Source organism: Vibrio sp. 10N.261.51.C6 (assembly GCF_041471785.1).
GTDB classification, from domain to species: Bacteria; Pseudomonadota; Gammaproteobacteria; order Enterobacterales; family Vibrionaceae; genus Vibrio; species Vibrio crassostreae_C.
In genome coordinates this window covers 1-57,671 of sequence record NZ_JBFRPB010000042.1, presented here as the reverse complement: position 1 = coordinate 57,671, position 57,671 = coordinate 1, and the positions used below count along the sequence as shown (strand labels likewise).

Annotated in this window: 54 protein-coding genes (1 of these 54 running past the window's edge); 37 read left to right on the top strand and 17 right to left on the bottom strand. The window is 45.2% G+C overall.

Annotation, left to right across the window (positions count from 1 at the left end):
• The 4 genes from galE to galM form a co-directional block, all read left to right on the top strand.
• Positions 1 to 291, top strand: the 3' portion of a protein-coding gene (galE, locus tag AB4375_RS12050) for a UDP-glucose 4-epimerase GalE (RefSeq protein ID WP_372051670.1). 720 nt of this gene lie to the left of the window's left edge; only the last 291 of its 1,011 coding nucleotides appear in the window; its start codon lies beyond the left edge, outside the window; it ends in the stop codon at positions 289 to 291.
• A 228-nt stretch (positions 292 to 519) separates the two neighbouring features.
• On the top strand, positions 520 to 1,572 hold the full coding sequence (locus tag AB4375_RS12045) for a UDP-glucose--hexose-1-phosphate uridylyltransferase (protein WP_017069513.1): 1,053 nt from the start codon (positions 520 to 522) through the stop codon (positions 1,570 to 1,572).
• A gap of 194 nt (positions 1,573 to 1,766) precedes the next feature.
• Positions 1,767 to 2,927, top strand: coding sequence for a galactokinase (gene galK / locus AB4375_RS12040; RefSeq protein ID WP_048612261.1), 1,161 nt, complete (start codon positions 1,767 to 1,769; stop codon positions 2,925 to 2,927).
• A gap of 111 nt (positions 2,928 to 3,038) precedes the next feature.
• Positions 3,039 to 4,118: a galactose-1-epimerase gene (gene galM, locus AB4375_RS12035; protein WP_061038698.1), complete on the top strand. Its 1,080-nt coding sequence runs from the start codon at positions 3,039 to 3,041 to the stop codon at positions 4,116 to 4,118.
• 218 nt (positions 4,119 to 4,336) lie between these two features.
• On the opposite strand, the gene AB4375_RS12030 is transcribed toward galM, so the two are convergent.
• Entirely contained in the window at positions 4,337 to 5,335 is a 999-nt protein-coding gene (locus AB4375_RS12030; RefSeq protein ID WP_372051668.1) for a substrate-binding domain-containing protein, read from the bottom strand.
• A 197-nt stretch (positions 5,336 to 5,532) separates the two neighbouring features.
• Between AB4375_RS12030 and AB4375_RS12025 the strand changes: the two genes are divergently transcribed.
• Entirely contained in the window at positions 5,533 to 5,865 is a 333-nt protein-coding gene (locus tag AB4375_RS12025) for a tRNA-binding protein (RefSeq protein WP_004734420.1), read from the top strand.
• A gap of 46 nt (positions 5,866 to 5,911) precedes the next feature.
• Here AB4375_RS12025 and AB4375_RS12020 read toward each other — a convergent pair whose 3' ends face one another.
• A complete protein-coding gene (locus AB4375_RS12020; protein WP_372051667.1) occupies positions 5,912 to 6,466 on the bottom strand; it encodes a gamma-glutamylcyclotransferase family protein in 555 nt (184 codons plus the stop codon).
• Between the two features lie 288 nt (positions 6,467 to 6,754).
• On the opposite strand from AB4375_RS12020, the gene AB4375_RS12015 reads away from it, so the two are divergent.
• Positions 6,755 to 7,939, top strand: a complete 1,185-nt coding sequence (locus AB4375_RS12015; RefSeq protein WP_372051665.1) for an NnrS family protein — start codon at positions 6,755 to 6,757, stop codon at positions 7,937 to 7,939.
• A 67-nt stretch (positions 7,940 to 8,006) separates the two neighbouring features.
• Here AB4375_RS12015 and AB4375_RS12010 read toward each other — a convergent pair whose 3' ends face one another.
• The gene (locus AB4375_RS12010) at positions 8,007 to 9,014 is read right to left on the bottom strand and encodes an adenosine deaminase (protein WP_017069510.1); all 1,008 of its coding nucleotides are present in this window, start codon (positions 9,012 to 9,014) and stop codon (positions 8,007 to 8,009) included.
• A gap of 354 nt (positions 9,015 to 9,368) precedes the next feature.
• On the opposite strand from AB4375_RS12010, the gene AB4375_RS12005 reads away from it, so the two are divergent.
• On the top strand, positions 9,369 to 9,686 hold the full coding sequence (locus AB4375_RS12005; protein WP_017069509.1) for a DUF3622 domain-containing protein: 318 nt from the start codon (positions 9,369 to 9,371) through the stop codon (positions 9,684 to 9,686).
• Positions 9,687 to 9,888: 202 nt separating this feature from the next.
• Here the strand turns inward: AB4375_RS12005 and AB4375_RS12000 are convergent, their stop codons facing one another.
• Positions 9,889 to 10,935, bottom strand: coding sequence for a succinylglutamate desuccinylase/aspartoacylase family protein (locus tag AB4375_RS12000; RefSeq protein ID WP_017060792.1), 1,047 nt, complete (start codon positions 10,933 to 10,935; stop codon positions 9,889 to 9,891).
• 271 nt (positions 10,936 to 11,206) lie between these two features.
• Here AB4375_RS12000 and AB4375_RS11995 point away from each other — a divergent pair, with 271 nt between their 5' ends.
• A complete protein-coding gene (locus AB4375_RS11995; RefSeq protein ID WP_372051664.1) occupies positions 11,207 to 11,746 on the top strand; it encodes a DUF3332 family protein in 540 nt (179 codons plus the stop codon).
• 138 nt (positions 11,747 to 11,884) lie between these two features.
• Here AB4375_RS11995 and AB4375_RS11990 read toward each other — a convergent pair whose 3' ends face one another.
• Positions 11,885 to 13,357 carry an aminoacyl-histidine dipeptidase gene (locus tag AB4375_RS11990; RefSeq protein ID WP_017069507.1) on the bottom strand — a complete coding sequence of 491 codons (1,473 nt, stop codon included), beginning with the start codon at positions 13,355 to 13,357 and terminating at the stop codon, positions 11,885 to 11,887.
• Positions 13,358 to 14,420: 1,063 nt separating this feature from the next.
• Between AB4375_RS11990 and AB4375_RS11985 the strand changes: the two genes are divergently transcribed.
• The 14 genes from AB4375_RS11985 (at position 14,421) to pgpA (ending at position 27,212) form a co-directional block, all read left to right on the top strand.
• Positions 14,421 to 15,710, top strand: a complete 1,290-nt coding sequence (locus tag AB4375_RS11985; RefSeq protein WP_017060789.1) for an NCS2 family permease — start codon at positions 14,421 to 14,423, stop codon at positions 15,708 to 15,710.
• An 84-nt stretch (positions 15,711 to 15,794) separates the two neighbouring features.
• Positions 15,795 to 16,259, top strand: coding sequence for an oxytetracycline resistance phosphoribosyltransferase domain-containing protein Tet(34) (gene tet(34), locus AB4375_RS11980; protein ID WP_009847475.1), 465 nt, complete (start codon positions 15,795 to 15,797; stop codon positions 16,257 to 16,259).
• 89 nt (positions 16,260 to 16,348) lie between these two features.
• Positions 16,349 to 17,602, top strand: a complete 1,254-nt coding sequence (gene frsA / locus AB4375_RS11975; RefSeq protein ID WP_017060788.1) for an esterase FrsA — start codon at positions 16,349 to 16,351, stop codon at positions 17,600 to 17,602.
• A 144-nt stretch (positions 17,603 to 17,746) separates the two neighbouring features.
• Positions 17,747 to 18,136, top strand: a complete 390-nt coding sequence (crl, locus tag AB4375_RS11970) for a sigma factor-binding protein Crl (RefSeq protein ID WP_136978120.1) — start codon at positions 17,747 to 17,749, stop codon at positions 18,134 to 18,136.
• A gap of 76 nt (positions 18,137 to 18,212) precedes the next feature.
• The gene (proB, locus tag AB4375_RS11965) at positions 18,213 to 19,397 is read left to right on the top strand and encodes a glutamate 5-kinase (protein ID WP_372051662.1); all 1,185 of its coding nucleotides are present in this window, start codon (positions 18,213 to 18,215) and stop codon (positions 19,395 to 19,397) included.
• A gap of 66 nt (positions 19,398 to 19,463) precedes the next feature.
• Positions 19,464 to 20,714: a glutamate-5-semialdehyde dehydrogenase gene (locus AB4375_RS11960; protein WP_017060786.1), complete on the top strand. Its 1,251-nt coding sequence runs from the start codon at positions 19,464 to 19,466 to the stop codon at positions 20,712 to 20,714.
• A 156-nt stretch (positions 20,715 to 20,870) separates the two neighbouring features.
• Positions 20,871 to 21,320: a transcriptional regulator NrdR gene (gene nrdR / locus AB4375_RS11955; RefSeq protein WP_004734394.1), complete on the top strand. Its 450-nt coding sequence runs from the start codon at positions 20,871 to 20,873 to the stop codon at positions 21,318 to 21,320.
• 40 nt (positions 21,321 to 21,360) lie between these two features.
• Positions 21,361 to 22,440 (top strand): bifunctional diaminohydroxyphosphoribosylaminopyrimidine deaminase/5-amino-6-(5-phosphoribosylamino)uracil reductase RibD, encoded by a 1,080-nt coding sequence (ribD, locus tag AB4375_RS11950; protein ID WP_017060785.1) that lies wholly within the window; start codon positions 21,361 to 21,363, stop codon positions 22,438 to 22,440.
• 69 nt (positions 22,441 to 22,509) lie between these two features.
• Positions 22,510 to 23,166, top strand: a complete 657-nt coding sequence (locus AB4375_RS11945) for a riboflavin synthase (protein WP_372051661.1) — start codon at positions 22,510 to 22,512, stop codon at positions 23,164 to 23,166.
• 108 nt (positions 23,167 to 23,274) lie between these two features.
• Positions 23,275 to 24,384 carry a bifunctional 3,4-dihydroxy-2-butanone-4-phosphate synthase/GTP cyclohydrolase II gene (gene ribBA, locus AB4375_RS11940; RefSeq protein ID WP_017060784.1) on the top strand — a complete coding sequence of 370 codons (1,110 nt, stop codon included), beginning with the start codon at positions 23,275 to 23,277 and terminating at the stop codon, positions 24,382 to 24,384.
• Positions 24,385 to 24,679: 295 nt separating this feature from the next.
• Positions 24,680 to 25,150: a 6,7-dimethyl-8-ribityllumazine synthase gene (gene ribE, locus AB4375_RS11935; protein WP_004741508.1), complete on the top strand. Its 471-nt coding sequence runs from the start codon at positions 24,680 to 24,682 to the stop codon at positions 25,148 to 25,150.
• The gene (nusB, locus tag AB4375_RS11930; protein ID WP_004734399.1) at positions 25,150 to 25,617 is read left to right on the top strand and encodes a transcription antitermination factor NusB; all 468 of its coding nucleotides are present in this window, start codon (positions 25,150 to 25,152) and stop codon (positions 25,615 to 25,617) included. Before ribE ends, nusB begins: the two co-directional genes overlap by 1 nt.
• Before the next feature lie 114 nt (positions 25,618 to 25,731).
• On the top strand, positions 25,732 to 26,706 hold the full coding sequence (gene thiL, locus AB4375_RS11925) for a thiamine-phosphate kinase (protein ID WP_017060783.1): 975 nt from the start codon (positions 25,732 to 25,734) through the stop codon (positions 26,704 to 26,706).
• Positions 26,706 to 27,212 (top strand): phosphatidylglycerophosphatase A, encoded by a 507-nt coding sequence (gene pgpA, locus AB4375_RS11920; RefSeq protein WP_017060782.1) that lies wholly within the window; start codon positions 26,706 to 26,708, stop codon positions 27,210 to 27,212. Before thiL ends, pgpA begins: the two co-directional genes overlap by 1 nt.
• 119 nt (positions 27,213 to 27,331) lie before the next feature.
• Here the strand turns inward: pgpA and dxs are convergent, their stop codons facing one another.
• From dxs to xseB, 3 genes are read right to left on the bottom strand one after another with little or no spacing between them, the layout of a single operon-like run.
• A complete protein-coding gene (gene dxs, locus AB4375_RS11915; RefSeq protein WP_372051659.1) occupies positions 27,332 to 29,215 on the bottom strand; it encodes a 1-deoxy-D-xylulose-5-phosphate synthase in 1,884 nt (627 codons plus the stop codon).
• Positions 29,216 to 29,236: 21 nt separating this feature from the next.
• Positions 29,237 to 30,121 carry a (2E,6E)-farnesyl diphosphate synthase gene (gene ispA, locus AB4375_RS11910; RefSeq protein WP_372051658.1) on the bottom strand — a complete coding sequence of 295 codons (885 nt, stop codon included), beginning with the start codon at positions 30,119 to 30,121 and terminating at the stop codon, positions 29,237 to 29,239.
• 20 nt (positions 30,122 to 30,141) lie between these two features.
• Positions 30,142 to 30,384 (bottom strand): exodeoxyribonuclease VII small subunit, encoded by a 243-nt coding sequence (gene xseB / locus AB4375_RS11905; RefSeq protein WP_372051657.1) that lies wholly within the window; start codon positions 30,382 to 30,384, stop codon positions 30,142 to 30,144.
• A 297-nt stretch (positions 30,385 to 30,681) separates the two neighbouring features.
• On the opposite strand from xseB, the gene pomA reads away from it, so the two are divergent.
• From pomA to rlmM, 7 genes are all read left to right on the top strand, one after another.
• On the top strand, positions 30,682 to 31,446 hold the full coding sequence (pomA, locus tag AB4375_RS11900; protein WP_017060778.1) for a flagellar motor protein PomA: 765 nt from the start codon (positions 30,682 to 30,684) through the stop codon (positions 31,444 to 31,446).
• A gap of 12 nt (positions 31,447 to 31,458) precedes the next feature.
• Complete coding sequence (locus tag AB4375_RS11895; RefSeq protein WP_017060777.1) at positions 31,459 to 32,406, top strand: flagellar motor protein MotB; 948 nt, start codon at positions 31,459 to 31,461, stop codon at positions 32,404 to 32,406.
• A 318-nt stretch (positions 32,407 to 32,724) separates the two neighbouring features.
• Positions 32,725 to 34,173, top strand: a complete 1,449-nt coding sequence (gene thiI, locus AB4375_RS11890; protein ID WP_102393212.1) for a tRNA uracil 4-sulfurtransferase ThiI — start codon at positions 32,725 to 32,727, stop codon at positions 34,171 to 34,173.
• A 671-nt stretch (positions 34,174 to 34,844) separates the two neighbouring features.
• Positions 34,845 to 35,753 carry a transcriptional regulator GcvA gene (locus AB4375_RS11885; protein ID WP_012604639.1) on the top strand — a complete coding sequence of 303 codons (909 nt, stop codon included), beginning with the start codon at positions 34,845 to 34,847 and terminating at the stop codon, positions 35,751 to 35,753.
• Entirely contained in the window at positions 35,746 to 36,369 is a 624-nt protein-coding gene (locus AB4375_RS11880) for an alpha/beta fold hydrolase (RefSeq protein WP_372051656.1), read from the top strand. The genes AB4375_RS11885 and AB4375_RS11880 overlap by 8 nt, the downstream gene beginning before the upstream one ends.
• Entirely contained in the window at positions 36,359 to 36,757 is a 399-nt protein-coding gene (locus tag AB4375_RS11875) for a DUF423 domain-containing protein (protein WP_017069500.1), read from the top strand. The genes AB4375_RS11880 and AB4375_RS11875 overlap by 11 nt, the downstream gene beginning before the upstream one ends.
• Entirely contained in the window at positions 36,754 to 37,845 is a 1,092-nt protein-coding gene (gene rlmM / locus AB4375_RS11870) for a 23S rRNA (cytidine(2498)-2'-O)-methyltransferase RlmM (RefSeq protein ID WP_017060773.1), read from the top strand. The genes AB4375_RS11875 and rlmM overlap by 4 nt, the downstream gene beginning before the upstream one ends.
• Positions 37,846 to 37,925: 80 nt before the next feature.
• On the opposite strand, the gene xni is transcribed toward rlmM, so the two are convergent.
• The 5 genes from xni to queF form a co-directional block, all read right to left on the bottom strand.
• Positions 37,926 to 38,699, bottom strand: coding sequence for a flap endonuclease Xni (xni, locus tag AB4375_RS11865; RefSeq protein WP_017069498.1), 774 nt, complete (start codon positions 38,697 to 38,699; stop codon positions 37,926 to 37,928).
• A gap of 93 nt (positions 38,700 to 38,792) precedes the next feature.
• On the bottom strand, positions 38,793 to 40,157 hold the full coding sequence (gene ppnN / locus AB4375_RS11860) for a nucleotide 5'-monophosphate nucleosidase PpnN (protein ID WP_017060771.1): 1,365 nt from the start codon (positions 40,155 to 40,157) through the stop codon (positions 38,793 to 38,795).
• A 243-nt stretch (positions 40,158 to 40,400) separates the two neighbouring features.
• Complete coding sequence (locus AB4375_RS11855; RefSeq protein ID WP_017069497.1) at positions 40,401 to 41,966, bottom strand: GGDEF domain-containing protein; 1,566 nt, start codon at positions 41,964 to 41,966, stop codon at positions 40,401 to 40,403.
• 118 nt (positions 41,967 to 42,084) lie between these two features.
• Positions 42,085 to 44,343, bottom strand: a complete 2,259-nt coding sequence (locus tag AB4375_RS11850; RefSeq protein WP_372051655.1) for a tetratricopeptide repeat protein — start codon at positions 44,341 to 44,343, stop codon at positions 42,085 to 42,087.
• Positions 44,344 to 44,401: 58 nt separating this feature from the next.
• Positions 44,402 to 45,247, bottom strand: a complete 846-nt coding sequence (gene queF / locus AB4375_RS11845; protein WP_017060768.1) for an NADPH-dependent 7-cyano-7-deazaguanine reductase QueF — start codon at positions 45,245 to 45,247, stop codon at positions 44,402 to 44,404.
• A gap of 131 nt (positions 45,248 to 45,378) precedes the next feature.
• On the opposite strand from queF, the gene syd reads away from it, so the two are divergent.
• Positions 45,379 to 45,924, top strand: a complete 546-nt coding sequence (gene syd / locus AB4375_RS11840; protein WP_050633962.1) for a SecY-interacting protein — start codon at positions 45,379 to 45,381, stop codon at positions 45,922 to 45,924.
• A gap of 4 nt (positions 45,925 to 45,928) precedes the next feature.
• Positions 45,929 to 46,705 carry a Zn-ribbon-containing protein gene (locus AB4375_RS11835; protein ID WP_372051654.1) on the top strand — a complete coding sequence of 259 codons (777 nt, stop codon included), beginning with the start codon at positions 45,929 to 45,931 and terminating at the stop codon, positions 46,703 to 46,705.
• A 120-nt stretch (positions 46,706 to 46,825) separates the two neighbouring features.
• Here AB4375_RS11835 and AB4375_RS11830 read toward each other — a convergent pair whose 3' ends face one another.
• The 3 genes from AB4375_RS11830 to metN all read right to left on the bottom strand — a co-directional run bounded on the left by AB4375_RS11830 (position 46,826) and on the right by metN (position 49,409).
• A complete protein-coding gene (locus AB4375_RS11830) occupies positions 46,826 to 47,635 on the bottom strand; it encodes a MetQ/NlpA family lipoprotein (protein WP_017060765.1) in 810 nt (269 codons plus the stop codon).
• Between the two features lie 66 nt (positions 47,636 to 47,701).
• Complete coding sequence (locus AB4375_RS11825; RefSeq protein WP_017060764.1) at positions 47,702 to 48,385, bottom strand: methionine ABC transporter permease; 684 nt, start codon at positions 48,383 to 48,385, stop codon at positions 47,702 to 47,704.
• Complete coding sequence (gene metN, locus AB4375_RS11820) at positions 48,375 to 49,409, bottom strand: methionine ABC transporter ATP-binding protein MetN (RefSeq protein ID WP_017060763.1); 1,035 nt, start codon at positions 49,407 to 49,409, stop codon at positions 48,375 to 48,377. The genes AB4375_RS11825 and metN overlap by 11 nt, the downstream gene beginning before the upstream one ends.
• 207 nt (positions 49,410 to 49,616) lie before the next feature.
• Here metN and gmhB point away from each other — a divergent pair, with 207 nt between their 5' ends.
• From gmhB to treC, 5 genes are all read left to right on the top strand, one after another.
• Positions 49,617 to 50,201, top strand: coding sequence for a D-glycero-beta-D-manno-heptose 1,7-bisphosphate 7-phosphatase (gmhB, locus tag AB4375_RS11815; RefSeq protein WP_017060762.1), 585 nt, complete (start codon positions 49,617 to 49,619; stop codon positions 50,199 to 50,201).
• A gap of 112 nt (positions 50,202 to 50,313) precedes the next feature.
• Positions 50,314 to 50,655, top strand: coding sequence for an MliC family protein (locus AB4375_RS11810; RefSeq protein WP_017060761.1), 342 nt, complete (start codon positions 50,314 to 50,316; stop codon positions 50,653 to 50,655).
• 91 nt (positions 50,656 to 50,746) lie between these two features.
• Positions 50,747 to 51,691, top strand: a complete 945-nt coding sequence (gene treR / locus AB4375_RS11805) for a trehalose operon repressor TreR (protein WP_017060760.1) — start codon at positions 50,747 to 50,749, stop codon at positions 51,689 to 51,691.
• Between the two features lie 205 nt (positions 51,692 to 51,896).
• Positions 51,897 to 53,321 carry a PTS trehalose transporter subunit IIBC gene (gene treB, locus AB4375_RS11800; RefSeq protein WP_102319954.1) on the top strand — a complete coding sequence of 475 codons (1,425 nt, stop codon included), beginning with the start codon at positions 51,897 to 51,899 and terminating at the stop codon, positions 53,319 to 53,321.
• Between the two features lie 141 nt (positions 53,322 to 53,462).
• Entirely contained in the window at positions 53,463 to 55,148 is a 1,686-nt protein-coding gene (treC, locus tag AB4375_RS11795; RefSeq protein WP_372051653.1) for an alpha,alpha-phosphotrehalase, read from the top strand.
• A gap of 181 nt (positions 55,149 to 55,329) precedes the next feature.
• Here the strand turns inward: treC and AB4375_RS11790 are convergent, their stop codons facing one another.
• A complete protein-coding gene (locus AB4375_RS11790) occupies positions 55,330 to 55,932 on the bottom strand; it encodes a YitT family protein (RefSeq protein WP_017069490.1) in 603 nt (200 codons plus the stop codon).
• Between the two features lie 347 nt (positions 55,933 to 56,279).
• Here AB4375_RS11790 and glyA point away from each other — a divergent pair, with 347 nt between their 5' ends.
• Positions 56,280 to 57,530, top strand: a complete 1,251-nt coding sequence (gene glyA, locus AB4375_RS11785) for a serine hydroxymethyltransferase (RefSeq protein ID WP_017066387.1) — start codon at positions 56,280 to 56,282, stop codon at positions 57,528 to 57,530.
• Positions 57,531 to 57,671 lie beyond the last annotated feature (141 nt).

Sequence of the window (57,671 nt, the reverse complement as noted above, 5' to 3'; positions counted from 1 at the left end):
GATGGCCACGTAGCAGCATTAAAAGCCGTGGGCGAGAAAGCGGGCTTACACATTTACAACCTAGGTACGGGCAAAGGCTCAAGTGTACTCGAGATGGTTGAAGCCTTCGCACAAGCATCGGGCAAACCGGTTCCTTATGAACTTTGCCCACGCCGCGCAGGTGACATTGCCGAATGTTGGGCAAGTACTGAAAAAGCAGAGCGCGAGCTTGGCTGGAAGGCGACGCGTAGCGTGATGGAGATGACGGCGGATACATGGAATTGGCAGTCGAATAACCCACAAGGTTACTAAAGAACTTTTAAGCTATTGAAAAAATAGAGATTCCAGATATCTCGTGCCTTTATTCTGGAATGACGGATGAGCATAAGGCTATGAAGTGGTGGCCTTTGCACAAATAGCACAACGAGATTACACGTCATTCCCTACAGCGAGGCACGAGCGTGATAGGGAATCTCCTTGTAGAAGAATTATTCATCTTGGTGAATTGACCAAGACACAAAATTTGAGAGCAATCTAAACATGTCAAAAGTTGAATTTAACCCAGTAGACCACCCGCATCGTCGTTATAACCCATTAACGGGTCAGTGGATCTTAGTATCACCGCACCGAGCAAAACGTCCTTGGAGTGGCCAAGATGAAAAACCATCGACTGCGCAGCTTCCTGCGTATGAGAAAGAGTGTTTCTTGTGCCCAACCAATACGCGTATCTCGGGCGACGAAAACCCAGATTACGACGGCACTTACGTATTCAGTAATGATTTCGCGGCCTTGATGCCCGATTCGCCTGACGCTCCAGAGTCTGAAAACCCTCTATTCAAGACTCAAGGTGTTCGCGGGTTGAGCCGCGTGATCTGTTTTTCTCCGGACCACAGCAAAACGCTGCCAGAGTTACCAGTAAACAAGATTCGCGGTGTTATCGACACATGGAATGAACAGATTGAAGAGCTAGGTAAAGACTACCTATGGGTTCAAGCGTTTGAAAACAAAGGCGAGACCATGGGCTGCTCTCAGCCACATCCACACGGTCAAATCTGGGCAAACAGCTTTTTGCCCAACGAGATTGAACGCAAAGAGAAATTGTTAAAAGAGTACTTCGAACAACAAGGTTCGAATCTTTTAGTGGATTACGTTGAAGCTGAAATGAAAGACGGCTCTCGCACTGTGGTTGAAACTGAACATTGGATTGCGGTGGTGCCTTACTGGGCGGCGTGGCCATTTGAAACCATGTTGCTACCAAAAACGCACATTCGCCGTATGAGCGAACTGACTGACGAGCAGCGTGATGATTTAGCGCTTGCGATTAAGAAGCTGACCAGTCGTTACGACAACTTGTTCCAATGCTCATTCCCGTACTCAATGGGTTGGCACTATGCGCCGTTCTTTGAAGAAGGCACGGACATCGATCACTGGCAACTGCATGCGTTGTTCTACCCGCCATTGCTACGTAGTGCTTCGGTTCGCAAGTTCATGGTCGGCTACGAAATGTTGGCTGAGTCTCAGCGTGATTTAACCGCAGAACAAGCAGCGCAGCGTCTGCGTGATTTGAGTGACGTTCACTATAAAGAGCAGTAATACGTTGCTTCGTAGATAACAAGCGAGATTCCTGATATCTCGTCCCTCGATTCTGGAATGACGGCAGGTGAAAGGCTGATGTTGTCATTCCCTACCGTGAGAGACGAATGAGATAGGGAATCTAAAAGAATTAAAGTGGTGCCGTGAAGGGGCCATAACCAATTGAACAAAGAGTTTAACCAGAGAGTTTACTTATGTCTGACCTAATCCAAAACGTGAAAGCATCTTTTGAGCAAGTCCTTGGTTACCAAGCGACTCATATTATCCAAGCACCAGGTCGTGTGAACCTGATCGGCGAGCACACTGACTACAACGATGGTTTTGTTCTACCGTGTGCCATTAACTACCAAACGGTAGTCGCCGCGGCTAAGCGTGACGACAACATTGTTCGCGTAGTATCAGTGGACTACGGTAATGCAGTCGATGAGTTCGATTTAACTCAAGAGATCACATTCCAACAAGACAAGATGTGGGCTAACTACATTCGTGGTGTGGTGAAGTGCTTAAAAGGTCGCGGCTTTGAATTTACAGGTGCAGACATCTCTGTAACGGGCAACGTGCCTCAAGGTGCAGGTTTAAGTTCTTCTGCGGCGCTGGAAGTGGTGATTGGTCAAACATTCAAGGTGCTTTATAACCTAGAGATCAGCCAAGCTGAAGTGGCGCTAAATGGTCAGCAGGCCGAAAACGAATTTGTGGGCTGTAACTGCGGCATCATGGACCAAATGATCTCTGCAGAAGGTCGTGCAAACCACGCGATGCTATTGGATTGTCGTAGCCTAGAGACTCAAGCAGTTTCTATGCCAGAAGATATGGCTGTGGTTATCATCAACTCAAACAAGAAACGCGGCTTAGTCGACAGCGAATACAACACACGTCGTGAACAGTGTGAAGAAGCGGCGCGCATCTTTGGTGTTCCGGCACTTCGTGATGTGACCATTGAGCAGTTCAAAGCGAAAGAGTCTGAGTTAGATGAAATGGTCGCGAAACGTGCTCGTCACGTGATTACTGAAAATGACCGTACTGTTGAAGCGGCTCAAGCTCTGCGCACTCATGATATGAAACGCATGGGTGAGTTGATGGCTGAATCGCATGCATCAATGCGTGATGATTTTGAAATCACGGTGAAAGAAATCGATACGCTGGTTGATATGGTCAAAGAAGTGATCGGTGAGCAAGGTGGCGTGCGTATGACTGGCGGTGGTTTCGGTGGTTGTATTGTGGCATTGGTTCCACCTGCATTGGTTGATGAAATCAAAACAACCGTTGAGCAGAAATATCAAGCGGCGACGGGTCTAAAAGAATCTATTTATGTGTGCCAAGCGAAAGACGGAGCAGGCTTAGTTGAAGTAATCTAACGGCTTCGAGATTTAATATAGAGCTTACCAAGTAAAAAGATCATGGTAGGCCAAATGCTAAAGCCTTTACTTCAGGTAGAGGCTTTTTACTGGCACTAGAAGGAATTTAGAATGACACAAGAGCAAAACCTGCATCAATCCATGACGCAGACTCCTGCCTATGATGGCCAACCCGCTCAGTTAGTGACGCTATCAAATACGCATGGCATGCAAGTGACATTCATGGATATTGGTGCAACATGGTTGAGCTGTATCCTGCCAGTAAAAGGAAACAAAAGAGAAGTTTTGTTGGGTGTTAACTCAATGGAGAACTTCGATAAACAAGCCAGCTATATGGGCACAACTGTTGGCCGTTATGCTAACCGCATTGCTAATGGTCGTTTCAAAATTGATGGTCAGAATTACAAGCTGGAAACCAACCAAGCGGGCAATACCTTACATGGTGGCCCGAACGGATTTGATAAACGCCGTTGGAATATTGCCGAGCAAACCGAAACGTCAGTGGTGTTTACTCTTGAGTCTGCTGATGGCGACCAAGGATTCCCGGGGAATTTGAATGTGTCGGTACGTTATGACATCACCGAAGACAATCGAGTTTCCATTAATTACTCTGCAACCACAGACAAGCCGACTGTAGTCAACCTAACGAATCATGCGTACTTCAATCTACTTGGCGCTGAAGCTGGACACGATTGTTTGTCACACATTGTCAGTATCAATGCTAATCAGTTCTTACCGACCAATTCGGTGGGTATTCCGTTAGGTAACCTTAAATCAGTGAAATCGACCAGCTTTGACTTCAATCAGCCTATGATGATCTCAGAGCGTTTGTTGGGCGATGAACAGCAGAAAGCAGCAAAGGGTTACGACCACTCTTTCTTATTGGCTGATGGCTGCAAACGCACTCAATGCGCCGCGACCGTAACCTCACCGGATGCGCTCGTCACACTAAAAGTATTTTCAACCAAACCTGCGATGCAGCTATACACCGGAAACTGGCTTGGTGGCACACCAAACCGAAGTGGTGGCAGCTATGAAGACTACGCTGGTTTGGCGCTAGAAACCCAGTTCTTACCTGACTCTCCTAACCACCCAGAGTGGAAGCAGGACAGTTGTATTCTCAAGCCTGAACAAGAATATAACTACAGTACCTGTTACCAGTTTGAATTTTCGGGGGATTCTTCAAACTAGTACGCTCTAGCTCAAAGCGGTTACGTCAATATCTTTTGTTTGTGAATAGGACGATGTGAATTATCGCGTTGTTCTTGGGGGATGAGCAAAAGTGGCGCTCAACAAGAGTGCGGTTTATTAAGCGCGTTTGTTGAGTATCTGAGTAAGGTAGGAAAGCCCTAACAGAAGCGATTCTGTTAGGGCTTTTTTTGTTTATTGCTTGATGAGTCGACCAGAACCTAGACTTTCTCTACCGAATTACGGCGTACCAGAGTTGGAGAGAACATCATTGGTTCAGTTGAGGTGTTTTCACCTTTGGCTAAGTGCAACGCGAGTCGTGTCGCTTTCTCTGCCATCATCTGAATCGGGTAGCGAATAGTGGTGAGCTTTGGATGAACATAGCGGGCAATCAAACCATCATCGAAACCGATGATCGACATTTTGTCTGGCGCTTGAATACCGTTTTCATCAAGGACAGACAAAGCACCAGCTGCCATGTAATCGTTGTACGCCACAATGCCAGTGATTGGCAGTGACTTAGTCAGAAGGTTAGTCATGGCGTATTCGCCACCGTCACTGGTCGGCGCTGAGTATTCAATATAGCTGTCAGAGAGCGCTATTTTGTAATCTGAGAGTGCCGCTAAGTAACCTTGGATACGCTCATCGGCATCTTCAATGCTATGCGATGAGGCGATACAGGCAATGTTCTTATGGCCATGGCGGATCAGATATTCCGTCGCAAGATACGCACCTTTTTTGTTGTCTAAGAAAATACAGTGGTTGGCAATCTCAGCAATATAACGGTTGATCAGTACTAAGCCTTTGACCTCTTTTGCATAGGCAATCAGTTCTTCGTCGGTGAGGCCTTTAGAGTGGATCACCAGGGCGTCACAACGGCTGTTAATCAGCAATTCAATCGCTTGTCTCTCTTCTTCACGATCGTGCGAGCCATTACCGACAAGGATATGTTTTCCGTTCTCACGAGCGACATTATCGACAGCCTTAACCAGCGTGCCAAAAAAAGGATCGGAGATATCACCAACCAACACACCGACGGTATTGGTGCTCTGGCTTACCAGCGCGCGAGCATTGGCATTCGGGCGATAGCCGAGTTTAGACATCGCTTTGGTGACGGATTCAATTGAGTTCGCACTTGCCTTCGGAGACTTATTTACGACTCGAGATACGGTTGCAACAGAAACACCAGCTTCCCTTGCGACATCTTTAATTGTTGCCATTTTTAACCTCTATACATTGCTGCATCTATTTAACACCGACAATGAGTGCAAGGCAACGAAACTCTCATTTTACTTCCAGTAATGAGATCTTTACCGCTTGTAATTATTAGGCTTAATGCTAGTGTAAACATTTACATTTTACTTAATTTTAGTAAATAATTTAATGAGTAAAAATAAATCAATATAGGAAGTGAGAAATGGATACTGTCTCTTATGGTGACTTTGCTAAGTTAGAAATGCGTGTCGGTAAGATCATTGAGGTTGTGCGTCATGAAAACGCAGACAAGCTTTACATCGTGCAAGTGGATATCGGTGAGAAGACGCTACAAACGGTGACCAGCCTAGTGCCTTACTACACCGAAGAAGAGTTGATGGGTAAGCAGGTTGTTGTTTTGTGTAATCTAGCGAAGGCGAAGATGAGAGGCCACACTTCTGAGTGCATGTTGTTATGTGCCGAAACGGAAGATGAATCTGAAAGTGTATTGCTGACCCCGGAACGTGCGATGCCTGCAGGTATTCGTGTCGTTTAAGATCGCTTTAGGTTGGTGAGTCAATGTGTTCACCAACCTAAATCAACTAGCTGCGAACAGTCAGTATCAAGCCATCAATCACACTGTGGTGGTGATCTGAAACCCCAGCAAGATTGCCGTATTTAGGCTGGTGGCGATCATTTTCTAATGGGTGATGCCAACCTTGTGTGTGTTGAACAAAGTGCGCCGCAAAGCTTTCAGACACTTCTAAACATCCTGCTAATACCGTATCGACATAGGTTTGAACAATAGGGCTGTTTTCGCAAGGTGCTTGAATCTCGTCTTTGATGTAAACCCAGATCGATTGATCCTGTTTAAACTCATTTTGGCTTTCTATCTGAGAGGCCTTTAATTCGATTCGGTGATAACCACGCTCACGGCGATCAAACTCAGTCAGCGCAATATCATCCACCTCAAGTAAAACTCCATTCACTTGTCCCTCACCGAGATTGACGATCAAAGGGGATAAGACATAGCTGTCATCGATCTTGCTCCAATGGCGAATCAAGCCATGAACAATCGCAGGGATCGCTTGCCCTGTCTGACCGGTAAGCTGACGTGAAGATGAGTTGATTAAACTGCCATAACCAAAAATATACATCGCATTCCTTGTCTGAGTTGTTCCATTTAAGTCTAGTCTTACTATATGTGGCGAGATACCAAAAGTCAGTAAGTTTCTATTTATACATGCATGTGTCTTTATGACTCTTTTGGTTGTGTTTTTTTGACTTATTTATTGGCTATTGAATCTCGTGAGTCGCTGTTTTTACTGGTTTTATCTAATTGGCGCGTTTCATGCAATGTGATCTGCATATTGCATCGGATTTGATGCACACAAAATTTGGTTTAGGTAATACCTTGGCCGCTTATCTGAGAATTAGGAGCGAGTTTGTTAAATATCACAGATAAAAGTGTAGAAGACGCGATTCCAGCCTACCTGCGTTTAGGCTTTCGACCTTTCTTCTTTTTAGGCAGTCTCTATGCAGTAATCGCGATTGTCGCTTGGGTCATCATGTTCCAAAACGGTCAGCCTGAGATTTTAAAAGTTCCCGCACTGTGGTGGCACGTGCATGAGATGCTGTTTGGTTTCTCAATGGCGATAGTGGTCGGTTTTGTGTTAACGGCAGTACAAACGTGGACGGGTGTCAATGGCACCAAGCATTATCGATTAGCTGCGCTAGTCGGTTTGTGGCTCGCACCTCGTATTCTGTTTTGGACACCCGCTCCGTTATGGCTGATCTCGTCGGTTGAGGCGCTGTTCTTAATCTTCGCCGCCTACGAAATTGGTTTCCGAGTCGTGAAGTCGAAAGGCTGGAAGAATCTATTCTTTGTGCCACTGTTTATATTGGCTATCGTGGCGAACTTTGCTAGTTACGCGACCATTAAGGGGATGCCTCCATTCCCATCGTCTGCAGTTTGGCAGGCTATGTTGTGGTGGTTTACCTTGCTGTTATCAGTGATGGGTGGGCGAGTGCTCCCATTCTTTACAGCGCGTCGTTTTGATTTCGAAAAAGCGCAGCCCTTGGTTTGGTTGGAATGGTTAGCCAATCTACCTTTGGTTGGCTTATTTGTGTTGAGCTTCTTCCCATTGGCCTTTGCTCAAGTCGGCAATGAGTTGATGGTATTTGCAGGTGTGACACAGTTGGTGCGCTTTATCCGCTGGAAGCCTTGGACAACACTATCAGAACCCTTGGTGTGGTCGCTGCATGCGGCTTACCTATGTATCCCTCTCAGCTTGCTGTTACGCGGTTTGCTAGATAACCCGTTCGCGAGCCATAACATGCTGCACCTGTTTGCGATTGGCGGTTTGAGTGGGTTAATTCTGGCGATGATCACGCGCGTGACAATGGGACATACTGGCCGTGCTATCTATAAAGGGCCAAGTATGGCTTTGGCGTTCTCGGCTATATTTATCGCGGCACTCGTTCGTAGTTTAGGTGTGACATTCTTCCCGGCGTATTTATTTGAGATGGTCAATATCAGCGCGGGTTTATGGACGTTAGCGTTCGGTCTATTTATCTGGAAATTTGGGATGATGCTGTTAACGCCAAGAGTGGATGGTCACCCGGGCTAAGCCAATTAGTTATCTATTGATATAGATAGGGAAGCTCAGAGCTTCCCTTTTTGATCTTGATAACTCATTAAGTACTCGCAGCAAGGTATTGGCGTACCTGTGTGATGAGATCTTCCTTGGCGTGAGGCGAGATAAAACTGGCTTCGATGGCATTAATACTGAACTGCGCCAATTCGTTTTTGGTCACTGGGTGAGCATTGGCGACGGCGAGGAAGTTATCATTCATATAGCCGCCGAAGTAAGCCGGATCATCGGAATTGATGGTGACGCACAGCCCTTTTCTCAGCAACTCGACGATGTTGTGCTCTTGCATGGTCTCAAACACCTTGAGCTTGGTATTCGACAGCGGGCAGACGGTCAGTGGTGTACGTTTTGCTATTAGCTGTTCCATCAACTCTTCATCTTCTACACAGCGAACGCCATGATCAATTCGGGTAATGCCTAGCAAGCTCAGTGCGTCGCTAATATTTTGTGCTGGGCCTTCTTCTCCGGCGTGCGCGACAGTCAGAAAGCCTTGGTTGATCGCTTCTTGGAATACATGTTTAAACTTCTCTGGTGGATTGCCCTGTTCTGATGAATCTAACCCAACGGCAATGATCTTATCTTTATAAGGAAGGGCTTGTTTGAGTGTTTCAAAAGCGCTGTCTTCATCGAGATGACGCAGAAAGCACATGATCAGTTGGCTGCTGATACCAAGCTCTTGCTCCACTTGATTCAAAGCTCGAGTAATCCCGCCAACGATGACTTCAAAGTCAATGCCGCGTTCAGTGTGAGTCTGAGGGTCGAAGAAGATCTCAGTATGAACCACATTATCTTGCTGACACTTCAACAGATAAGCCCACGTCAGGTCGTAGAAATCTTGTTCATGAATCAGTACGTTTGCACCTTGGTAATAGATATCGAGAAAGGATTGAAGATTGTGGAACTGGTACGCGTCTCGAACTTGGTCTGGGGTCTCAAAGGGAATCGACAGGTTATTACGCTTGGCGAGTTGGAACATCAGCTCTGGCTCTAATGTGCCTTCTATATGTAAGTGCAGCTCAACTTTGGGTAAATTTTTGATGAAGCTATCCATAGCAACTCCTTAGCTATTTTAATTATGAGCGGAGTAGGTGAGACAGTAGAGTCTATAAACCTGAGCAAGCAGGTATCTCTTTCATTTATCTCTGTTTGATCATAGTTCATTTCATTGTTATCGATAAAATAGGATAGAAGTTGATGGTGAACCGAGAGTTATGAACCGATTGAAATTAGGCGCAAACGATTTGCAGCATTGGAGTGTGATCCGCTGCAAATATTTGCAGCAATATTCATTGATTTGTGCTCTAATACCGCGCTTACCAAGGGATGGTGTTAAAAGATGCTCACTTAGATGGAGTTATCAAAGTTGACCGATCCCTTAATGATCTCCCTTAGGAAAAAATAGAACATGTCTAAGAACAAAAAATTTGATATCCGCCTTACAGAAAAACGCAACGGTTGGTGTGCAGAGATTACTCGTCAAGTAACGTCTCGCAGCACTACAGTATCTAAGCGTGAGTCTGGTTTCGAAACTGAAGCTCTAGCACAAGAGTGGGCAGAGAAAGAGCTAGCATCTTTCATCGCTAACCAAGCTGAACGTAACGAGCGTAAATCAGAGCAACGTAAAGAGCGTGACGAACTACGTCACACTAAAGAGCTTAAAGCTGAGCAAGCACGTGAAGCGCGCGCTAAAGCTCGTGCAGAAGAGCAACAAGACGCTGAATAATTCAGTGCATGACTAATTTATAGATCACTTAATTTTAAGATAAGGGATTTGTGAAAAAAAAGCCCCGATACAACTTTTTTCTTTCGAGTTAAAAGTGTTTTGGGGCTTTTTAGTTTGTGGAGTTCTGTTTTATTGTGTTTAAGAGCTCGGTTTGGCTTCTCGCTTTTAACGTCGAGCTCTTAAACTGTTAAGCATTGTCTGATCAGTTATTCAGTGCAGTTAGCCAATCGTCTTCTGCCACTTCTTCAATGTAGCTTTCTACTGATTGTCCTACTTCTTCATCGTCTTGCTTGAAGTAAGCGATGTGGAACACAGCATCACCTTCGTTGACCAAAGGCAGAGTTTGCTGACCAATCACGATACCGCCTTTGGTTGTGATCACTTGGCCTTCTTGGTGACCCAATGGAGAGCTGATGTAAGCAAGGGTTTGTCCTGCTTCAACCTGTTCGCCAAGTCTTACCATGTTACGCAAAATACCGTCTGATTCAGCGCGGATCCAGCTGGTGGATTTACTCAATACTGGCTCTGGTAACTTCTTACGGTTAGGGCGCAGCATGCCGATTTCTTTCATCACTTGATGCACGCCAAGGTAACCCGCACGAATCGCGAGGTGATCAAAACGCAGCGCTTCACCACCTTCGTAAGTTAATACAGGAATACCCAGTTTTTCCGCTTCGCTACGCAGTGAACCGTCGCGCAGTGGAGAATCAATAATCACGGGTGTTGCGAACGCTTTTGCGATGCGCAGTGTCTCAGGGTTCGATAGGTTTGCACGAATCTGTGGCAGATTGGTACGGTGAATCGCGCCCGTGTGTAGATCCAGAATGTAATCACAGTGCTTTGCCACGTTCTCAAAGAAGGTGTAAGCGATACGTGATGTTAACGATCCTTTCTCACTGCCAGGGAAGCAACGGTTTAGGTCACGACGGTCTGGTAGGTAACGAGATTTATGGATAAAGCCAAATACGTTAACGATAGGCACAACAATTAATGTCCCTTTCAGTTTCTTTGGATCAATCGCATTGGTCAGTTGTCGTGCAATCTCAACACCGTTTAGCTCATCGCCGTGGATAGCCGCATTTACCATCAGTGTTGGGCCTGCTTGGCGACCGTGAATAATTTCAATCGGGATCGAAAGTGGAGAATGCGTGTAAAGCTGAGCCGCTTGCAGTTCAATCTCCATTCGCTGTCCTGGCTGAACAGTATAACCAAGTAATTCGAATGGTTGATTAGGTTTTAGTCTTGCCATTTAGGTTGTTCTCAACATGGTGATAATTCGTTAACACGGAATGTAGCAATCGTTGATTTTTAGTACGAATCAATCGCTTTACGGTGACGACAAAAGTTTTTTATGAAGGGGCTTCTGAATTGGTTTCAGTTTTTTATCTGGCTAATTGAAGGGTGTTTAAAATTTTGAATTTTATGACAATACATTAACTTAGAGCTGATATTTGTCATTCAGTTCGTTGGTATTATCCACCGCCATTTTTTGGCGGCCAAATTCAAATATTGAGATCAAAATGAAAAAAACAATTTCAAAAGTTGTAGCACTAGCGGTGGTATCTGTTGCTTTATCTGGCTGTGTTGGTAGCAACGCAGTAACGGGTTACCTAATGAAGTTCAACATCAAGGCTGTTGATAACCGTTACGCTCGTGGTGGTTTGAACATGCTACTTGCACCTGCATACGGTCTAACAGTTGCTGCCGATTACATAGTATTCAACTCACTAGAGTTCTGGACTGGTAGCAACCCACTAACAGGTGCTCCGCACATCTTTGATACTAAGACTGATACTTACCTAGACATCAACCACCAACTTGATCCGTCTCTAACGGAAGCGCCAGTGGGTCCTATCACGAGTGCAGATGTGATCGAAAAAGGTCAAATGCAGCAGATTGATGAAAACACGATCCAAATGGACATTACTTACCAGTCTGGTGAGCGTGCGACGTTAATCGGTGTTCGTGATGGCGAGATGGTGACGTACTTCATCGATGGCGAAGTTGTGGCACAAACTTCAATTGATGAGCTAGAAAGCTACGCGGCTTCACGCGCTTAATTGTTTATTTAGTCACAAGTAGTAGCTACAAAGATTAGATACAAAAACAGGTACTCATTGAGTACCTGTTTTATTTTGTCTCAGATAAACGGTGTTTACTGTAAAACACCATTTACTGAACAAACATAGCTTATCGAATTAAGCTTTTTCTGGGATCGCTTCAAGCAATGCAACCATTTGGTTCCAGAATAGCTCAACGGTGTCGATCTTCACTTTCTCATCAGGAGAGTGCGGAAACTTGATGGTTGGGCCGAAAGAAACCATATCCATGTTCGGGTAAGGTTCTTTGAATAGACCACACTCAAGACCAGCATGGATAACCATGATGTTTGGCTTGTGACCGTAGATACCTTCGTACATGTCACGGAAGATATGCATGATTTCTGAATCTGCGTCTGGTTTCCAACCTGGGTAAGCACCAGAGAACGCGATGTTAGCGCCTGCTAGTTCAGCAACAGAGTGAAGCATGCTTTCTACTTGGCTACGACCTGAATCGATAAGAGAGCGGATCAGGCAAAGTACTGTGATTGAGTTCTCTTCTGTTGTGATAACACCTACGTTTAGAGACGTTTCCACAACACCTTCAATCTCGTCACTCATACGAATCACGCCGTTTGGACATGCGTTAAGTGCCGCGATAAAGCGAGCTTGGTCTGCTGACGCAAGTGCGCCCATTTCTACAGAAGCTTCTTCATTGAAAGTCACGATGCTGTCTTCTACTTTACCTAGCTCTGTTGAAAGCAGCTCAGTGTAGTAGTTGTATAGTGAAGCCAGTTTTTCTTGGTTTGCCGCAGGAACAGCAACCGTTACGAAACCTTCACGAGGGATCGCGTTACGAAGGCTACCACCTTTGAATTCGACGATGCGAAGGTCTAGCTCTTTTGCGTGACCCGCTAGGAAGCGAGCAAGCAGTTTGTTTGCGTTTGCACGACCTGTGTGGATGTCACAACCAGAGTGACCGCCTTTTAGGCCTTTTAGCGTTAGCTTACGTGTTACGAAGTCAGCTGGAATCGCATTACGAGCAATTTCAAATGTCATTGCGCCGTCGATACCGCCAGCACAACCCATGTACACTTCGCCTTCTTGCTCTGAATCGGTGTTAAGAAGGATATCGCCTTCTAACCAACCCGCTTCAAGACCGAAAGCACCAGTCATGCCTGCTTCTTCATCTACTGTTAGTAGAACTTCGATAGGGCCGTGCTGGATTTCGTTTGAAGCAAGAACCGCTAGGCAAGAAGCCATGCCCATGCCGTTATCAGCGCCAAGCGTTGTGCCTTTAGCTGTAACCCACTCACCATCAATGTATGGTTGAATTGGATCTTTAGCAAAGTCATGAACTGTGTCTTCGTTCTTTTGTGGAACCATATCGATGTGAGCTTGTAGCACTACACCTTTTTTGTTTTCCATACCCGCCGTTGCTGGCTTTTTGATGAATACGTTACCCGTTGGGTCACGACGTACATCTAGGCCTTGCTCTGTTGCCCAAGCAATAATGTATTGAGCAAGCTCTTCTTCATGCTTAGAAGGGTGTGGGATTGAGCAAATCTTATCGAAGAACTGCCAGATAGGGGTAGGGGATAATTTACTGATCTCAGAATGGAATTCAGACACGGATGACTCCTTTTTTATTTAATAACCATATATTTAGGTTTTGCATGGGGGAAAACCTAGAACAAAAATCTAAAATATGGGTCTGTTTTGATGGCAACAGCATACCACTTGAGCGTTTTGACGAGTAGCGGTTCTAAACCTCAAATAGCTCAAATTTTGAAAGCGATCTTGTCCATCTGATCACAGCTAAGCGCCTTGATGCTTATAAATGGAGCAGGCAAACGTTTGTTTAATTCTATTTTGTAATTTTATTACAAAATAAGTTTGCAAAATAACCGCAAATGGCCAAAAATGTGACGTATAGCAAAAAATACTTGTAATCTTTTTTCTTTAGGGTATATTAATAACCAACTTCTGAGATGAAGAGTAAATGCTCAAAGGATGAGTCCGTTTTATCGCCTCCAAGGAACCGAGAAATCAAATTCGTTTTTTATTGATTTATTAAGGTGATAGTTATGAAAGGTTTACCATCTGCAATGTTCTGGATTAACAGCTCTGTTTACACTAGCAACTTTGCATACCCTACAAGCTTTGGTTACTAATACCGTAAGCATGTAACTCGAACAGTTTTGTTCACCCCTATATATTGGAATTCTTTTACAGCCCTTTTGGTTGACAGATTCTACCGCCACTCAGTTTTGAGTGGCGTTTTTTTTGCCTGCTACTTTTCCAAACCGCTTTCGCTTGTCACTTTCCTTGCTGTTCTGCGTGGTTGTTTTTTAAACGCCGAAATATCAATTTGCGCCTTATTACTGATCCTGTTGAAAAATACATAACTATTGTGAGTTTGAATTCAGAATTTACTGGCTAGATTATCAATGAAAATAACCGATGGTAGAAAAAACAACCAACTAGTTTTAGTGAGTCTATTGTTGTTAATTGTTTGTTTTTAATGGTTATTTATCGGTGATATCTTCATTTTTAATCGCTTTGTTTCATACGGCATTCTGATAAATATCGATTAGAGCCTTAATTCTATCTGGAATTTGTTATTTGATAACTTTATAATCCACAGCCAATCGATTACGCAACCGTTTACTTTTTACCCTTATAGGATTCGATAATGTTCGAAAAGCTATTCAAACTCAGTGAAAATGGCACCAATGTGCGCACTGAAATCATCGCAGGTCTAACAACCTTCCTAACAATGGCTTACATCATTTTTGTAAACCCAATGATTCTAGCTGATGCTGGTATGGACCATGGCGCTGTATTTGTAGCAACCTGTTTAGCGGCTGCTATTGGCTGTTTCATCATGGGCTTTGTTGCTAACTACCCAATTGCTCAAGCTCCAGGCATGGGTTTGAACGCATTCTTTACCTACGCTGTTGTAATGGGTATGGGTTATACGTGGCAAGTTGCTCTGGCAGCGGTTTTCGTATCAGGCGTAATCTTCATCTTCTTAAGCATCTTTAAGATCCGTGAATGGATTATCAACTCGATCCCTATGTCTCTGCGTGTTGGTATCTCTGCAGGTATCGGTCTTTTCCTAGCGTTTATTGCGCTTAGCAATGCAGGCATCGTTGTTTCTAACCCAGCAACTAAAGTCTCACTGGGCGACATTACCGCGATTGCTCCTATCCTAGGCTCACTTGGTTTCTTCCTAACGATTGCTCTTGTTCACCGTGGCGTGAAAGGGGCAGTAATGATTGCGATTCTAGCTATCACAGCTCTTGGCATTGTTATTGGTGACGTTCAATACGGCGGCATCATGTCTACACCACCAAGCCTTGCTCCTACATTCATGCAGCTTGATTTCTCTGCTGTATTTGAAATCGGTATGATTTCAGTGGTATTCGCGTTCTTGTTCGTCGATTTGTTCGATACAGCGGGTACTCTGGTTGGTGTTGCAACGAAAGCAAACCTAATCAAAGAAGACGGCAAACTACCGCGCTTGAACAAAGCACTGCTTGCTGACTCTACAGCAACATCTATTGGTGCATTGCTAGGTACATCAAACACAACTTCTTATGTTGAGAGTGTTGCGGGTGTTGCTGAAGGCGGTCGTACCGGTCTAACTGCTGTTGTTGTTGGTATCTTATTCCTACTGGCTCTTTTCTTCTCGCCACTTGCAGGTATGATTCCGGCTTACGCAACATCAGGTGCACTTTTCTATGTAGCAATTCTGATGATGTCTGGCCTAGTTGGCATTGATTGGCGTGATCTTACGGAAGCCGCACCAGTCGTGGTAACATGTCTGCTTATGCCGCTGACGTACTCTATCGCTGAGGGTATCTCACTAGGTTTCATCGCTTACGCTGCAATTAAGCTGCTAAGTGGTAAAGGTCGCGACGTTTCACCTGCTGTGTGGGTAATGTCGGCTATCTTTATTCTTAAATACATTTTCGCTTAATCGTCTAGATTTCTGCTTAATCGCTGAAGAGGCTATGTTTGAAATAGCCTCTAATAACATGACAAAATTATTAGGTTTTATACTATGAGCAACAAATTCGTTATCACTTGGGACAACATGCAGACTTACTGCCGTCAACTTGCTGAAAAGCAAATGCCAGCAGAGCAGTGGAAAGGCATCTGGGCAGTAAGCCGTGGTGGTTTGGTTCCTGGTGCAATCTTGGCTCGTGAGCTAGGTATTCGTCACGTAGATACGATTTGTATTTCTAGCTACGACCACGATCACCAACGTGATATGACAGTAGTTAAAGCACCTGAAGGTGACGGCGAAGGCTTCCTAATCGTTGAAGACTTGGTTGATAGTGGTGACACTGCACGTAAGCTTCGCGAAATGTACCCTAAAGCGAAACTGATCGCTGTATGTGCAAAACCATCTGGCGCTGATTTGCTAGACGAGTACATTGTTGATATCGCTCAAGACACATGGATTGAGCAACCTTGGGATACTAGCCTAAGCTACGTAGAGCCAGTAAATCGCAAGTCAAAATAAGCGTAAACTTAGTTTTTTGAGAAATGACCCTTTATAGGGTCATTTTTTTTTATATTATTAGTGACAACCATTTCTTATTAAGTATCCCAATGTCTGAACCAGAAGAAACGAGCTCGAACCTTTCGGAAACTTTGTTTGTAAAGCACAAGCAAGCGAAAGAGACCTCAATGTTGACACAATACATGCCAAGCTCTGAAGCGCTATTGGATGAGAAACGTGAACAGCAAAACTCATCATGGTATCGAAACCTAAGACGTCTTCAGTGGGTATGGCAAGGCGTTAATCCAATAGAGCAGGAAGCGGTATTGGCTCGCATCGCGTCATCAGATAACTCTCGTACAACCGATGAGTGGCTTGATACGGTCATGGGTTACCGAAGTGGTAACTGGGCATACGAATGGACCAAGCTGGGTATGCAGCATCAAAATCGTTCTAATGAGAAGAATGGTGAAGAGATGGCTGAAGAGCTATTTTCCGCATCGTTGTGCTTCAGTATTGCGGGTTACCCACACCTCAAGAACGACAACTTGGCAGCTCAGGCTCAAGTGTTGGCCAACGCAGCGTATTCTGAAGCGATCAAGCACACTAAGTTGATCGTCAAGCAGATTGATATTCCATACCAAAACAAGAAGATCAAAGCGAACTTGCATCTAACCAAGACAGATAAACCACAACCGGTTGTGATTGTCAGCGCGGGTCTAGATAGCTTGCAAACCGATATGTGGCGCCTGTTTAGGGATTATTTAGCACCTAAGAACATTGCTATGTTAACGGTAGACATGCCATCAATAGGGCACAGTGCACATTGGCCGTTAACAGAAGACTCATCTTGTCTTCACCAAGCAGTGCTGAATGAATTGCCTAACATCCCATGGGTCGATCACCACAAAGTCGGCTTGTTTGGTTTCCGCTTCGGTGGCAATGCGATGGTGAGATTATCTTTCCTCGAGCAACATAAGATTAAAGCGTGTATTTCTTTAGGCGCGCCAATTCACGATATCTTTGTTCATGCAGATAAACTTAAGCAGATGCCTAAAATGCATCTAGATGTGTTGGCTTCGCGCCTTGGTAAAGGGGCGGTCGATATCAATAGCCTTTCTGGGCAGTTGATGGCGTGGTCACTCAAGGTACAAGGTTTGCTGTCAAACAGTAAAACCAGTGTTCCTATCTTGGCATTGGCTCTGGAAGGCGACCCGGTTTCACCGCCAATGGATAATCAACTGGTTGCTATTTACAGTGATTACGGAAAAGCGAAGAAAATCAAAGCTAAGTCAATTACACAAGGTTATGAGCAATCCCTCGAATTGGCGATAAAGTGGCTTGAGGATGAATTATTTAGATGACATTTCTCCTAAATTAGTTAAGCATGAAAAATGTACAAACTAAGTACCTGATACTCAGAGGTCATTTATAAAATCCAAATGCGTAGTTTCTACGTATAACAGTCTGAGTAACGTCATTCTTAACATTGAAAATGGAGATTCAATATGTCAGAAGTGACACAACAACCTACGCATTACCGCTTGTTGAATGTTTTAAAGGCGATCGGGCCTTACTTAAGGGAACCGCAATCAGAAGAAGGCCACTATATCTTTGATTGCTTGTCTGTATGTGTGAACGATAAAAAATCACCAGAAGAACGCGAGTTCTGGGGCTGGTGGCTGGAATTGGATAAGTCGGAAAAGGGATATTCGGCGAAGTACAATATCGGCAAGTACAACATCGATGGTAACTGGGATTCTTTGCCGTTACCTAAAAAGGCGGTCGCTGAGGTCTCTCGAACTCAAGAAGCCTTCCACAAGAAATTGGTTGATGAACTTCAAAGTAAGTTTGAAATCAGTATCCAATTAGACGAAGAGTCTGTCGAATTCGTCTAATTTTAAAGGTTACTCTTCTATATAAAGCAAAAAGGTGCGATTTCGCACCTTTTCTGCTTGTGAATTCCCCTTTTGATTGCTAAAACATCACCTCTTATTTGTTTTATCCATAAAAAACTTCATGACAACAAATCATCAAAGCGGGACAACAACACAGCGTAAAACTGTCGTTGTTAAACTGGGTACCAGTGTCTTAACTGGTGGAACATTGGCATTAGACCGCGCTCATATGGTTGAGCTGGTTCGTCAATGTGCTGAATTAAAAAAACAAGGCCACTCTGTGGTTATGGTTTCGTCTGGTGCAATTGCAGCAGGACGTGAGCACCTTGGTTACCCCGCACTTCCCAACTCAATGGCGAGCAAACAGTTGCTTGCGGCAGTTGGGCAAAGTCAGTTGATTCAAGTTTGGGAGTCTTTGTTTGCTATCTATGGCCTTAAGATTGGCCAGATGCTACTGACTCGTGCTGATCTCGATGATCGCGAGCGTTTTCTTAATGCACGTGACACGATCAACGCACTGGTTGAGCACGATATTATTCCGGTAGTAAACGAAAACGACGCAGTAGCAACCAACGAAATTAAAGTGGGCGACAATGATAACTTGTCGGCCTTAGTGGGTATTTTGTGCGGTGCTGATAAGCTTTTGCTACTAACAGACCAAAAAGGCCTGTTTACGGCTGACCCTCGTAAAGATCCAAATGCTGAGCTCATCAAAGAAGTGAAAACCATTGATGACACGCTGCGTAAGATCGCAGGTGGCAGCGGTACTACGTTGGGTACTGGCGGCATGGCGACAAAACTGCAGGCGGCTGACATTGCTCGTCGCGCAGGCATCGAAGTGATTATTGCTGCGGGCAGTGCTGAAAATGTGGTGTTTGATTCACTGAGTGATAACCCACAAGGCACACGTTTCTTGCCTTTAGCGGAAGCGCTTGAAAACCGTAAACGCTGGATTTTAGCGGGCCCTGCTTCAGCAGGTGACATCGTGGTTGACGACGGCGCAGTAAACGCAGTCAACACCAAAGGCAGCAGCTTGTTGGCGAAAGGGGTTGTTCGAGTTAAAGGCGAATTCTCTCGTGGTGAAGTTACCCAAGTCACAGACAGCAAAGGCAAAGTAATTGCGCGTGGTATCGCCAGTTATTCAAGCCAAGACCTAGCAAAAATTGCAGGTAAGCACAGTAAAGATATTGGCGACATCCTTGGATACGATTATGGGTCAGAAGTCATTCACCGTGACGACCTAGTTGTAATCCAAGAGTAGCTCGTGATGATAAGGTGAATCACCTTTTTGCATCCAAAGACAGACAGAATTTAGGGAGAGTTAAACGTGGATTTAACTAACATGGGTATCGCAGCAAAAGACGCTGCTTTCCACCTAGCGACCGCATCTACGGCGCAAAAGAATAAAGCATTGGCGATTATCGCTGATGAGCTAGAAGCAAACGCAACAACGATTTTAGAAGCGAACGCGAAAGACATCGAATTAGGTCGCGAAGCGGGTTTAACTGACGCACTGCTTGATCGTCTACTTCTTAACGAAGAGCGCTTAACCGGTATCGCTAACGATGTTCGTAACGTGATTAGCCTGAATGACCCAGTTGGCAGCGAAATTGACAGCAAAGTACTAGAAAACGGTATGTCGCTGTCTCGTCGCCGCGTGCCACTTGGTGTGGTGGGTGTTATCTATGAAGCGCGTCCGAACGTAACCATCGATATTGCAGCTCTGTGTCTGAAGACAGGTAACGCAAGCATTCTACGTGGTGGTAAAGAGACGTTTTTCTCGAACATGGAACTGGTTAAGGTTATCCAGTCTGCATTAGAGAAAGCGGAGCTTCCAGCCGCTTCTGTTCAGTACATCGAGAAGCCTGATCGTGAACTCGTTTCTCAACTGCTTAAACTGGACGACTACGTGGATATGATCATTCCTCGTGGCGGCGCTGGTCTGCACAAGATGTGTAAAGAGAACAGCACCATCCCAGTAATCATCGGCGGCTTTGGTATCAGCCATATCTTCGTTGATGAAAGCGCTGATCTTGAGAAATCTGTCGATGTGGTCGAAAACTCAAAAGTTCAACGTCCATCGGCGTGTAACTCGTTAGATACACTGCTAGTGCATGAAGCGGTTGCTGAAGCTTTCCTAACTAAGCTGAAACAGCGTTTAGCCGGCAAGGTAACCTTAGTTGCTGATACCAGTGCAAAATCGCTGCTAGCGGGTTTTGAAGACCAACGTGATGCGGTTGAAGGCGACTTTGACACTGAATGGCTAAGCTACACGCTAGGCGTGAAAGTGGTAGCGGATGTGGCAGAAGCGATTGACCACATGCGTGTACACAACGCGAGTCATTCAGATGCGATCATGACCAATAGCTTAGAGAGCTCAGAGCGTTTCATTAACTCTGTTGGTTCTGCAGCGGTTTATGTGAATGCATCAACACGTTTCACTGATGGAGCACAGTTTGGTTTAGGTGCTGAAGTTGCCGTGTCTACTCAGAAATTGCATGCTCGCGGCCCAATGGGCTTAGAAGAGCTGACAAGCTACAAATGGGTAGGTAAAGCGAACTATTTAGTCCGCGGTTAACGCTGGTCGTTAATTTTACTCCTCAGCTCATTTTTGAAATGGCGGTCGAGTAGCAATAATCAATGAATCACCACACAAAAGGGCCTTAATTGGCCCTTTTTCTTTCCTAACGTTTGGCAATTCCGTTACACTGATATTCAATTATTTGGAGGTGATATGCATTGTCCTTTTTGTTCAGAGAACGACACTAAAGTAATCGATTCAAGACTGGTAGCCGATGGCCATCAGGTTCGTCGTCGCCGTCAATGCCTTGCATGTAGTGAACGTTTTACTACGTTCGAATCGGCAGAACTTGTGATGCCTAAAGTCATAAAGTCGAATGGAAACCGCGAACCATTTAATGAAGATAAAATGGTGGGTGGTGTACAGCGCGCCCTAGAAAAACGCCCAGTGAGTGCTGACGCGATTGAACTTGCGATCAGTACGATTAAGTCACAACTCCGTGCAACTGGTGAGCGTGAAGTACCAAGCGAGATGATTGGTAATCTTGTGATGGGCCAATTGAAAGAATTGGATAAAGTGGCGTACATTCGTTTTGCCTCTGTTTACCGCAGCTTTGAAGACATCCGAGAGTTTGGCGAAGAAATCGCTAAATTAGAGGATTAACTCCTCAATCATGTCAAACTTTACTCCCCTAGATTTTCAAATGATGTCGCGTGCTATTCAGTTAGCAAAACGCGGCATTTACACTACTGCGCCAAACCCTAATGTGGGTTGTGTCATTGTACAAACCGACGGTCAGATCGTTGGTGAAGGTTTTCATGCCAAAGCTGGCGAACCTCATGCTGAAGTACATGCCATGCGAATGGCAGGCGACAAAGCAAAAGGTGCGACGGCTTATGTCACGCTAGAGCCTTGTTCTCATTACGGTCGAACGCCGCCTTGTGCTGAAGGTTTGATTAAGGCTCAAGTAGCCAAAGTGATTTGTGCCATGCAGGACCCAAACCCAAAAGTCGCAGGTCGTGGTATCAAAATGCTACGCGATGCGGGTATTGAGGTTGAAATCGGTTTGCTAGAGCAAGACGCTCTCGACTTGAACCCTGCATTTATCAAGCGTATGCAAACTGGCATGCCATTCGTTCAGTTAAAGATGGCCGCTAGCCTTGATGGGCAAACGGCATTGGAAAATGGCCAAAGCCAGTGGATCACATCGCCAGAAGCACGTCGTGATGTTCAGAACTACCGAGCAAAATCAGGCGCTGTGTTGTCAACTAGCCAGACGGTGATTGAAGACAACGCGTCGTTGAATGTTCGTTGGGCAGAGTTGCCAAGCAGTATCAAAGGTCATTACGCTGAAGACGAGCTGCGTCAGCCGATTCGCGTGATTCTTGATCGTCAAAACCAACTGCGTCCTGAACTCAAGTTATTCCAGACTCCAACATCGGTGTTGAGAGTTGCCGAAGCATCTGCTGATATTGAAGTCGCAACCACAGATGCAGGTCAGCTCGATTTGCACGATCTGATGCGTCAATTACCTGCCAATCATATCGACCATATTTGGGTCGAAGCGGGCGCAACATTGGCAAAAAGCTTGATTGAAGAGCAGCTGGTGGATGAGCTAATCCTTTATTTAGCACCTAAACTTATGGGCAGTGACGGACGAGGTTTGATGGGTGCATTAGGGCTCACTTCAATGTCTGACGTTATTGACCTAGAAATTAAAGATGTTCGACAGGTTGGTGTGGATATTCGCATCGTTGCGAAACCCGTATTTCGAAACAGATAGTAACGAAACCACAGTGGAAATAGTTACTCCAACTACATACGTGTCGTTGACAACAAAAAGAGTTTTAAAATGTTTACAGGAATTGTAGAAGCCGTAGGTACATTGAGTGCAATCACTCCCCGCGGAGAAGACATCACCGTAACGGTTAATGTTGGTAAGCTTGATATGGCTGACGTTAAGTTAGGCGACAGTATCGCTACCAATGGTGTGTGTTTGACAGTTGTTGAATATAACGACTACAGCTACAGTGCAGATCTTTCGCTTGAGACCCTGAAAAAAACGGGTTTTGTCGATTACCAAGCGGGCGATAAAGTTAACCTTGAGAAAGCAATGTTACCAACCACGCGTTTCGGTGGACATATAGTGTCTGGTCACGTTGATGGCGTGGGTGAGATTGTTGAACGTAACCAAGTTGGCCGTGCGATTGAATTCTGGGTAGAAATGCCAGCAGAAATCTCAAAATACGTGGCTCAAAAAGGCTCAGTAACAGTTGATGGCATTAGCCTGACTGTGAACGATTTACGTAAGAACGCATTCAAGCTGACTATCGTTCCTCATACTTCTTCAGAAACCACCATCGACCAATTCAATGTCGGTCGTAAAGTGAATCTAGAAGTTGATGTATTAGCACGTTACATGGAGCGTTTACTGCAAGGTCAGCAACAAGAATCTGAGCCTGAATCTCGATTAACGATGGAATTCTTACAGCAGAATGGTTTTGCCTAACCGTTGATACAAAGTGTGTTAAGCGAGACTTTGTAAAGCGAAGCAATATCATCAGGTTTAAATAGTGTCGGTTCTAGGAAGCAGAACCATTTCAAAGGATATAGAACAATGCCAATTAGTACTCCTCAAGAAATTATTGAAGACATTCGCCTAGGAAAAATGGTTATCCTGATGGATGATGAAGATCGCGAAAATGAAGGCGATCTGATCATGGCAGCAGAACATGTGACGCCAGAAGCGATTAACTTCATGGCGATGTACGGCCGTGGTTTAATTTGTCTGACGCTAACCAAAGAGCGTTCAAACCGCATGGGTCTAGCGCCTATGGTTCAAGATAACAACGCACAGTACACCACTAACTTTACTGTTTCGATTGAAGCGGCAGAGGGCGTAACAACGGGTATCTCTGCATCAGACCGTGCAGTGACGGTTCAAGCGGCAGTGGCGAAAGATGCGAAAGCGGCTGATCTTGTTCAACCTGGTCATATTTTCCCACTGACAGCGCAAGATGGCGGTGTTCTGACTCGCGCAGGACACACAGAAGCAGGTTGTGATTTAGCACGTCTTGCAGGCTGCGAGCCAGCATCGGTTATCGTTGAGATCCTTAACGACGACGGTACTATGGCTCGTCGCCCTGACCTTGAAGTGTTTGCTGAAAAACACGACATCAAGCTAGGCACGATTGCTGACTTGATTGAATACCGCAACAACACAGAAACAACGATTGAGCGTGTAGCACAATGCCATTTACCAACAGAGTTTGGTGATTTCGAGCTGGTGACTTACCGCGATACAATTGATAACCAGATCCACTACGCGATGCAAAAAGGCGACCTATCTGAAGGTGCTCCTTTGGTACGTGTTCACCTGCATGACACGTTCACCGATCTGCTTCATTCAGACCGTGGTACTGAACGCAGCTGGTCGCTAGATAAAGCGATGAAGCGTATTGGCGACGAAGGCGGTGTGTTGGTTATTCTTGGCAACGAAGAGTCGTCTGATTCTTTGATTCACAAAGTGAAGACATTCGAAGCGCAAGACAAGAACGAGCAGCCAACTATGGCGAAGAAGCAGGGTACCTCGCGTCGTGTTGGTGTCGGTTCTCAGATTCTTCAAGATCTAGGTGTGCACGATATGCGTCTGCTTTCTTCAAGCACTAAGCGTTACCACGCATTGGGTGGTTTTGGCCTTAACGTTGTTGAGTACGTTTGCGAATAAACCATGCGTTAGCAAGCAGACGTTTCTCCGTTTGTAGCAACATAATTTACCGATGATTTCAGTGGCTCTTTTGGTGATAAATCTTGCCAAAAGAGCAAAGTAGCCAAGTCCGACTCAAAACGTGTTCAACACACAAACTTGGTTACTCGCTGTTCCTATATGCTTGGGATCAGCGCTGCATTATCATCTTTACATTGCCGGTGTCTGTTCTTCTAAATTACCATTAGATATTGCTCACAGTTTTGTGCTAGAATCCGGCGATTCTCACTTGATGAAAATAGTTAAAGGAAGGCTTATGAAAGTGATCGAGGGTGGCTTCCCAGCGCCAAATGCAAAAATTGCTATCGTTATTGCTCGTTTCAACAGTTTTATTAACGAAAGTTTACTTTCTGGTGCAATCGATACTTTAAAGCGTCATGGACAAGTAAGCGAAGACAACATCACTGTTGTTCGTTGCCCTGGTGCAGTAGAACTTCCACTTGTAGCGCAGCGCGTTGCAAAAACAGGTAAGTTCGATGCGATTGTATCTCTTGGTACAGTAATTCGTGGCGGTACACCTCACTTTGACTATGTTTGTAGTGAATGTAATAAAGGTTTGGCACAAGTGTCTCTGGAATATTCTCTTCCAGTAGCGTTTGGTGTTCTTACTGTTGATACGATCGATCAAGCTATTGAACGCGCAGGAACCAAGGCTGGTAATAAGGGTGCAGAAGCAGCACTTAGCGCACTTGAGATGATCAACGTTCTTTCTGAAATCGATTCCTAATGGGGGCCAGTGTGAAACCAGCCGCACGTCGTAACGCACGTCAATTTGCTCTACAAGCAATTTATTCTTGGCAAATTACTAAAGAAAATATTGCTACCGTTGAAGAACAGTTCTTATCTGGTGGTAAGTATGATGAAGAAGAGCATCATGCTGCAGAGCCTGCTCTTGCTATGCCAGAAACAGACGTTGCATACTTCCGCGACCTACTAACTGGTGTTGCTCTTAGCCACATGGAACTTGATAGCAAGCTTCGTCCATTCGTATCTCGCCCTATGCAAGATCTGGATCTGATGGAACTAGCGCTTCTACGTTTAGCTATGTACGAGATGACTCGTCGCGAAGATGTACCATACAAAGTGGTTATCAACGAAGCTATCGAGCTTGCAAAAGTATTTGCAGCAGAAGACAGCCATAAGTTTGTTAACGGTGTGCTTGATAAAGCTGCACCGCACGTTCGTAAGAAATAAGACGTTCGTATATTGAATCTAAAGGTCAGCTTTTATGCTGGCCTTTTTTGTAACTAAATTTCTGTAATATCCATGATTACGGCGATTTTTATGAGACTAAAGATAGGGCATGTGATGTCTGGCGAATTTAACCTGATTGAAAAATATTTTGTAAATCGACAACCACAACGTAAAGACGTTCTTCTAGCTGCTGGCGATGATTGTGCTTTGGTCAAAGCGCCGGGCAATGTTGAGATAGCGATCAGCACGGACACCTTAGTGGCTGGTACCCATTTCTTAGCTGAGGCGAATCCGGCTTGGGTGGCACACAAAGCGTTGGCTTCCAATATCAGTGACCTTGCTGCAATGGGCGCAACGCCGGCGTGGGTCTCTTTTGCTTTAACCATGCCTGAAATCGATGAAGCATGGCTTGCTCCCTTCTGTGACTCCTTTTTTAAACTCGCAGACTACTTTGGTATTCAGTTAATTGGTGGCGACACAACCAAAGGTCCACTAAGCCTGACACTGACGGTACAGGGCTTTGTTCCTGAAGGACGAGCGCTGCGCAGAGATGGCGCGAAAGTGGGCGACTGGATTTACGTAACAGGTAATCTAGGTGACAGCAAAGCTGGCTTAGAAGTGTTACTTAACCCTGAGCAGAACAGAGCGAAGCCCTATGCTGCTGAGCTTGAAGAGAGACATTATGTGAGCGCCCCACGAGTGTTAGCGGGTCAGGCTCTAGTGAACCTTGCTTCATCTGCGATTGATATCTCTGATGGCGTTATTGCTGATTTAAAACATATCCTTAAGCGTTCTCAAGTTGGCGCGAGTATTGATGTAAGCACGCTGCCTATCTCTGCAGAGTTACGTCAGTTCGCTCCTGATATCACTTCAGCTCAGCAGTATGCGCTAACGAGTGGTGAAGAGTACGAACTGTGCTTTACTGTACCAGAAGAGAATAAAGGGTCACTGGAAAGTGCTTTGTCACACACTGGTACAAAAGTCACCTGCATTGGCCAGATAAGACCTGTAGAATATTTTGAATTACACAATAATGGTGAACCACTAAGCTGGAACTTAACTGGTTACGATCACTTTAAGGTTAATTGATGACAAACCCACTTTCTCTTATTTCTCTTAAAAATCCTTGGCATTTCTTAGCAACGGGTTTTGGCAGTGGCTTATCGCCTATTATTCCCGGCACAATGGGCACGCTTGCGTCAATTCCGTTGTACCTATTGTTGGTTCAGCTACCGTTTCCTGCTTACGTTGCCGTGGTGGTGGTAAGCTGCATTATTGGTATTAAGATCTGCCAAGTAACGTCTGATGATATGGGCGTGCATGACCACGGTTCTATCGTTTGGGATGAGTTTGCGGGCTTTTGGATCACCATGAGCTTAGTGCCTATGCTGAATATCCCTGCCGATGACTGGAAATGGCTTCTGACTGGTTTTGTGCTTTTCCGCTTCTTTGACATGGTAAAACCTTGGCCGATTGGTTGGCTAGATGCGCGAATTCACGGCGGCTTGGGTATCATGATTGACGATATTGTAGCGGGTATTATGGCGGCTATTTCGTTGTATGCCGTGGCACATTTCGCAGGTTGGTTAGTGTGAGTTAACTGAAGGGCTAAGGTTTAGTTGGCGATACACCAAACTAATTAGCAGATACTAAAAAGGTTGACCCTAGGGCCAACCTTTTTTGTTTGCGGAGCTTACGAGCTTACGTATTAAAGCTACTTGGCAAGATAGTCAGTGATAGACTTCTCAATGCCTTTCGCGTCCAAACCAAGCTCTTCATGCAGTTCGCCTTGCGTACCTTGAGCAATGAACTTGTCTGGTAGGCCAAGGTTCAATACTGGCATCAGCAGTTTCTCTTGCATCAAGAACTCAATCACACCTGCGCCCGCACCACCTACAATCGCATTCTCTTCGATAGTTACCAGTACATCGTGGTCAGCAGCAAGTTGTTTGATCAGAGCTTCATCGAGTGGTTTCACAAAGCGCATATCTGCAACTGTCGCATCGATGACGTCAGCGGCCTGAAGTGCACTCTCAAGGAAAGTACCAAAGCTTAAGATAGCGACTTTCGAGCCATCTTTTGTTTTTTCGCTTTCGCGAACGATACGACCTTTACCAATCTCAAGCGCGGTAAATTTATTTTGTATCTCAGTACCCATACCATTACCGCGAGGGTAACGAACGGCACTTGGACCTGTATGCTGGTGGCCAGTGTAAAGCATTTGGCGACATTCGTTTTCGTCGCTTGGCGCCATGATCACCATGTTTGGAATACAACGCATAAAGCTTAAGTCGAACGCACCTTGGTGTGTTTGACCATCAGCACCGACAAGACCTGCACGGTCAATAGCGAACATAACCGGTAGATCCATGATTGCCACATCGTGGATCAGTTGATCGTAGCCACGTTGTAGGAAAGTCGAGTAGATAGCCACAATCGGTTTATCACCCGCAATCGCCATACCGGTTGCTAGCGTCACAGCGTGCTGCTCAGCAATAGCAACGTCGAAGTATTGTTCTGGATATTCTTTAGAGAAACGTACCATGCCAGAGCCTTCACGCATTGCAGGCGTGATCGCCATCAGCTTAGGATCTTGCGCGGCCATATCACACAGGAAGTCGCCAAAAATCTTAGAGAAAGTTGGTTTAGAGCTGGTGCTCTTAGGCAGACTTGAGTGTGCAGGATCGAATTTAGGTACGCCATGGTAGCCAATTGGATCTTTCTCAGCTGGCTCGTAGCCTTTACCTTTCTTCGTCATGATATGCAGGAACTGAGGACCTTTTAGATCTCTCATGTTCTTCAGCGTTTTAATCAGCTCATTGACATCGTGACCATCAATTGGACCAATGTAGTTAAAGCCTAACTCTTCAAACATGGTGCCAGGGACAACCATGCCTTTTAAATGTTCTTCTGTACGACGAACGAGCTCTTTAATTGGCGGAACGCCTGATAGCACTTTCTTGCCACCCTCACGAATTGACGTGTAAAGACTGCCAGAAAGAACTTGAGCGAGGTGGTTGTTTAGAGCACCGACGTTTTCAGAGATCGACATCTCGTTATCGTTAAGGATAACCAGCATGTCATTGTGAATATCGCCCGCGTGGTTCATGGCTTCGAAGGCCATACCTGCGGTAATCGCGCCATCACCAATCACACTCACGACTTTACGGTTCTTACCTTCTTTCTTCGCACTGATCGCCATACCAAGTCCGGCGCTGATCGATGTTGAAGAGTGACCAACAGATAGAGTGTCGTATTCGCTCTCTTGACGCCATGGGAATGGGTGCAGTCCATCTTTTTGACGGATAGTCGATAAGCGGTCACGACGGCCAGTAAGAATCTTATGTGGGTATGCTTGGTGGCCAACATCCCAAACCAATTGGTCAAAAGGCGTGTTGTACACATAGTGCAGAGCAACGGTTAGCTCTACTGTACCTAAGCCTGACGCTAAGTGACCACTTGACTGGCTCACCGAGTTAAGAAGATAGGTACGTAATTCATCACAAAGCTGTGTAAGCGTCTCTTTTGGAAGTAGACGCAAATCCTCTGGCTTATCAGCCAAAGCAAGAGTTGGGTACTTTGATATATCAAGAGTCATAGGTAATGCGCGCTTATTGTCTTAGTTCTTGCGCTCGATGACGTATCGGGCGAACTCTTCGAGTGACTGGGTATTGTATGGGATTGCAGCCAAAGCTTGAAGCGCTTCCTGTAGCAGAGTTTGCGCTTTTTCTTGAGCGCCCTCTAAACCTAGCAAAGAAGGGTAGGTGCTTTTGTTCAATTCTTGGTCAGAACCCTGTGGCTTACCCAAAGTTTCAGTATCGCCAGTGATATCTAAAATATCATCTTGAACCTGGAATGCTAATCCAATGGCGTCGGCGTACTTGTCTAATTGAGGCATCACTTCAAACGCTTTTTCACCAGCAGCCAGAGCACCTAAACGAATCGCACATTTCATTAGCGCGCCCGTTTTATTGCGGTGAACTTCTTCTAACTCTTCTAGCGTGACAGAGCGGTTTTCAGCTTCAATATCAAGTGCTTGTCCAATGCACATACCTTGTGCACCAGAGGCTTCGGCTAGGCGTTGAATCATTCGAACGCGATTGCTTTCACCGTCAGCACTTAATGTACCTTCCGCAAGTATAGTAAACGCGAGAGTTTGTAGTGCATCGCCCGTTAAAATTGCCGTTGCTTCATCGTATTTGATGTGACAAGTCTGATGGCCACGACGCAGTTCATCGTCGTCCATTGCTGGAAGGTCGTCGTGAATCAGAGAATAGGCATGAATACATTCGATTGCAGATGCTGGAGTGTCGAGTTCTTCAGCGGTGCAGCCGAGCATTTCCCCTGTAATGTAGACAAGAAATGGACGTGCGCGTTTACCGCCTAAAAGTAACCCATAACGCATCGCGTTGATCAGGTTCTGCTCTTGGTGTGGTAGGCGATCAAGCCAAAGGTTCAGTTGCTCGTTATTACGTGCTTGATAAGACAATAAAGTCTCAATCATAGGGGATCTCATACAATTCGTTATTCTGGTTGTGGGTTAAAGTCACTAAGTTCTGCGTTTTCATCATTTTGCAGTAGGATGCTAACACGCTGTTCAGCGTCGTTTAGTTTGCTTTGACCGGCACGAGCGAGGGAGATGCCTCGTTCGAACTTTTTCAGCGCATCATCTAAAGCTAGATCACCATTTTCTAGTTGATCAACCAAGCCATCAAGCTCTTCGATTGTCGCTTCAAAGCTCATATTTTCAGGTTTCTTAGTAGCCATAATAAATCTGCGTTTGGAAAGATGAACGAACGTTACCTTAGGGCGTTGAGATGGTCAAATGTAACCAATAAATTTTGCTAGAAAGTTCGTTTTTAAGAGGCTTGAAGCCACTTTCATCTAATAACCTCACCTTTATCGAGTTTATGACTGCTCGAGAACGGGGAAGCGGGTAATAGTTGTGATACAAAAAGCAAAAGTGTGATACTTAGGCCAAGAATTTACTAAAAGATCTTATAGTCTTGCCGATACAAAGATTATCGTCGACATAGAGCTACAAAAAAGCATGAGGAGTGCTCAGTGGATTTAGCAACCCTAATAGGTTTGATTGGTGGATTTGCCTTTGTAATTATGGCAATGATCCTAGGTGGAAGCCTCGGGATGTTCTATGACACGACATCCATTTTGATCGTAGTTGGGGGCTCAACCTTTGTTGTTCTAATGAAGTTCACCATGGGACAGTTCTTTGGTGCGACTAAAATCGCAGGCAAAGCTTTTATGTTTAAAGCGGATGAGCCTGAAGATCTTATTGCGAAAGTTGTAGAGATGGCTGATGCGGCTCGTAAAGGTGGTTTTTTAGCACTGGAAGAGATGGAAATTAACAACAGTTTCATGCAAAAGGGCATCGATCTTTTGGTGGATGGCCATGATGGAGATGTAGTTCGTGCTGCACTGCAAAAAGACATCGCATTAACCACAGAGCGTCATGAGCAGGGCGCGAAGGTGTTCTCTGCATTTGGTGATGTTGCACCCGCGATGGGTATGATTGGTACCTTGGTTGGCTTGGTTGCCATGCTTTCTAACATGGATGATCCAAAAGCGATCGGCCCTGCGATGGCGGTGGCACTTTTAACCACCCTATATGGTGCGATTCTTTCGAACATGGTGTTCTTCCCAATTGCCGACAAGCTTGCGCTGCGTCGTGACCAAGAGACACTCAACCGTCGTTTGGTTATGGATGGCGTACTCGCGATTCAAGATGGTCAGAACCCACGAGTAATCGATGGTTACCTGAAGAGCTACCTAAACGAAGGTAAGCGTACGATTGATGGTGAACCTGCGTAAGAGGAGTTGAAGATGGATGAAGAAAATCCATGTAAATGTCCTCCTCCGGGGTTGCCTCAATGGATGGGGACATTTGCTGACTTGATGTCACTGCTGATGTGTTTCTTCGTACTTCTACTCTCATTCTCTGAGATGGATGTACTGAAGTTTAAGCAGATCGCTGGCTCGATGAAGTTCGCATTTGGTGTGCAGAACCGCCTAGAAGTCAAAGACATCCCGAAAGGGACCAGCATCATTGCACAAGAGTTTCGCCCTGGTCGCCCAGAGCCAACGCCAATTGATGTGATCATGCAGCAAACGATAGATATCACTCAGCAGACGCTGGAATTTCATGAAGGTGAATCTGAGCGCGCTGGCGGTACCATGCGTGACCAAGGCAAGATGACCGGAGGCAAGTCGCCAGAGGTATCGACTCACGACAATCAAAACTCTGAGTCAGACCAACAGCAACAGCAAGCCGAAGCTCAATCGCAAGAGATGGAAACCTTGATGGAAAGCATCAAGAAGGCGTTGGAGCGAGAGATAGACCAAGGCGCGATTGAAGTTGAAAACCTTGGCCAGCAGATTGTGATTCGAATTCGTGAGAAGGGTGCATTCCCATCGGGTTCTGCTTTCCTACAGCCTAAGTTCCGACCTTTGGTGAGACAGGTTGCTGAGTTGGTGAAAGATGTTCCGGGTATCGTTCGAATCTCAGGGCACACCGATAATCAACGTCTTGATTCCGAGCTTTATCGCTCTAATTGGGACTTGTCATCACAGCGAGCAGTGTCTGTTGCTCAAGAGATGGAAAAGGTGCGTGGTTTCTCTCATCAACGCTTGAGAGTACGCGGCATGGCGGATACCGAGCCAGTCGAGCCGAACGATACTGAATGGCAACGTAGCCTCAACCGCCGCGTTGAAATCAGCATCATGCAGGGCGAGCCGCTTTACAGTGACGAAGTGCCTGTTATTAATGAATAGCCGATACGTGTACACACGGTAACATGCAGATAGCATCGAAAGCCCAACCTTATAATGAGGTTGGGCTTTTTGTTTGCTGGTCTTCAATGGTTCTCTCTGCGGCATTTATGTCGTTTCGAAACCTGCTACTGTTAATAACAAGCGGTTTAATGATGGTGTTACAGCAAGCACTCTTTTCCTTGCTTCACTTTCTCATGTATAATTCGCGCCCTTAGATTTAGATATGATCTATTCTTGCTTCAAGTGCTGTGTAAATTCTCTAATTTACTTGGCGATGAGCGTTTTCAAAATTTTGAACATTAATGTTGTGAAAGTACTATGAAATTTATTGTTAAGCCCCATCCGGAAATTTTTGTAAAAAGTGAATCGGTGCGTAAGCGCTTCACAAGGATTCTAGAGTGCAACATTCGTAACGTTATTCAACGTCGCTGTGAAAGTGTTGCGGTATTCAACCGTCGCGATCATATTGAAGTGACGTCTGAGAGTGACCAGTACTACGCAGAAGTGTTAGAGGCTCTGACTCACACTCCAGGTATTCACCACTCTCTTGAAGTTCAACAGTCTGAATTCAAAGACTTGCACGATATTTACGAGCAAGTACTAGAACGCAGCCGTGCTGACATTGAAGGCAAGACTTTCTCTGTACGTGCTAAGCGTCGTGGTAAGCATGACTTTACCTCTATTGAACTTGAACGCTACGTAGGCGGCGGCCTAAACCAAGCAGTTGAGTCAGCTAAAGTTCGACTTAAGAACCCTGAGGTAACCGTTAAAGTTGAAGTGGCTAACGATAAGTTAAACCAAGTTCTAGCTCGTCACAAAGGCCTAGGTGGTTTCCCTCTTGGTACCCAAGAAGATCTACTAAGCTTGATCTCTGGCGGCTTTGATTCTGGTGTTTCAAGCTACCTGCACATCAAACGTGGCTCTAAGGTTCACTACTGTTTCTTTAACCTTGGTGGCCCAGCGCACGAGATTGGCGTTAAGCAAGTGGCTCACTACCTATGGAATAAATACGGCTCATCTGCAAAGGTGAAGTTCATTTCTGTAGACTTTGAACCAGTGGTTGCTGAAATTCTTGAGAACGTAGAAGACGGCCAAATGGGCGTTGTTCTTAAGCGTATGTTCATGCGTGCTGGTGGTATGGTTGCAGAGCGCTTCGGTATTGAAGCTCTAGTAACGGGTGAAGCACTTGGTCAGGTTTCTAGCCAAACGCTAACTAACCTTCGCCACATCGACAACGTGACAGATACTTTGATTCTTCGTCCGCTTATCAACTGGGATAAAGAAGACATCATTGACCTTTCTCGTATCATCGGTACTGAAGACTTCGCTAAAGTAATGCCTGAGTACTGTGGTGTTATCTCTAAGAAACCAACAGTGAAAGCGAAGAAAGGTAAACTGGAAGCAGAAGAAGCTAAGTTTAACTTTGAAGTGCTGGATCAAGTGATCGAGAACGCTCGTGTTATGGATATCCGTGACATCGAGAAAGAGAGCCAAGAGCAAGCGCCTGAAGTTGAACAAGTTCAAGCTGTTGCTGAGCACGCTATCGTTCTTGATATCCGTAGCCCAGAAGAAGAAGACGAAAGCCCATTAGAGATCGAGGGTGTTGAAATTAAACACATCCCATTCTTCAAGCTTTCGACTCAGTTTGGCGACCTAGACCAAGCGAAAGAGTACTTGCTGTACTGTGACCGTGGTGTAATGAGCCGTCTACAGGCACTTTACCTACAAGAGCAGGGCTTCCATAACGTTAAGGTTTACCGCCCATAGTGGTGTGTTGACCAAGCGTTAATCATTTTGCAAAGCCGTTTACTGAAAAGTAAGCGGCTTTTTTATTTTCTATTGTGAATGATTTACAGTAGTCAGACAGAGGCGTGAGTTTGGGCGTGCTATCGTCATGCTCAGCTTTGAAATTTTTGATTGATAGAAAGAGTGTGTTCTAAACGGGTTTATAAGTACCGAAGAAGTGTGAGTATCTTGAAGTATTCTGTTACTTTTTAGTGCAACTCAATGGTGCTATTTGTATGTGTTCAGTTGATTATTTGAGTGGGTGTCTGATTCTGTGATTGGCGATGAAAAATAATAAAGATTAATTAGCACAGCTATTGATAAACTTGTTGTTACATTTCTTTGCACATAAAAAAACACCGCCCATAAGGCGGTGTAAACAAATTTGACAGACAGGTCAAAATAAATACAGGAAGTACATGCCTCGTTTCAGTATAAACTGCAACAAAACATTTGGTAGAACTCTACCCAACTCGAAAAGAACGAGTTTGCAAACACAACATCGCAGGAGCTAAGCCAATTGATTCTAGAGAGAATCAAGCCGTTCAGGCTAGCTGCTGCGGGATGAAATATAGAATTTCTCTGGCTGCTAGGCAATGGACAAATTATAATGTTTCAGATAAAAAAAACTAATGCTTATTTAGAGAGTAACTATGTCTCGTCGATTACCCCCATTAAACTCGCTAAGAGTGTTTGAAGCTGCAGCTCGACACTTGAGTTTTACGCGTGCTGCAGAAGAGTTGTTTGTTACTCAAGCGGCAGTCAGTCATCAGATCAAAGCGCTTGAAGAATTCTTATCTTTGAAGCTGTTTCGCCGAAGAAACCGCTCTTTGCTGCTAACTGAAGAAGGTCAAAGCTACTTCTTAGATATCAAAGATATTTTCACATCACTAGCAGAAGCGACAGACAAAGTGCTGGAGCGAAGTGAGAAGGGCGCATTGACCATCAGTTTACCGCCGAGTTTTGCTATTCAATGGTTGGTACCAAGGCTCGCTGACTTTAATCAGCAAGAGCCTGATATTGATGTAAGAATCAAAGCCGTTGATATGGATGAAGGCTCGCTAACCGATGATGTAGACGTCGCTATCTATTATGGCCGAGGTAATTGGTCGGGGCTTAGAGCCGATAAGCTTTACCAAGAATACTTGATCCCTCTTTGCTCACCTTCCGTGCTGCTAGGAGTAAAACCATTAGAATCTCTCAGTGATTTAGCATGTCATACGCTATTGCATGATACTTCTCGAAAGGATTGGAAACAGTTCGCTAAGCAAAATGGCATCGATGGGGTAAACGTTAATCACGGCCCTATCTTCAGTCACTCAACCATGGTGCTGCAGGCAGCGGCTCACGGCCAGGGCATTGCTCTGGGTAACAACGTGTTGGCGCAGCCTGAAATCGAAGCGGGTCGTTTGATTGCGCCTTTTGATGAAGTGTTGGTGAGTAAGAACGCCTTCTATGTGGTTTGTCATGAGAAACAAGCCGACATGGGTCGTATTGCTACCTTCCGCGACTGGATGCTAGCGAAAGCGCAAAGTGAACAAGAGGACTTACTCGATGAATAACGTCATCATTGATGGTGAAGACAATCCCATCACCTTTATCTTTGCCCATGGTGCTGGCGCAGGCATGGAGCATGAGTTCATGCAGTCGGTAGCCAAAGGGTTAGCCTTTAAAGGGATACGAGTGATTCGTTTCAACTTCCCTTACATGATTAAACGTGCTGAAGATGGTAAGCGTCGTCCACCTGACAGAGCGCCTAAGCTACTTGAAGCCTACCAAGAGGTTATTGAGCAGGTTGATGCCGATAAGCTTGTGATTGGTGGTAAGTCGATGGGAGGACGTATGGCGAGCCATTTGTCTGAACTTGATAAGGTGGCCGCAATGGCCTGTTTAGGCTTTCCTTTCCATCCGCCAGGCAAACCCGAGAAATACAAAGGTGAGCACTTGGCTGAGTTAGCAAAGCCGTGTCTTATTCTGCAGGGTGAACGTGATACCTTTGGTAAGCGAGAAGAGTTTGCTGATTTCGACCTGTCGGATTCGATTCGTGTTGAGTTTATTCCTGATGGCGATCACAGCTTTAAGCCTCGTAAGAGCTCTGGCTACACCGAACAGCAGAACATAGCGTTAACCGTTGAGAAACTATCGGCGTTTATCAAAGAGGTGCTTAATGAGAAGTAAGTATTTACTCACGTTTGCAGGTATCTCTGGCGCAATAGCCGTAATGCTAGGTGCCTTCGCCGCTCACGGGTTAAAAGCTGTCTTGCCAGAGTATCTGCTAGGCGTGTTTGAGACAGGCGTTCAGTACCAGTTTATCCATACACTAGCAATATTGGCGTGTGGTGCTCTGCTACAGATGAAACTTGGTGCTAAATCACAAAAATATTTTTTCATTGCGGCAATTTGCTTTATCATCGGCATCCTTTGTTTTAGTGGCAGCCTTTATGGCTTAGCACTGACAGGAATAAAATGGTTTGGCCCTATAACACCGTTTGGTGGTCTACTATTTATCATTGGTTGGGGAGTCTTCTCCTTCGCTGCTTTGAATATAAAAGAGGTAACTCAGTGAAACACGTACTACTTTATTGTCGCTCTGGTTTTGAAAAAGAATGTGCTGGCGAAATTCAAGACAAGGCAACACAACTGGAAGTGTTTGGTTTTCCTCGCTTAAAGAACAATACAGGCTTTGTATTGTTTGAATGTTATCAAGCAGGCGAAGCCGATAAACTGGTAAAAGAGATCGACTTCCAATCGTTGATCTTTGCTCGTCAAATGATCGCGGTAGCGGTTGAAATCAAAGACCTGCCAACCGATGACCGTATTTCTCCAATTCTTGAGGCGCTTTCTGAGAAAGAAGGTTTCCCTCGTTGTGGTGATATCCGTATTGAAACGCCAGATACTAACGAAGCAAAAGAGCTTTTGAAGTTCTGCCGTAAATTTACCGTGCCGATGCGTCAAGCGATGCGTGGTAAAGGCCTGATGACAGCGAAAGATAACGCTAAGAAGCCTGTGCTTCATTTATGCTTTATCGCTCCGGGCCACTGTTTTGTTGGTTACTCTTACCCAACGAACAACTCCCAGTTCTTTATGGGTATCCCTCGTCTGAAGTTCCCATCAGATGCGCCAAGCCGTTCTACATTGAAGCTAGAAGAAGCATTCCACGTATTCATCCCTCGTGATGAGTGGGACGAGCGTTTGGCTCCAGGTATGTGGGGTGTTGATTTAGGTGCATGTCCAGGTGGTTGGACTTACCAATTGGTTAAGCGTTCGATGTTCGTTCACTGTGTTGATAACGGCATGATGGCAGACAGCCTAATGGAAACGGGTCAAATTAAGCACCACATGGTGGATGGCTTTAAGTTTGAACCAGACCGTAAGAACGTAACTTGGATTATCTGTGACATGGTTGAGAAGCCAGCGCGCGTTGCACACCTTATGGGTGAGTGGATCATCAAAGGCTGGGCGAAAGAAGCACTATTCAACCTTAAACTGCCTATGAAAGGCCGTTACGATGAAGTACTGCAAGATATCGAGAACCTAAAAGTGTTCCTGATTGAGAACAAAGTGAAGTTCAAGATGCAGGCTAAGCACCTTTACCACGATCGCGAAGAGATCACGGTCCACATTCAGGCGCTTTCAAACATCTCACCGCACTAATATTTACGTTAGTGTGTCAGTGATAAAAAATGCTCCTTTAAGGGGCATTTTTTGTATCAATATTATCGAGTCACAGCGACTTAAGCGTTTGCTTCGTAACGAATATCTTGCAGGTTGAACCCTAAATCAATATCGGTTTTGAGTGCCGATACTTGCTTACATACACGAGCGGATTCGATGTGTTCGTCGAACTTCTTACGATATTTTTTCGGCAGATCTTCTGCTTGATAGGCCGCTTCGATATCTGGGTAAGTGGTCAATATCTCTTTGGCTGCTTTTGGCCCGATACCTGGGATGCCCGGTACTTGGCTTGAGCTTACGCCCGTTAATCCCCAGTAATCCGCCAGTTGTTCAGGTTTAACGCCAAACTCAGCTTCGATAAAGGGTTTATCTAACCAGCGGTGCTGGAAGTAATCTCGGATCTGAAGCGTTGGTGACAACAGTTGGCAGTAGCCCTTATCCGTCGAGACGATGGTGACGGTTTCTCCGTGGTCAGCCACTTTCTTTGCCAGTGTTGCGACGAGATCATCCGCTTCATCGCCATCAGACAGCAGTGAATCAATGCCTAACTCCCACCAAGCTTGTTGAATAGCATCAAGGCCTTTCATCAATGGTTCTGGCATCGGTTTACGATTCTGCTTATAAGCAGGAAGCACATCTGCGCGCCAGCCACGGTCTTGTAAATGGTGATCAAATACCGCGATGATGTGGGTGGGCTTTGATTCATTCAGAATCTTATTGAGAGTGCGAATTGTGGTGGTAATGGTTCTTGCTATATCGGTTGGATCCGGCTGAACAGAGTGCACGCGTCGGATGAGGTTTAAGGCATCGATAATAACAAGATGGATAGACATAAGTTTCCACTAAATAGGCAATAAAAAAGGGGCTGCTAGCCCCTTATAGTAACGTATCACTTGGTGAGTTGAAACGTTGGTAACGTAAACGCCTTAATCACGTGAGGCGATTTTATAGCAAGGCACGTAGTCGGTCCCTCCCGGTAACTTCATTCGATGTTGCTCAACAAAGTCATTCAGCAGTTGGTCCATCTTGGTCATTAGCTCTTTGTCGCCATCAATTAGGAATGGGCCGTGCTTCTCGATCTCCAGAATACCCTCTGCTTTGACGTTACCAGCCACAATGCCTGAGAACGCTTTACGTAAATTAGCGGCTAGGCTTTCTGTTTTTTGGTCCATATGAAGATCAAGCGCCGCCATAGATTCGTGTGTTGGGTCGAATGGCAGTTGGAACTCAGGCTCAATATGCAGTGACCAGTTGTAGCTGTAGGCATCACCGGTCTCTTTACGGTGAGAACGCACATCTGGCATCGCTTGCTTCATGATTTTCGCAGCGCGTGCTGGGTCATCAATCACGATCTCGTAATGTTTCTGAGCATCAGGCCCTAGAGTTTCCCCAATGAACTTATCGATTGAGCGGAAGTAAGCCTCACTCTCTTTCGAGCCCGTTAACACAATCGGCATTGGCTGTTCGGCGTTATTCGGGTGCATCATGATCCCTAAGATGTACAGCAGCTCTTCGGCCGTGCCGGGGCCGCCTGGGAAAATGATGATGCCATGTGCCATACGAACAAACGCCTCAAGACGCTTCTCAATATCTGGCATGATCACCAGTTCGTTGACGATTGGGTTTGGTGGCTCAGCCGCAATGATCGAAGGCTCGGTAAGCCCAAGATAACGATGATCGGTGTAACGCTGCTTCGCGTGACCAATGGCAGCCCCTTTCATTGGGCCTTCCATCGCACCCGGTCCACAACCGGTACAGATATTCAGTTCACGCAGGCCGAGTTCATTACCCACTTCACGAGTGTATTGGTACTCGCTGGCATTAATAGAGTGACCACCCCAACATACAATCAGGTTAGGCTCGATGCCCGGCGTCAGCGCACCTGCATTTCTCAAGATACCAAACACAAGGTTGGTAATGTGAGTGGCATTAGTCAGGTTGAGTCGTTGGTTATCGGCTAAATGCATGTTGACGTAAACAATGTCACGCAGCACTGAAAATAGGTGCTCTTGAATACCCTTGATGATTTCACCATCGACAAAGGCATGCTCTGGTGGGTTGCTTAGTTCGAGCTTAATACCACGCTCACGGCGAACGACTTCGACATCGAACGACAGATATTTGTCGAGCAACTCTTTGGAGTTGTCGGTATGGCTACCCGAGTTCAGGACCGCTAACGTACAGTTGCGATACAGTTGGTACAGATCACTAGACGCGGTTTTCTTAAGACGCTCAACCTCAAGTTGAGAGAGTAAATCCATGCTACCGGCAGGGCTGATATGAGTGATCATAGTGCCTCCTTGTTGAAAAGAGCAGGGGACGTTGAAGTGACCCTCTGGCTCGAGAGTGAGAAGCAAACGTTGAAAGTGTTTGGTTAAAGGTAGGAGAGAGTTAACCAGACGAAACGGATACGACAGCGTTGCTTGCCATGAATGCTTGTTAAGCGAATGTTAATCATTAGCTTAGCAAACATTGAGGGAAATGGTATGTGATAAGTATTTGAAAAAATGAAATAAATTAAATCTAGGGCTGGCCTAGTGCCAAACAAGTTGGTTGGTACCGCGTTGTTTTGCTTTATTTAGAGTCTTATTGAGTCGCTCTAGCACTTCTTCAGGTGTATCTGACTCTTTAAACTGAGTACTTGCCGCGCATAAAGTGATCGTGATTTGCTGGTCACGGAATTTAAAGGGCAGGCGGCTTACTTGAGTTTGAATGTTCTGAATCACCTGATGGCAATATTCATCGGTTTGCTCTGGCAGCAATAACACAAACTCTTCACCTGAAAAACGTGCCACAGTATCGGTGGTGCCTGCTTCTTTGGTAATAGTTCTTGCGATGATCTTGAGTGCTTTGTCGCCCGCGGTGTAACCAAAGCTATCGTTAATTGCTTTGAAGTTGTCGATGTCGAGCAGTACTACGCGTAGCGAGTGTTGCGCGCGGATCCAGCGGCGATACTCAAGCTCTAAGCGATCAGTAAAGGCAGTGCGATTGTAAACCTTGGTTAGAGGATCAAGCAGCATACGCTGAGCCTGATCTTCCAAGCGCTTACGGTAATCTTGCGTCACTTCATAGAGTGAATCTAACTGAGTCTTTCCGTAACTCATTCTCTCTATCAGAGCTTGTTCTTTTTGCTCTGCGTGGTTCAGCCTTTCCGAAAGAGAGGCGATTTCACTGAGTAGCGGATTAATCGACAGCTTTAAACTATCAATATCTTTCGCTTTATCTACCGAGCTTTGGCTTCTAGTGACTAGTTCATTTAACTCAGAGTTTAGACCTTGTCGGTGCTCAAAGTAGCTCTGGCTCTGGTCGGCATTTTGGTCTGCCGTTTTGATGCTGGACGCTAAAGAAGAATTAAGCTGATCGATGAATTGTTCAGACTTCTTACGTTCTAGGTTGGTGCCTTCAATAACCAGTTTGAGGATCTGAAGTGTTAGCTCAAGTAGGTTTTGTGTGGAAACACCAAGCAGCAGCTTCGCTCGAATATCGGTAAGCAGATCACCCGATTCACCCTCGAAGTCGAGTTCAGTGATCAGATGTTGTAGTTCGTTTGATAGGTCGGAAAGGAGCTCTTGTTCCGGAGAGTGCGCAGCGTCAGCAAAATGGGTGCGTGAGTTATTCGCCATAATCTTTATGGCACGCTCATAAATACCGAGAAGTTTCATGGCGTGGTCGACTTTCTGACTGCCATTGCATTCGGAGAAGCTAAGTAAGTTTCGTAGGTCGCGTTTGAGCTGTGCTGGAAGGCCAGTTATGCGCTGCAGCGTTTCCCCACTGTGCTTAATGCTATCGTCCAGATACCCGTTCTGTTTATCCATAGCCAACGTTTTCTGCTTAAGCATCCTTTCTAATACTGCCAGTTTTGGGATCATTGAGCTAATGTCTTTTTGCTTTTCTAGCTCTTCCCTAAGGGCAATGAGGTTTTCATCTAAATGGCTGTTACTACCAACACATGCATCACTTAAAGACGTGACGATGCGCTTTAGAACTTTCTGTTCTCTAATAAACTTGAATGAGGTGTCTCTTTGCGTCAAACGGACCTGCTCCAACTGAGATTTCAGCTGGTGGAGTTGCGCCTGAATGTCTTTTTCAAGAATGCCCATAGATGTATTTATTAGCGCCGCGTAGACCGATCTCGATCATTTTGATGAAATTCCGTTACATCGATAATAACAAAACTAAAAATAAGGTCACGACTTGCTGCTCTTAACCGCTCGCAAATCAGTCATCTTTTAGCATTTTTTTGATGTTGTCCTCATTCTGGTACGAGGATTGTATTTTTATTAACCCTTGATTAATCGCATGTTTACACGCTTCTCTTATGTTACCAGTTGCAAGGCTCGCTGCTGGTGCATTATCGATAGCTTTTAGATAGACCCATTGGCTACTGCGCTCTTTGAGACTGATCTCACGGGCGAGATTGGTCGACATCAACAATACGTCGAGCAGCTCTTGATCGTTAATTGCGGTGTAAGCGCGTGGCAAGAATGGGTAGTCAGCGATGCCCATACGGACCGTTCGGTTGATGTTTCGCTCTGTTTCGAAGTCATTCACCCAAGACTGAATCTTTCTGAACATGTCCTCAGGCGACAAATCACGGTCCGCGTTTGGCTCGATATAAAGCAGGTTCGCATCCGAGAAGTGGTAGACACGAGCTGGGCCTTCAAGCTTAGATTTTAGGAATTCACCGAAAGCGTCTTCCAGTTCTAGACCGGCTTTGTAACCGTTCTGCGTGTACATATTGCGTAAGAACGGTAAATCAATCATCACGAAGCGTAAGCGGTCGTTGAGTGGCTCATGAATCAATTCGCCAAGTTGCCACTGTTCGAAGGTCTGGCTGGTTTGTTCCAGCGAGTTAGAGAGCTTCGCATTGAGCATTCTTAAGTTCGGAAGCTTTGAACGTGAGTGCGTAAATAGGTCGGTGCGCAGTGAGTCCACTTCTTTGGCTAAGGTTTGAATGAGATAGCCACGGCGCAGAACAAAGAAGAACAAGACAATGCTGAACAGGAATAGGGCGAACGATATTTTTTGGAACTTACGATGCTCCAGTTTGTATTGCTCTAGCTCTTGCGCTTGGCCTGCGTAGTGCAGGGTTTGTTCGGCAAATTCTTTCTGTTGACGGAACGCGTCTTCGCCAACACGGTTGAGTTTTTGCTGCTCTAGAGAGACAAGGCTGTTGTATTGCTTGAGGTTTGCCAATGCTTGCTGTGGACGACCTGCCTGTTCATAACCCAAAGAAAGTAAGTAGTACGAGCGTTGTGAAAGGCGCATGTTCTCTATCTGGCGTGAGATCTCAAGTGCACGTGTCGCATGCTTTATCACGTCTTCGCTTTCTTGTAGGTGATACGCTAACCCTGCAGATAACAGTGCAGCACGGCCTTCCAGCTTTGGAATGTCGGTATATTCCAGCAGCTCAAGGGCACGGGTTAGGTACTGTTCTGCTAGAGGGTAGTTATAAAGGCGTAAGTAGGTCGCCGATAGACTTAGTCGGATATCAATGACTTGGTGGATATCTCGGTCAGTGCTTTCGTGATCAAGAACGTTGAAGAAGTGTACCAAGGCAAGGTTATATTTCCCTTGATAGAAGTACACATCCCCCATTTTCTTAAGCACTTGTGCTAAGACAGGCGAGTTTTCAAAGTTGTCATAGAAATCAGCGGCTTGAGATAGGTGTTCTAACGCTTTATCCAACACTTGGCGCTCAAAGAAAAGCTGCGCAAGTAGGCGGTTGACCTTGGCCAAACGTGAACTTAGATTGCCCTCTACTGATTTCCAGTAGCCATACAACAACTCGGATAACGCGTGGTTGTACTCTTTGTGAGTCAGATAAAACTCGCCGACGGAGATATGGTAGTCGATGGTGACTTTTTCAGAGTAACGTTGATCGAGATAGGTTTTGGCTTCTTGATAGAACTTTTCGGCTTCATCGATCTTGTTGTCGTAAGAGGCGATGTCGGCTTTCAACATGATCAAGCGATAGGTAATGCCTTCCGTTAAGCGTAAGGTTTTATTCACCGACTCTAGATTTGTTTCAATGTTATTGAGCTCTGATTTTGCTTTGGCTGATTTTCTATCACTCAGCCAAAGTAAGCGAACTTTTAGGATCTGAAGATCTATTTTTAGGTAATCAAGCTTATAGGTTTGCGCTAGCTCGGAGGCTTTGTCGATGTGCTGAATCGCAATACGCATATTGCCAAGGTTGTATTCCGCTTTGGCTAAGATCTTATACGCATCGATACTGCTGTTTGGTGTTCGAATCGAGGAGTCTGTCTCTTCGCGAGAAATAGCTGAAGGGCTTTTCTCGCGTTGATCAGAAAGGACACGCAGCGTTAGGTAGCTGTTGGCCATTTGTTTTGCTTGGCTCGGCTCGATCTCAACCAAATTATTGGCTTCATTGAGTAGCGCCGACGAATAAACCGACGCATTGACCGATGTGCTTAAGCTTAAAATAAATAGACTAACAACGTATAACCAACGCATTTCAATGTCCCTTTAAAGATTTGGTAGGTTCAAATAAGTGTGGGTGGTTCTCGCCTGATTATTGGCGAGCCATACGCTTATTGTGGCTTGGTCTATCTTGCTCTGTTGAACGGTATGGGTTGATATCCAGACCACCACGACGTGTGTAACGTGCGAACACAGTTAGCTTCGAAGGTGCACAGTATTTCATGATGTCAGTGAAGATACGCTCAACACATTGTTCGTGGAATTCATTGTGCTCACGGAAAGAAACTAAATAGCGTAGCAGAGCTTCACGGTCAATTTGCTTACCAGAATATGCGATCTCAACGCTGCCCCAATCCGGTTGATTGGTGATCAAACAGTTCGACTTCAATAGGTGGCTGTGCAGTGTTTCTTCAACGTCTTGTTCGCCAGCAGCGCCTTCAAGCAGCGACGCTTCAAAGTCGTAGCTAGTGATTTGGATGTCTTGGTTGTCGATACAGTCACCTTCCATCGTCACGATAGGTTGGTTAGTGTAGTCGGTTACTGAGTTTACATTCACAATCACCGTTTCGCCTGCACATGCCGACAAATCTTGGGTCAGGCGCTCGGTTACTTGATCCCAGTTTTCAAATTGAGTCTGGTTGTAGCTGTTCAGGTACAGCTTGAAAGATTTTGATTCAATTAAATTTGGGCTGGTTGCTGGGATGAAAACTTCACCGACAGCCACTTGTGGTAGACCATTGGTGTTTAGCCACGAAAGCTCGTACATCGTCCAAATATCATGACCAACAAAAGGCAGCTCGCCGTTTAGCGCAAGATCATCGCGATTAAGGCTACGAGGCACTGGTTGCAATAAACTTGCATCGTATTGGTTAGAGTACTCAGTTTTTTGGCCAAGGGTTAAACCCGCTAGCTCTTTTGCGTCAGAATATTTGCTCATACTTTCGTTTCAAATTCGATTAGAATGGGGTCGATTTTACTGAATCCCCCTTACCCTGTCATTAAGTCATCGCTTAATCGGCGCGGAAAGGGCTCGGATTCTATTTATTATTTTGTGTTTAGGAGATTTTCATGACTCAACGTGCTCAAGACGCACTACTTTCTTTTAGTCAGCGATACGTTGACGCGTGGCAGCAGAAACACCAAAGCTTACCTCGTAATGAGGAGTTGGTGGACATCGTATCGCCATGCGTAGAAGAAAAGAGTGGCGATGCCGTGTTGTGGAAGCACTATCCACGTGAGCAATTCGCGGATTTCACCAACGTTGAAACCGGTATTGAGTTGACTCTGCATGAAGACATCAAAACTTTCTACGGCGCACAATTCAGCGCAGATATGAACGCAACTTTCGATGGTAACGAATTGACTCTGTTACAGATTTGGAGTGATGAAGACTTCGAATGCCTACAAGAAAACATTTTGGGTCACCTAGTAACTCAGCGTCGCTTGAAGCTAAAACCAACGGTTTTCATTGCCGCGACCGATGCTGAGCTGGATGTTATCTCTATCTGTAACCTAACGGGTAACGTGATTTTGGAGCGCTTAGGTACCAAAAATCGTGATGTGCTCGCCGAGACATTGGCAGAATTTTTAGAAAAGCTACAACCAGCGGTATAAATAGATGTACGTACTAGAACTTCAATTTGAGTGTTTTGATAACACAACGGTAAGCGCTGTCGACAAGGCGGTTAATGGCTTAATGGATGCACTTCGTTATAACGGACAAGTGTTAGGTCGTGAGTTCCCAATCGTGATGGGCGATGGTGAATTCTATGTTCGCGTTGTGTGCCCGGAGCAAGATAGCTTGCACCCGCGTAATCACTCAGACTTTGTGAAAGTGTGTTTTGATCGCTTGTCTAACGCGAGCCTACTAGCGCCTAAAATGCGTTTGCTAGGTCGAGATCTGAACTCAGAAGAAGTGGCAGAAGATGAAACACCAAGCTGGCAGGTGTTATACACGACATTCGTGCACACCTGTTCACCGCTGCGTAGTGGCGATAGCTTGCTACCAATCCCTTTGTATCGCAATTCACCTACCTTCAATGGCGACCATAAAGCCGTGTTGAAATGGCAGACCGAATGGCAAGCCTGTGATGAAGTACAAATGGGTGGTGGTTGTCGCGCGGAACATGCAACGCTAACCGAGATCAGTGACACGAAGAGTGTGCTGTTTAAACGCGGTTGGGGTCTAAGAGGGCGCATTGAGTATCTGACTAAGGTTCCAACCTACTACTACTTATACCGTGTCGGTGGGATCAGTCTGAAAGATGAAAAAGAGCGCAAATGCCCGCAATGTGGTGGTGAATGGCTGCTAGATGCGCCTATCCACGATATTTTCTATTTCAAGTGTGATGACTGCCGATTGGTGTCAAACATCTCTTGGGATCACCTGAAGTAATCGACTTTGTTTCGCTTAAATCTGAGATGCTTTACTTTCTAGCAAATCTTTATCATTAAAAAAGGGGCTGACGTTATGTCAGCCCCTTCGGGTATCTATACAGTGCTGTCGTTTAGTTGATTACCAACCTTTAACGACGCCACCTTGGAAGATGTCAGAAGCTGCGTTGTACACTTCTTCAGTTTGGTAAGCTTTAACGAAGTTTTGTACGTTTTCAGCGTTTAGGTTGTCTTCACGAGAAACGATTAGGTTTACGTAAGGAGAATCTTTGTCTTCAACGAATACGCCATCTTTTTGTGGAGTCAGGTTGATAGAGCTCGCGTAAGTTGTGTTGATGATAGATAGAGCAACATCATCAAGAGAACGTGGCAGTTGAGCTGCGTCTAGTTCAACAATCGTTAGGTTCTTAGGGTTACCCACGATGTCGCGAACTGTAGCTAGAAGACCTGCGCCTTCACGAAGTTCAAGAAGACCTTGTTGCTCAAGAAGAAGTAGAGAGCGACCTAGGTTTGTAGGGTCGTTTGGTACAGCAATACGAGCACCGTCTTGGATTTCGTCTACCGATTTCACTTCTTTAGAGTAACCCGCAATTGGGTAAACAAACGTGTTACCAGCGATAGTTAGCTTGTAGCCACGGTCAGCCACTTGCTGATCTAGGTACGGTGCGTGTTGGAATGCGTTGATGTCGATAGAACCATCATCTAGAGCTGCGTTTGGTGTTACGTAATCCGTGAAAGTAACCAGTTCAACGTCTAGGCCGTATTTCTCTTTCGCTACTTTAGCTGCCACTTCAGCAACTTGCGCTTCTGCACCTGCCATTACGCCAACTTTTACTTTAGAAGTATCCACTTCTTTATCACCACAACCTGCTAGAACTAGCGCTGAAGCTGCTGCTGCGATAGTTAGTAAACCTTTAAGGTTAAATTTCATAATAATCTCCTTTTAATAAATCTATTTAATTAGGTTCAGACGACTCTAATCTTTATGTGTGAGTCTTTATCTGTGGTCAACGCGGCGAACTAATGAATCACCGATTGATTGAATAATTTGTACCAGCACAATCAACATCACTACTGTCACAGCCATGATGGTCACATCGTAGCGGTGGAATCCGTAACGAATCGCGACATCACCTAGGCCACCACCGCCTACAGTACCGGCCATTGCTGAGTAGCTCACCAGAGTCACTAGCGTAATCGTTACTGAGTTGATGATAGTCGGTAGTGCTTCTGGAAGCAGAACCTTATTGATGATTTGTGTTGGTGTTGCGCCCATTGATTGGGCCGCTTCCACTAGACCTGTTGGTACTTCAAGTAGTGCACTTTCGATAAGTCGAGCCACGAATGGGATAGCGCCAATCGTCAGTGGAACAATCGCTGCTGTTGTACCGATGAAGGTACCAATCAGCATCTTAGTCAGTGGAATAATCGCAACCATCAAAACTAAGAAAGGTACTGAACGACCCACGTTCACAATCGCACCTAGAATCTTGTTTACTTTGGTGTTCTCTAACAGGCCACCTTTTTTAGTCGTATGCAGAATCACGCCTAGTGGAATACCGACCGCGAAGCCAACAATGCCTGCAACAGCAACCATGTAAAGCGTTTCGCCTGTTGCGCCTAATAGAAGGTTACCGTTAAGGCTGATCCAGTCAGCAATCTCGTTGAAACTAAAGGACATAACCAAGCACCTCTACTTTTACATTGTTGTCGCGTAGGAATTGGATAGCAGCATTATCATCTGCTTCATTACCGAACAGTTCAGCGACCATCATGCCGAACTTCACGCCACCGGCGTAATCAAGGTCAGAACTTAAGATGCTGACATCGATATTGAATTTACGTGCGATTTGCGTCATTAGCGGAGCATCAACCGTTGCACCCGTAAACTCAAGACGCACCAGCGGGTAGCTGCTGTTTACGCGAGTCTCTTGCAAACGTGCTTGGTAATCTTCAGGGATCGTCAGATCCAACGTTGAGCGAATAAACTGATGCGCTAGCTCTGTCTTCGGATGAGCAAAGATGTCACCGACTGTACCTTTCTCTACCAATTCACCGCCGCCAATGATCGCAACCTCGTGACAAATGCTTTTAACCACATCCATCTCGTGTGTAATAAGCAGGATAGTGATGTTCAGCTTGCGGTTGATTTCACGCAGCAGCTCAAGGATAGATTGAGTTGTTGCTGGATCCAATGCGCTGGTGGCTTCATCACATAGCAGTACTTTCGGGTCAGAGGCCAGTGCGCGAGCAATCGCCACACGCTGCTTTTGACCACCACTTAGGTTTGCCGGGTAGGTGTCACGCTTATCAGCAAGGCCAACCAGTTCAAGTAACTCGCTGACTTTCGCTTCAATAATCGCTTTATCTTTACCAGCAAGTTCTAGAGGCAGTGCTACATTGTTAAATACAGTACGAGAAGACAGCAGGTTGAAGTGCTGGAATATCATGCCGATGTTACGGCGCGCTTCGCTAAGTTCTGATTTGCTGAGTTTTGTTAGGTCGATACCGTCAACAATCACTTCACCAGAGGTCGGAGCTTCCAACATATTTACACAACGGATCAGGGTACTTTTGCCTGCACCAGAAGAGCCGATGACTCCAAAGATTTGACCTTGAGGAATGTGGAGGTTGATATCAATTAAGGCATTGATTTCTTTAGTGCCTTGATAAAAAACCTTGTTGACTTGATTCACTTTAATCATAGAGAAACCCGTGCAGGTAGAACAGAATAATATGTCGATAGCTCGCTCGATTTACAGACGATGCTATGGTGTTCTATGATCTAAGTCAATAGATATTTTTACGTCTAGACGGCTAAACGTCGATTGTATGGCTAAGCTAGAAACAAATCGTTAACGAACGCAAAACTAAATAGATAGTGATGAAGCAAATAAAGCGTGTAATAATTAATGATTAATAGAGAGTTGATAGAGAACAAAATTTTGTCTAAACCTGCTGTTTTTTTAGATCGTGATGGAGTGATTAACGTTGATCACGGCTACGTACATGATGAGCATGACTTTGAATACATCGATGGTGTGTTTGAAGCGGCGAAAGCGTTTAAAGATATGGGTTATTTATTGGTGCTAGTGACCAACCAATCTGGTATTGCTCGCGGCATGTTTAGTGAAGACCGTTTTCTTTCTTTAACGCAGTGGATGGATTGGAACTTTGTTGATAATGGTGTCGAGCTCGATGGCATTTATTACTGTCCGCACCACGCGGAACACGGTATTGGTGACTACAAGCAAGATTGTGAATGTCGTAAGCCAAAGCCAGGCATGTTCATTTCTGCTCGTGACTTTCTGAAGATTGATATGGCTAACTCGGTCATGATCGGCGATAAAGCGGAAGACATGATGGCTGCAGAAGCAGCAGGTGTTGGTACTAAAGTCTTGGTAAGAACGGGTAAACCCATCACTGAAAAAGGTGAAGCGTTGGCTAGCGTGGTACTTGATAGCATTAAAGACGTACCCGCTTTCTTAAAAGGCTAAACGTTTTATTTATCACTAAGGTATGGACCTATCATTAGGCACTTACATTAGGTTTGTTCGAACCTGTGAATAGGCTAAGTGTCGTTGACTATATAAAGATGAGGAACGAAGTATGAAAGCTATGTTGGTAGCATCTCTATGTACAGTAGCATTGGTTGGGTGCTCTAAATCAGCAGCCCCTGAGACTGATAGCGCAACATCGAATGATCAATTCGCGACTTATCAATGTGAGTCTGACGTCTCGTTTGATGTGTCTTACCTTGATAATGAAAAAGCGGTACTACGCTTGCCTGATAATGAATACCGCCTGACTCAAGTTCCAGCGGGCTCAGGAACCAAATACATCTTAGATGATGGCACTTCAGAGATGATTAACAGCATCACTTTGCGCACGAAAGGTGACAATGCGCGTCTAGAACTTGGTCGCGTAGTCTATCGAAATTGCCAAAAGTAAGTCATAGTAAGAACTGCTAGTATTTACAAACAGTTAAGTGAGGGAATCTACCCTCACTTTTTCTTCTCTTCCCTTTAACGTTAGACTTTTTATGAGCAAAAAACTCACTATTCTTGATATTGCAAAGCTGTCCGGTGTTGGTAAGTCAACCGTATCACGCGTTCTGACCAATGATCCAAAAGTGAAACCTGAAACCCGTGAAAGGGTAGAAAGAGTAATTCAAGAATCTGGGTACACGCCTTCAAAGTCTGCGCAATCGATGCGCGGTGGCAGCCAAAAAGTCATCGGCGTGATTATCTCTCGTTTGGACTCTCCCTCTGAAAATAAAGCCGTTAGCACGATGCTGGCCGAGTTGTATCGAGCGGATTACGATGTCGTGATCATGGAAAGCCAACTTGATAGAGATAAAGCCAATGAGCACCTGCAAGTTCTAAAGCGTCGTAACGTTGATGGCATTATTGTATTTGGTTTTACTGACTGCGATATTCCGGCAATCGAAGCTTGGGAACACAAAGCGGTGGTGATTGCTCTGGATACCGAGAACGTGACGTCGATTAACTATGATAACCAACAGGTGATCAATAGTGCGTTGGTGCATTTATCGGATCAAGGGATCTCTGACGTTGGCTTTATCGGGGTTGATCCTAGTGATAAATCAACCGGTGAACTGCGTCTTAAAGCTTATCTCGATTGGTGTGAAAACACAGGTTCAGTGGCAAACTATCGTACTGGTCAACTTCATCACGAAAGTGCTTATCAGCTGGTGGATGAGGTGTTAACTCCCGCGACTCAAGCGATCGTTTGTGCCAGTGATACGCTGGCTCTTGGTGTAATCAAGCGTCTGCAAGAACTACAACGTGAAGATGTGGTCGTCACTGGCGTTGGTGGTAATGATCTTCTCTCTTTCTTATTCCCACGAGTATTTAGCATTGATCCTGGTTACCAATCTGCAGGTAAGTTGGCTGCTAATCTATTGATATCTCAGCTTTTAGGCAATTCAGAGATCTCTCATCATACGCAATCTCCTATTCTATAATCCACTCAATTAAGCGAAATTGAACGGCTTAGATTAAAATTAGAGTGTGATCTCTTTCAATTAATGGGATTGTTCCCATTTTAATTTATCATTCATACGGGCATTATAATAACCGTAATTGGGAATGTTCCCATAAATCTAAGTCTGAGTGATTATAGCTTGCATGGTTTAGATGAGTAATTGAATGAAACCAGGGTGGGGTAGTATGAGTAAGATAGCGAAGCAAGACGTTGCGCGTCTTATCGAGTTAGTCGGTGGTAAAGAAAACATTGCGAGTGTCAGCCACTGTCTGACTCGACTGCGTTTTGTATTGAACGATACAGAGCAGGCCAACAAAGCTGAACTCGAAAAACTGAAGCTAGTAAAAGGCTGTTTTACTAATGCAGGCCAATTCCAAGTTGTGATTGGCACTGAAGTTGATGAAGTGTACGCACTTCTGATTGAACAGACAGGTAAAGAGGCATCATCAAAAGATGAGGCGAAGCTGGCTGCTCGTCAAAACATGAACTTCCTTGAGCGTGGTATCTCCCATTTAGCCGAAATTTTCGTACCACTGCTGCCTGCCATCATTACAGGTGGTTTGATTCTTGGTTTCCGTAATGTGATTGGCGACATTCGCATGTTCGACGGCAAAACCCTCGTTGAAATCAGTCAATTCTGGGCAACCGTTCACTCTTTCTTATGGTTGATCGGCGAAGCTATTTTCTTCTTCCTACCGGTTGGCGTGTGTTGGGCTACGGTTAAGAAGCTTGGCGGAACCCCTATTTTGGGTATCACGCTCGGTGTGACCTTAGTTTCACCACAACTCATGAACGCATACATGATAGGTAAATCGGTACCTGAGGTATGGGATTTTGGGCTGTTCGTGATTGAGAAGGTCGGTTATCAGGCTCAGGTGATCCCTGCAATGTTAGCGGGTGTGGCTTTGGCGTTCATTGAAACCAATCTTAAGCGCATCGTCCCAGCTTACTTGTACCTAGTGGTTGTGCCATTTGTATCGATTATTTTGTCTGTGATTCTAGCTCACGCTTTCATTGGCCCATTCGGTCGTATGTTAGGCGATGGTGTGGCATTCGCAGCTAAAGCGGCAATGACAGGTGACTTTGCGATTCTTGGTTCAGTGGTATTTGGCTTCCTTTACGCACCTTTGGTTATCACGGGCATTCACCACACCACCAACGCCGTGGATCTGCAACTGATGCAAGACTTAGGCGGCACACCAATTTGGCCTTTGATTGCACTATCAAACATTGCACAAGCATCGGCAGTAGTCGGCATCATTATCTTGAGTAAGCGTGAAGGTGAACGAGATATCTCGGTTCCAGCTGCAATCTCTGCTTACTTAGGTGTAACAGAGCCAGCGATGTACGGCATCAACCTTAAATACAAATTCCCAATGCTGAGCGCAATGATCGGCAGTGCCGCTGCGGCTGCTATCTGTGGTAGTGCAGGAGTGATGGCGAATGGTATCGGTGTTGGTGGCTTGCCAGGCATCTTATCGATTCAACCGCAATATTGGTCTGTTTACTTAATTGCGATGCTGGTGGCGATAGTACTACCCGTCACGTTAACACTGTTCTTCTATAAACGAGCACAGATGAAAGGCGAGCTAGAAACCGCCAACGCGTAATGCATTTAATAAGCGATGACTCCAAGGTGAGCCATCGCTTTTTCTCTTAGTTATAGCTTTTTCTTTTAGTTATAACGGCTATTCGACCATGATTCACATGGTGATTTTTATTTTATATTTTCTGGTAAGTGAGTGTTAGAGATGGCGATGACTGAGCATGATGAAAGTTGGTGGAAAACCGCAACCATCTATCAAATCTACCCAAAGAGCTTTTGTGACAGTGGCAGTAAAGGTACTGGCGATATCAAAGGGATCATTTCGAAACTGGATTACCTCAAAAACTTGAGCGTGGATGCGATTTGGCTAACCCCTGTTTACGCATCTCCTATGATCGATAATGGCTACGATATTTCAGATTACTACGCGATTAACCCGCAATTCGGCACTATGGAAGATTTCGACCTATTGCTGGCTGAAGCGCACCAACGTGGTATTCGTATCGTGATGGATATCGTGGTAAACCACACCTCAACAGAACATGCGTGGTTTCAGTCAGCATTGGGTGATAAAAACAGCCCATACCGCGACTACTACATATGGAAAGATCCTGTAAACGGCCAAGCACCAACCAACTGGCAGTCTAAGTTCGGTGGTAATGCATGGGAAATGGATGAAGCCACTGGTCAGTATTTCTTACATCTATTTGCGAAAGAACAGGCCGACCTCAACTGGGAGAACCCGGTTGTACGCGAAGAAGTAAAAGACGTTATCAGCTTCTGGGCAGAGAAGGGCGTCGATGGATTCCGTCTCGATGTCATTAACCTGATTTCAAAGCAGCAAGACTTCCCTAATGATGATATTGGCGATGGTCGTCGTTTCTATACCGATGGCCCGCGCGTACATGAATACCTAAAAGAGATCAGCGAAGCGGTATTCCAGAAGTACGGTAGCGTGACTGTAGGCGAGATGTCTTCAACCACGTTGGAGCATTGTCAGCAATATTCAAACGTTGATAACAGCGAGCTATCGATGGTGTTTAACTTCCACCACCTTAAGGTCGATTACACCAATGGTGAGAAATGGACCAACGCTCCCTTCGATTTCTTACAGCTCAAGTCAATCTTTAACCACTGGCAAACTGGCTTGAACGGAAAAGGTTGGGGTGCACTATTCTGGTGTAACCACGACCAACCAAGAGTGGTGAGTCGCTTAGGTAACGATCAGCAATATCGCGTTGAATCAGCCAAGATGCTCGCCGCTTCTGTCCACATGATGCAGGGCACACCTTATATCTATCAAGGTGAAGAGATTGGCATGACTAACCCTAGCTATACTGAAATTAGCCAGTATCGTGATGTTGAGAGTACCAATATGTACGACATCATGGTGAACCGTGATGGTGTGGCTCATGAAGATATGATGGCGATTCTAGCGCAGAAATCTCGTGATAACTCTCGTACACCAATGCAATGGAATAGTGAGCCTTACGCCGGATTCTCACAAGCTCAGCCATGGCTTGATGTAGCGAATAATTACCCTGGGATTAACGCTGAGCAAGCACTGGAAGACAAAGACTCTGTTTTCTATTTCTATAAGAGTTTGATTGAGTTACGTAAACAAGTGCCAGTGATTACAGATGGCAGCTATCAAGATCTATTACCTGATCACTCATCCATTTTTGCATATGCACGTGAGAACGAAGGGCAAACCTTGCTGTGTATTAACAACTATTATGGTGAAGAGGCGGAGTGCGTTTTACCGGAACGTTTTGATATGACTAAGGCGAAGAGTCTGTTGTCTAACTATCAACAAGCGAACACTTCAGTTGCATTACATCATCAAGTCTTACGTCCTTACGAGACTCGTATTCTCTTGATTGAAGGTTAACCTTGTTTCATTTTAAGAAGCTTGATTCTTATTCCCCTTAAAGGATTGGGCTTCTACAAAGGCTTTGGAGTGCTCCCCAAAGCCTTTTTTGTTTTAGTGATGGCTGGAATATCGTGCCTCGAGTCTACTTGCGAGAAGTTTGAGCATCGAGTGCCAGCAACGACAGAGAAGGTAATGAACTCTAAGACGCGTAATTCACCGAGTAGCGAGTTGGTTTGTGGTTCATTGCCAATACGATGTTCAATACTGCGGTGCCTAATACAGATACGGCAATCACCCAAGGTGACACGAAGAAGAACGATGCAAACAGAATACACGCATCAATACCCATTTGTGTTTTGCCTACCGAGATACCGTAGCGGTCTTGGATAAACAAGCACAGTACGTTGAAGCCACCCAGACTTGAGCGGTGACGGAATAGGATTAGCATACCTAAGCCCATTAGTAAGCCGCCGGCAACAGCACAATAGATCTCGTTATGAACTTCTAGCGAGATAACTAAGTATAAATGATCGGCAAACACAGATACTAAAGCCCCTGAGATGGCACTGCTTATTGCGAAGTGACGGCCAAATCGTTTCCATGCTAATAAGTAGAATGGGCAATTAGCAATAAAGTACAAAATACCAAAGGTTACCGGCATAAATTGACTCAAAAGCAGAGCCAAGCCAGTAGTGCCACCAGTAAGCAGGTTCGCTGACTGTAAAAAGAAGACGCCTAACGCCACTAAAAACGTGCCAGTGAGGATTGCTACCCAATCTTCTTTACGTGAGTGTTTTTCCATCGTTTTTATAATTACCTAACCAATAAAGGCGTGCATAGTAGAGAAAAACCTTAGCTTTCGGTAGCTAGAGGGGCAAAATTAAGGTAAACCTATGTAATCTGCGTTTTACAGGGTGTAAATCGTAAAATTGACAGTAAGCGTCATCTTTGGTTGGATAAGCTTAATAACCATGATGAATCTTATTTGTGATTATGAAAAAACTGCATGATAAAATTGCAATTAGCTCTTTATGACCTAGATCAAATTATGTAGAATGCGTCACATCAAAACGGTGACGGAAACGTTTGCTTTCGGTCGTTGTGTGGTTTTTTTGAAACTTTCAGTACAATCTGAGTCAGGAGATACAGATGCTTAAGCGTGACATGAACATTGCTGATTACGATGCGGATCTATTCGCAGCTATCCAAGAAGAAACTCTTCGTCAGGAAGAGCATATCGAACTTATCGCTTCAGAAAACTACACAAGCCCACGTGTAATGGAAGCTCAAGGTTCTCAGCTAACAAACAAATACGCTGAAGGCTACCCAGGCAAGCGTTACTACGGTGGTTGTGAGTACGTAGACAAAGTTGAAACTCTAGCAATTGAACGTGCATGTGAACTATTTGGTGCAGAGTACGCAAACGTACAGCCTCACTCAGGTTCTCAAGCAAATAACGCTGTATACATGGCACTACTAAATGCAGGCGATACGGTTCTAGGTATGAGCCTAGCACACGGTGGTCACCTAACTCACGGTTCTCCAGTAAACTTCTCTGGTAAGCTTTACAACATCATCCCTTACGGTATCGATGAAGCGGGTCAAATCGATTACGAAGAGATGGAAAAGCTGGCTATCGAGAACAAGCCTAAGATGATCATCGGTGGTTTCTCTGCTTACTCTCAAATCTGTGATTGGAAGCGCATGCGTGAAATCGCTGACAAAGTAGGTGCTTACCTGTTCGTAGATATGGCTCACGTAGCAGGTCTAATCGCTGCAGGCGTTTACCCGAACCCAGTGCCACACGCTCACGTAGTAACTACAACGACGCACAAAACGCTTGCGGGTCCTCGTGGTGGTCTAATCCTTTCTAACGAAGGCGAAGATCTTTACAAGAAGCTGAACTCAGCAGTATTCCCAGGCGGCCAAGGTGGTCCTCTAATGCACGTTATCGCTGGTAAAGCAGTAGCGTTCAAAGAAGCTCTAGAGCCAGAGTTCAAAGAATACCAAGCACGCGTTGTTGCTAACGCAAAAGCAATGGTTGCTGAATTCCTAGCTCGTGGTTACAACATCGTTTCAGGTTCTACAGAGAACCACCTGTTCCTAGTTGACCTAATCAACAAAGACATCACAGGTAAAGAAGCAGATGCAGCACTAGGTGCAGCAAACATCACTGTAAACAAGAACTCAGTACCAAACGACCCACGTAGCCCATTCGTTACTTCAGGTATCCGTATCGGTTCTCCTTCTATCACTCGTCGCGGTTTCTCAGAAGCAGACGCGAAAGAGCTAGCAGGTTGGATCTGTGACATCCTAGATAACATGGGCGATGAGTCTGTTATCGAAGCAACGAAAGCAAAAGTATTAGAGATCTGTAAGCGTCTACCTGTTTACGCTTAATTTTTCTGGCTCAAATAGCTTAATTTCTGTGTCAAAGGTGCTCATTTACATTCGTAAACTCCGCGCCTTTTCCTTGAACTAAAGCTATTTGATTGAAAAATACGATTTGAAAGGCTCCTGTTGGGCTGTCTCTTGATCACA

What these genes read in the sequence shown, in the direction of transcription:
- AB4375_RS12045 (WP_017069513.1), top strand. Translation starts at nt 520, where the DNA reads ATGTCAAAAGTTGAATTTAACCCAGTAGACCACCCGCATCGTCGTTAT.
- galK (WP_048612261.1), top strand. Translation starts at nt 1,767, where the DNA reads ATGTCTGACCTAATCCAAAACGTGAAAGCATCTTTTGAGCAAGTCCTT.
- galM (WP_061038698.1), top strand. Translation starts at nt 3,039, where the DNA reads ATGACACAAGAGCAAAACCTGCATCAATCCATGACGCAGACTCCTGCC.
- AB4375_RS12030 (WP_372051668.1), bottom strand. Translation starts at nt 5,335, where the DNA reads ATGGCAACAATTAAAGATGTCGCAAGGGAAGCTGGTGTTTCTGTTGCA.
- AB4375_RS12025 (WP_004734420.1), top strand. Translation starts at nt 5,533, where the DNA reads ATGGATACTGTCTCTTATGGTGACTTTGCTAAGTTAGAAATGCGTGTC.
- AB4375_RS12020 (WP_372051667.1), bottom strand. Translation starts at nt 6,466, where the DNA reads ATGTATATTTTTGGTTATGGCAGTTTAATCAACTCATCTTCACGTCAG.
- AB4375_RS12010 (WP_017069510.1), bottom strand. Translation starts at nt 9,014, where the DNA reads ATGGATAGCTTCATCAAAAATTTACCCAAAGTTGAGCTGCACTTACAT.
- AB4375_RS12005 (WP_017069509.1), top strand. Translation starts at nt 9,369, where the DNA reads ATGTCTAAGAACAAAAAATTTGATATCCGCCTTACAGAAAAACGCAAC.
- AB4375_RS12000 (WP_017060792.1), bottom strand. Translation starts at nt 10,935, where the DNA reads ATGGCAAGACTAAAACCTAATCAACCATTCGAATTACTTGGTTATACT.
- AB4375_RS11995 (WP_372051664.1), top strand. Translation starts at nt 11,207, where the DNA reads ATGAAAAAAACAATTTCAAAAGTTGTAGCACTAGCGGTGGTATCTGTT.
- AB4375_RS11985 (WP_017060789.1), top strand. Translation starts at nt 14,421, where the DNA reads ATGTTCGAAAAGCTATTCAAACTCAGTGAAAATGGCACCAATGTGCGC.
- frsA (WP_017060788.1), top strand. Translation starts at nt 16,349, where the DNA reads ATGTCTGAACCAGAAGAAACGAGCTCGAACCTTTCGGAAACTTTGTTT.
- crl (WP_136978120.1), top strand. Translation starts at nt 17,747, where the DNA reads ATGTCAGAAGTGACACAACAACCTACGCATTACCGCTTGTTGAATGTT.
- nrdR (WP_004734394.1), top strand. Translation starts at nt 20,871, where the DNA reads ATGCATTGTCCTTTTTGTTCAGAGAACGACACTAAAGTAATCGATTCA.
- ribD (WP_017060785.1), top strand. Translation starts at nt 21,361, where the DNA reads ATGATGTCGCGTGCTATTCAGTTAGCAAAACGCGGCATTTACACTACT.
- AB4375_RS11945 (WP_372051661.1), top strand. Translation starts at nt 22,510, where the DNA reads ATGTTTACAGGAATTGTAGAAGCCGTAGGTACATTGAGTGCAATCACT.
- ribBA (WP_017060784.1), top strand. Translation starts at nt 23,275, where the DNA reads ATGCCAATTAGTACTCCTCAAGAAATTATTGAAGACATTCGCCTAGGA.
- ribE (WP_004741508.1), top strand. Translation starts at nt 24,680, where the DNA reads ATGAAAGTGATCGAGGGTGGCTTCCCAGCGCCAAATGCAAAAATTGCT.
- nusB (WP_004734399.1), top strand. Translation starts at nt 25,150, where the DNA reads ATGGGGGCCAGTGTGAAACCAGCCGCACGTCGTAACGCACGTCAATTT.
- thiL (WP_017060783.1), top strand. Translation starts at nt 25,732, where the DNA reads ATGTCTGGCGAATTTAACCTGATTGAAAAATATTTTGTAAATCGACAA.
- pgpA (WP_017060782.1), top strand. Translation starts at nt 26,706, where the DNA reads ATGACAAACCCACTTTCTCTTATTTCTCTTAAAAATCCTTGGCATTTC.
- dxs (WP_372051659.1), bottom strand. Translation starts at nt 29,215, where the DNA reads ATGACTCTTGATATATCAAAGTACCCAACTCTTGCTTTGGCTGATAAG.
- ispA (WP_372051658.1), bottom strand. Translation starts at nt 30,121, where the DNA reads ATGATTGAGACTTTATTGTCTTATCAAGCACGTAATAACGAGCAACTG.
- xseB (WP_372051657.1), bottom strand. Translation starts at nt 30,384, where the DNA reads ATGGCTACTAAGAAACCTGAAAATATGAGCTTTGAAGCGACAATCGAA.
- AB4375_RS11895 (WP_017060777.1), top strand. Translation starts at nt 31,459, where the DNA reads ATGGATGAAGAAAATCCATGTAAATGTCCTCCTCCGGGGTTGCCTCAA.
- thiI (WP_102393212.1), top strand. Translation starts at nt 32,725, where the DNA reads ATGAAATTTATTGTTAAGCCCCATCCGGAAATTTTTGTAAAAAGTGAA.
- AB4375_RS11885 (WP_012604639.1), top strand. Translation starts at nt 34,845, where the DNA reads ATGTCTCGTCGATTACCCCCATTAAACTCGCTAAGAGTGTTTGAAGCT.
- AB4375_RS11880 (WP_372051656.1), top strand. Translation starts at nt 35,746, where the DNA reads ATGAATAACGTCATCATTGATGGTGAAGACAATCCCATCACCTTTATC.
- AB4375_RS11875 (WP_017069500.1), top strand. Translation starts at nt 36,359, where the DNA reads ATGAGAAGTAAGTATTTACTCACGTTTGCAGGTATCTCTGGCGCAATA.
- xni (WP_017069498.1), bottom strand. Translation starts at nt 38,699, where the DNA reads ATGTCTATCCATCTTGTTATTATCGATGCCTTAAACCTCATCCGACGC.
- ppnN (WP_017060771.1), bottom strand. Translation starts at nt 40,157, where the DNA reads ATGATCACTCATATCAGCCCTGCCGGTAGCATGGATTTACTCTCTCAA.
- AB4375_RS11855 (WP_017069497.1), bottom strand. Translation starts at nt 41,966, where the DNA reads ATGGGCATTCTTGAAAAAGACATTCAGGCGCAACTCCACCAGCTGAAA.
- AB4375_RS11850 (WP_372051655.1), bottom strand. Translation starts at nt 44,343, where the DNA reads ATGCGTTGGTTATACGTTGTTAGTCTATTTATTTTAAGCTTAAGCACA.
- queF (WP_017060768.1), bottom strand. Translation starts at nt 45,247, where the DNA reads ATGAGCAAATATTCTGACGCAAAAGAGCTAGCGGGTTTAACCCTTGGC.
- syd (WP_050633962.1), top strand. Translation starts at nt 45,379, where the DNA reads ATGACTCAACGTGCTCAAGACGCACTACTTTCTTTTAGTCAGCGATAC.
- AB4375_RS11835 (WP_372051654.1), top strand. Translation starts at nt 45,929, where the DNA reads ATGTACGTACTAGAACTTCAATTTGAGTGTTTTGATAACACAACGGTA.
- AB4375_RS11830 (WP_017060765.1), bottom strand. Translation starts at nt 47,635, where the DNA reads ATGAAATTTAACCTTAAAGGTTTACTAACTATCGCAGCAGCAGCTTCA.
- AB4375_RS11825 (WP_017060764.1), bottom strand. Translation starts at nt 48,385, where the DNA reads ATGTCCTTTAGTTTCAACGAGATTGCTGACTGGATCAGCCTTAACGGT.
- metN (WP_017060763.1), bottom strand. Translation starts at nt 49,409, where the DNA reads ATGATTAAAGTGAATCAAGTCAACAAGGTTTTTTATCAAGGCACTAAA.
- gmhB (WP_017060762.1), top strand. Translation starts at nt 49,617, where the DNA reads ATGATTAATAGAGAGTTGATAGAGAACAAAATTTTGTCTAAACCTGCT.
- AB4375_RS11810 (WP_017060761.1), top strand. Translation starts at nt 50,314, where the DNA reads ATGAAAGCTATGTTGGTAGCATCTCTATGTACAGTAGCATTGGTTGGG.
- treR (WP_017060760.1), top strand. Translation starts at nt 50,747, where the DNA reads ATGAGCAAAAAACTCACTATTCTTGATATTGCAAAGCTGTCCGGTGTT.
- treB (WP_102319954.1), top strand. Translation starts at nt 51,897, where the DNA reads ATGAGTAAGATAGCGAAGCAAGACGTTGCGCGTCTTATCGAGTTAGTC.
- treC (WP_372051653.1), top strand. Translation starts at nt 53,463, where the DNA reads ATGGCGATGACTGAGCATGATGAAAGTTGGTGGAAAACCGCAACCATC.
- AB4375_RS11790 (WP_017069490.1), bottom strand. Translation starts at nt 55,932, where the DNA reads ATGGAAAAACACTCACGTAAAGAAGATTGGGTAGCAATCCTCACTGGC.
- glyA (WP_017066387.1), top strand. Translation starts at nt 56,280, where the DNA reads ATGCTTAAGCGTGACATGAACATTGCTGATTACGATGCGGATCTATTC.